The organism is Pedobacter sp. W3I1 (assembly GCF_030816015.1).
Classification (GTDB): domain Bacteria; phylum Bacteroidota; class Bacteroidia; order Sphingobacteriales; family Sphingobacteriaceae; genus Pedobacter.
This window is the reverse complement of the sequence record NZ_JAUSXN010000001.1, coordinates 1,497,993-1,555,663: the sequence shown is the minus strand read 5'-3', so window position 1 is coordinate 1,555,663 and position 57,671 is coordinate 1,497,993. Positions and strand designations below refer to the sequence as shown.

Annotated in this window: 60 protein-coding genes, 1 tRNA gene and 1 pseudogene (1 of these 62 only partly in view); 31 read left to right on the top strand and 31 right to left on the bottom strand. The window is 37.8% G+C overall.

Annotated elements, in window-relative coordinates:
- Nucleotides 1-146: 146 nt before the first annotated feature.
- Nucleotides 147-413, bottom strand: coding sequence for a hypothetical protein (locus tag QF042_RS06710; RefSeq protein ID WP_307526549.1), 267 nt, complete (start codon nucleotides 411-413; stop codon nucleotides 147-149).
- A 192-nt stretch (nucleotides 414-605) separates the two neighbouring features.
- Here QF042_RS06710 and QF042_RS06705 point away from each other — a divergent pair, with 192 nt between their 5' ends.
- Both QF042_RS06705 and QF042_RS06700 read left to right on the top strand, forming a co-directional pair.
- Nucleotides 606-902: a hypothetical protein gene (locus QF042_RS06705; RefSeq protein ID WP_307526547.1), complete on the top strand. Its 297-nt coding sequence runs from the start codon at nucleotides 606-608 to the stop codon at nucleotides 900-902.
- A 57-nt stretch (nucleotides 903-959) separates the two neighbouring features.
- On the top strand, nucleotides 960-1,685 hold the full coding sequence (locus tag QF042_RS06700; protein WP_307526545.1) for a DUF72 domain-containing protein: 726 nt from the start codon (nucleotides 960-962) through the stop codon (nucleotides 1,683-1,685).
- Nucleotides 1,686-1,841: 156 nt separating this feature from the next.
- On the opposite strand, the gene QF042_RS06695 is transcribed toward QF042_RS06700, so the two are convergent.
- From QF042_RS06695 to QF042_RS06685, 3 genes are all read right to left on the bottom strand, one after another.
- Nucleotides 1,842-1,915 (bottom strand) — tRNA-Arg (locus QF042_RS06695).
- Nucleotides 1,916-2,013: 98 nt separating this feature from the next.
- Nucleotides 2,014-2,478 carry a redoxin domain-containing protein gene (locus QF042_RS06690; protein WP_307526543.1) on the bottom strand — a complete coding sequence of 155 codons (465 nt, stop codon included), beginning with the start codon at nucleotides 2,476-2,478 and terminating at the stop codon, nucleotides 2,014-2,016.
- 84 nt (nucleotides 2,479-2,562) lie between these two features.
- Complete coding sequence (locus tag QF042_RS06685; protein WP_307526541.1) at nucleotides 2,563-3,486, bottom strand: SDR family oxidoreductase; 924 nt, start codon at nucleotides 3,484-3,486, stop codon at nucleotides 2,563-2,565.
- A 161-nt stretch (nucleotides 3,487-3,647) separates the two neighbouring features.
- Here QF042_RS06685 and atpD point away from each other — a divergent pair, with 161 nt between their 5' ends.
- The 4 genes from atpD (at nucleotide 3,648) to QF042_RS06665 (ending at nucleotide 6,182) form a co-directional block, all read left to right on the top strand.
- Nucleotides 3,648-5,150 (top strand): F0F1 ATP synthase subunit beta, encoded by a 1,503-nt coding sequence (gene atpD, locus QF042_RS06680; protein ID WP_307526539.1) that lies wholly within the window; start codon nucleotides 3,648-3,650, stop codon nucleotides 5,148-5,150.
- 86 nt (nucleotides 5,151-5,236) lie between these two features.
- Complete coding sequence (atpC, locus tag QF042_RS06675) at nucleotides 5,237-5,482, top strand: ATP synthase F1 subunit epsilon (protein WP_055912620.1); 246 nt, start codon at nucleotides 5,237-5,239, stop codon at nucleotides 5,480-5,482.
- A gap of 120 nt (nucleotides 5,483-5,602) precedes the next feature.
- Entirely contained in the window at nucleotides 5,603-5,878 is a 276-nt protein-coding gene (locus QF042_RS06670) for a type II toxin-antitoxin system RelE/ParE family toxin (protein WP_307526535.1), read from the top strand.
- A 7-nt stretch (nucleotides 5,879-5,885) separates the two neighbouring features.
- On the top strand, nucleotides 5,886-6,182 hold the full coding sequence (locus QF042_RS06665; protein WP_131533901.1) for a HigA family addiction module antitoxin: 297 nt from the start codon (nucleotides 5,886-5,888) through the stop codon (nucleotides 6,180-6,182).
- A gap of 52 nt (nucleotides 6,183-6,234) precedes the next feature.
- On the opposite strand, the gene QF042_RS06660 is transcribed toward QF042_RS06665, so the two are convergent.
- Together QF042_RS06660 and QF042_RS06655 are read right to left on the bottom strand one after the other, a co-directional pair.
- Nucleotides 6,235-6,630, bottom strand: a complete 396-nt coding sequence (locus QF042_RS06660) for an alpha/beta fold hydrolase (protein ID WP_307526531.1) — start codon at nucleotides 6,628-6,630, stop codon at nucleotides 6,235-6,237.
- 19 nt (nucleotides 6,631-6,649) lie between these two features.
- Nucleotides 6,650-7,186 (bottom strand): alpha/beta fold hydrolase, encoded by a 537-nt coding sequence (locus QF042_RS06655; protein ID WP_307526530.1) that lies wholly within the window; start codon nucleotides 7,184-7,186, stop codon nucleotides 6,650-6,652.
- Between the two features lie 701 nt (nucleotides 7,187-7,887).
- Between QF042_RS06655 and ilvE the strand changes: the two genes are divergently transcribed.
- The 16 genes from ilvE (at nucleotide 7,888) to QF042_RS06575 (ending at nucleotide 25,553) form a co-directional block, all read left to right on the top strand.
- Complete coding sequence (ilvE, locus tag QF042_RS06650; RefSeq protein ID WP_307526528.1) at nucleotides 7,888-8,778, top strand: branched-chain-amino-acid transaminase; 891 nt, start codon at nucleotides 7,888-7,890, stop codon at nucleotides 8,776-8,778.
- Nucleotides 8,779-8,905: 127 nt separating this feature from the next.
- Nucleotides 8,906-9,484, top strand: coding sequence for an O-methyltransferase (locus QF042_RS06645; protein ID WP_307526526.1), 579 nt, complete (start codon nucleotides 8,906-8,908; stop codon nucleotides 9,482-9,484).
- A gap of 248 nt (nucleotides 9,485-9,732) precedes the next feature.
- Nucleotides 9,733-11,415, top strand: a complete 1,683-nt coding sequence (ilvD, locus tag QF042_RS06640; protein ID WP_307526524.1) for a dihydroxy-acid dehydratase — start codon at nucleotides 9,733-9,735, stop codon at nucleotides 11,413-11,415.
- A 47-nt stretch (nucleotides 11,416-11,462) separates the two neighbouring features.
- The gene (locus QF042_RS06635) at nucleotides 11,463-12,053 is read left to right on the top strand and encodes an ORF6N domain-containing protein (RefSeq protein ID WP_307526522.1); all 591 of its coding nucleotides are present in this window, start codon (nucleotides 11,463-11,465) and stop codon (nucleotides 12,051-12,053) included.
- A 21-nt stretch (nucleotides 12,054-12,074) separates the two neighbouring features.
- The gene (gene ilvB, locus QF042_RS06630) at nucleotides 12,075-13,826 is read left to right on the top strand and encodes a biosynthetic-type acetolactate synthase large subunit (RefSeq protein ID WP_307526520.1); all 1,752 of its coding nucleotides are present in this window, start codon (nucleotides 12,075-12,077) and stop codon (nucleotides 13,824-13,826) included.
- A gap of 139 nt (nucleotides 13,827-13,965) precedes the next feature.
- The gene (gene ilvN / locus QF042_RS06625; protein ID WP_057931987.1) at nucleotides 13,966-14,604 is read left to right on the top strand and encodes an acetolactate synthase small subunit; all 639 of its coding nucleotides are present in this window, start codon (nucleotides 13,966-13,968) and stop codon (nucleotides 14,602-14,604) included.
- Between the two features lie 160 nt (nucleotides 14,605-14,764).
- Nucleotides 14,765-15,232, top strand: a complete 468-nt coding sequence (locus QF042_RS06620) for a DinB family protein (RefSeq protein ID WP_307526516.1) — start codon at nucleotides 14,765-14,767, stop codon at nucleotides 15,230-15,232.
- 342 nt (nucleotides 15,233-15,574) lie between these two features.
- Nucleotides 15,575-17,056: a ketol-acid reductoisomerase gene (gene ilvC / locus QF042_RS06615; protein ID WP_307526514.1), complete on the top strand. Its 1,482-nt coding sequence runs from the start codon at nucleotides 15,575-15,577 to the stop codon at nucleotides 17,054-17,056.
- Between the two features lie 103 nt (nucleotides 17,057-17,159).
- Nucleotides 17,160-18,566: a 3-isopropylmalate dehydratase large subunit gene (gene leuC, locus QF042_RS06610; RefSeq protein ID WP_307526511.1), complete on the top strand. Its 1,407-nt coding sequence runs from the start codon at nucleotides 17,160-17,162 to the stop codon at nucleotides 18,564-18,566.
- An 82-nt stretch (nucleotides 18,567-18,648) separates the two neighbouring features.
- Nucleotides 18,649-18,942: an antibiotic biosynthesis monooxygenase gene (locus QF042_RS06605; RefSeq protein ID WP_307526509.1), complete on the top strand. Its 294-nt coding sequence runs from the start codon at nucleotides 18,649-18,651 to the stop codon at nucleotides 18,940-18,942.
- 78 nt (nucleotides 18,943-19,020) lie between these two features.
- Nucleotides 19,021-19,605: a 3-isopropylmalate dehydratase small subunit gene (gene leuD / locus QF042_RS06600; RefSeq protein ID WP_307526506.1), complete on the top strand. Its 585-nt coding sequence runs from the start codon at nucleotides 19,021-19,023 to the stop codon at nucleotides 19,603-19,605.
- Nucleotides 19,605-21,074, top strand: a complete 1,470-nt coding sequence (locus QF042_RS06595; RefSeq protein ID WP_307526504.1) for an ATP-binding cassette domain-containing protein — start codon at nucleotides 19,605-19,607, stop codon at nucleotides 21,072-21,074. Before leuD ends, QF042_RS06595 begins: the two co-directional genes overlap by 1 nt.
- A gap of 110 nt (nucleotides 21,075-21,184) precedes the next feature.
- A complete protein-coding gene (leuB, locus tag QF042_RS06590) occupies nucleotides 21,185-22,276 on the top strand; it encodes a 3-isopropylmalate dehydrogenase (RefSeq protein WP_147224934.1) in 1,092 nt (363 codons plus the stop codon).
- Between the two features lie 10 nt (nucleotides 22,277-22,286).
- Nucleotides 22,287-23,447 (top strand): 2-isopropylmalate synthase, encoded by a 1,161-nt coding sequence (locus tag QF042_RS06585; RefSeq protein WP_307526501.1) that lies wholly within the window; start codon nucleotides 22,287-22,289, stop codon nucleotides 23,445-23,447.
- 267 nt (nucleotides 23,448-23,714) lie between these two features.
- Nucleotides 23,715-24,965: a threonine ammonia-lyase IlvA gene (gene ilvA / locus QF042_RS06580; RefSeq protein ID WP_307526499.1), complete on the top strand. Its 1,251-nt coding sequence runs from the start codon at nucleotides 23,715-23,717 to the stop codon at nucleotides 24,963-24,965.
- Between the two features lie 237 nt (nucleotides 24,966-25,202).
- Nucleotides 25,203-25,553 carry a cupin domain-containing protein gene (locus QF042_RS06575; RefSeq protein ID WP_307526497.1) on the top strand — a complete coding sequence of 117 codons (351 nt, stop codon included), beginning with the start codon at nucleotides 25,203-25,205 and terminating at the stop codon, nucleotides 25,551-25,553.
- Between the two features lie 170 nt (nucleotides 25,554-25,723).
- On the opposite strand, the gene QF042_RS06570 is transcribed toward QF042_RS06575, so the two are convergent.
- Both QF042_RS06570 and QF042_RS06565 read right to left on the bottom strand, forming a co-directional pair.
- Entirely contained in the window at nucleotides 25,724-26,746 is a 1,023-nt protein-coding gene (locus QF042_RS06570; RefSeq protein ID WP_307525625.1) for an IS110 family transposase, read from the bottom strand.
- 309 nt (nucleotides 26,747-27,055) lie between these two features.
- Nucleotides 27,056-27,616 carry a DUF4230 domain-containing protein gene (locus QF042_RS06565; protein WP_307526495.1) on the bottom strand — a complete coding sequence of 187 codons (561 nt, stop codon included), beginning with the start codon at nucleotides 27,614-27,616 and terminating at the stop codon, nucleotides 27,056-27,058.
- A gap of 136 nt (nucleotides 27,617-27,752) precedes the next feature.
- On the opposite strand from QF042_RS06565, the gene QF042_RS06560 reads away from it, so the two are divergent.
- Nucleotides 27,753-28,163, top strand: coding sequence for a hypothetical protein (locus tag QF042_RS06560; protein ID WP_307526493.1), 411 nt, complete (start codon nucleotides 27,753-27,755; stop codon nucleotides 28,161-28,163).
- 6 nt (nucleotides 28,164-28,169) lie between these two features.
- Here QF042_RS06560 and QF042_RS06555 read toward each other — a convergent pair whose 3' ends face one another.
- From QF042_RS06555 to hemA, 16 genes and pseudogenes are all read right to left on the bottom strand, one after another.
- Nucleotides 28,170-29,162 carry an ABC transporter ATP-binding protein gene (locus QF042_RS06555; protein WP_307526491.1) on the bottom strand — a complete coding sequence of 331 codons (993 nt, stop codon included), beginning with the start codon at nucleotides 29,160-29,162 and terminating at the stop codon, nucleotides 28,170-28,172.
- Nucleotides 29,163-29,339: 177 nt separating this feature from the next.
- A complete protein-coding gene (locus QF042_RS06550) occupies nucleotides 29,340-30,137 on the bottom strand; it encodes an outer membrane beta-barrel protein (RefSeq protein WP_307526489.1) in 798 nt (265 codons plus the stop codon).
- Between the two features lie 130 nt (nucleotides 30,138-30,267).
- Nucleotides 30,268-31,020, bottom strand: a complete 753-nt coding sequence (locus QF042_RS06545; RefSeq protein ID WP_307526487.1) for a hypothetical protein — start codon at nucleotides 31,018-31,020, stop codon at nucleotides 30,268-30,270.
- A complete protein-coding gene (locus tag QF042_RS06540; protein WP_307526485.1) occupies nucleotides 31,001-31,570 on the bottom strand; it encodes an RNA polymerase sigma factor in 570 nt (189 codons plus the stop codon). The genes QF042_RS06545 and QF042_RS06540 overlap by 20 nt, the downstream gene beginning before the upstream one ends.
- A 394-nt stretch (nucleotides 31,571-31,964) precedes the next feature.
- Nucleotides 31,965-33,122 (bottom strand): hypothetical protein, encoded by a 1,158-nt coding sequence (locus QF042_RS06535; RefSeq protein ID WP_307526483.1) that lies wholly within the window; start codon nucleotides 33,120-33,122, stop codon nucleotides 31,965-31,967.
- Between the two features lie 153 nt (nucleotides 33,123-33,275).
- Nucleotides 33,276-33,830, bottom strand: coding sequence for a CopD family protein (locus QF042_RS06530; protein ID WP_307526481.1), 555 nt, complete (start codon nucleotides 33,828-33,830; stop codon nucleotides 33,276-33,278).
- Nucleotides 33,827-34,573 carry a hypothetical protein gene (locus QF042_RS06525; RefSeq protein ID WP_307526479.1) on the bottom strand — a complete coding sequence of 249 codons (747 nt, stop codon included), beginning with the start codon at nucleotides 34,571-34,573 and terminating at the stop codon, nucleotides 33,827-33,829. The genes QF042_RS06530 and QF042_RS06525 overlap by 4 nt, the downstream gene beginning before the upstream one ends.
- Nucleotides 34,573-34,806 carry a hypothetical protein gene (locus QF042_RS06520; protein ID WP_307526477.1) on the bottom strand — a complete coding sequence of 78 codons (234 nt, stop codon included), beginning with the start codon at nucleotides 34,804-34,806 and terminating at the stop codon, nucleotides 34,573-34,575. Before QF042_RS06520 ends, QF042_RS06525 begins: the two co-directional genes overlap by 1 nt.
- Before the next feature lie 43 nt (nucleotides 34,807-34,849).
- On the bottom strand, nucleotides 34,850-35,875 hold the full coding sequence (gene hemE / locus QF042_RS06515) for a uroporphyrinogen decarboxylase (RefSeq protein ID WP_307526475.1): 1,026 nt from the start codon (nucleotides 35,873-35,875) through the stop codon (nucleotides 34,850-34,852).
- Between the two features lie 182 nt (nucleotides 35,876-36,057).
- Entirely contained in the window at nucleotides 36,058-36,573 is a 516-nt protein-coding gene (locus tag QF042_RS06510) for a hypothetical protein (RefSeq protein WP_307526473.1), read from the bottom strand.
- Nucleotides 36,573-37,278 (bottom strand): annotated as a pseudogene (locus QF042_RS06505) (response regulator transcription factor). Before QF042_RS06505 ends, QF042_RS06510 begins: the two are co-directional and overlap by 1 nt.
- An 8-nt stretch (nucleotides 37,279-37,286) precedes the next feature.
- Nucleotides 37,287-38,153: a sensor histidine kinase KdpD gene (locus QF042_RS06500; protein WP_307526472.1), complete on the bottom strand. Its 867-nt coding sequence runs from the start codon at nucleotides 38,151-38,153 to the stop codon at nucleotides 37,287-37,289.
- Between the two features lie 239 nt (nucleotides 38,154-38,392).
- Nucleotides 38,393-39,763: a glutamate-1-semialdehyde 2,1-aminomutase gene (gene hemL, locus QF042_RS06495; RefSeq protein WP_307526470.1), complete on the bottom strand. Its 1,371-nt coding sequence runs from the start codon at nucleotides 39,761-39,763 to the stop codon at nucleotides 38,393-38,395.
- 159 nt (nucleotides 39,764-39,922) lie between these two features.
- A complete protein-coding gene (gene hemB, locus QF042_RS06490) occupies nucleotides 39,923-40,891 on the bottom strand; it encodes a porphobilinogen synthase (RefSeq protein WP_307526468.1) in 969 nt (322 codons plus the stop codon).
- Between the two features lie 191 nt (nucleotides 40,892-41,082).
- Nucleotides 41,083-42,663, bottom strand: coding sequence for a hydroxymethylbilane synthase (hemC, locus tag QF042_RS06485; RefSeq protein ID WP_307526466.1), 1,581 nt, complete (start codon nucleotides 42,661-42,663; stop codon nucleotides 41,083-41,085).
- 460 nt (nucleotides 42,664-43,123) lie between these two features.
- The gene (gene hemA / locus QF042_RS06480; RefSeq protein ID WP_307526464.1) at nucleotides 43,124-44,350 is read right to left on the bottom strand and encodes a glutamyl-tRNA reductase; all 1,227 of its coding nucleotides are present in this window, start codon (nucleotides 44,348-44,350) and stop codon (nucleotides 43,124-43,126) included.
- Between the two features lie 792 nt (nucleotides 44,351-45,142).
- On the opposite strand from hemA, the gene QF042_RS06475 reads away from it, so the two are divergent.
- Together QF042_RS06475 and QF042_RS06470 are read left to right on the top strand one after the other, a co-directional pair.
- A complete protein-coding gene (locus QF042_RS06475) occupies nucleotides 45,143-45,970 on the top strand; it encodes a S9 family peptidase (protein WP_307526463.1) in 828 nt (275 codons plus the stop codon).
- 10 nt (nucleotides 45,971-45,980) lie between these two features.
- The gene (locus QF042_RS06470) at nucleotides 45,981-46,430 is read left to right on the top strand and encodes a UPF0158 family protein (RefSeq protein ID WP_307526460.1); all 450 of its coding nucleotides are present in this window, start codon (nucleotides 45,981-45,983) and stop codon (nucleotides 46,428-46,430) included.
- Here QF042_RS06470 and QF042_RS06465 read toward each other — a convergent pair.
- The 3 genes from QF042_RS06465 to ispG all read right to left on the bottom strand — a co-directional run bounded on the left by QF042_RS06465 (nucleotide 46,427) and on the right by ispG (nucleotide 50,006).
- Entirely contained in the window at nucleotides 46,427-47,092 is a 666-nt protein-coding gene (locus QF042_RS06465) for a mechanosensitive ion channel family protein (protein WP_373459062.1), read from the bottom strand. The two genes, QF042_RS06470 and QF042_RS06465, sit on opposite strands and share 4 nt — an antisense overlap.
- Complete coding sequence (locus tag QF042_RS06460) at nucleotides 47,061-47,702, bottom strand: hypothetical protein (protein WP_307526456.1); 642 nt, start codon at nucleotides 47,700-47,702, stop codon at nucleotides 47,061-47,063. The genes QF042_RS06465 and QF042_RS06460 overlap by 32 nt, the downstream gene beginning before the upstream one ends.
- Before the next feature lie 324 nt (nucleotides 47,703-48,026).
- The gene (gene ispG, locus QF042_RS06455) at nucleotides 48,027-50,006 is read right to left on the bottom strand and encodes a (E)-4-hydroxy-3-methylbut-2-enyl-diphosphate synthase (protein ID WP_307526453.1); all 1,980 of its coding nucleotides are present in this window, start codon (nucleotides 50,004-50,006) and stop codon (nucleotides 48,027-48,029) included.
- 357 nt (nucleotides 50,007-50,363) lie between these two features.
- On the opposite strand from ispG, the gene QF042_RS06450 reads away from it, so the two are divergent.
- Complete coding sequence (locus tag QF042_RS06450; RefSeq protein WP_307525919.1) at nucleotides 50,364-51,440, top strand: IS110 family transposase; 1,077 nt, start codon at nucleotides 50,364-50,366, stop codon at nucleotides 51,438-51,440.
- 320 nt (nucleotides 51,441-51,760) lie between these two features.
- Here the strand turns inward: QF042_RS06450 and QF042_RS06445 are convergent, their stop codons facing one another.
- From QF042_RS06445 to QF042_RS06430, 4 genes are all read right to left on the bottom strand, one after another.
- Nucleotides 51,761-52,393: an RDD family protein gene (locus QF042_RS06445; RefSeq protein ID WP_307526451.1), complete on the bottom strand. Its 633-nt coding sequence runs from the start codon at nucleotides 52,391-52,393 to the stop codon at nucleotides 51,761-51,763.
- Between the two features lie 192 nt (nucleotides 52,394-52,585).
- Nucleotides 52,586-53,557, bottom strand: coding sequence for a LiaI-LiaF-like domain-containing protein (locus QF042_RS06440; RefSeq protein ID WP_307526449.1), 972 nt, complete (start codon nucleotides 53,555-53,557; stop codon nucleotides 52,586-52,588).
- 5 nt (nucleotides 53,558-53,562) lie between these two features.
- Entirely contained in the window at nucleotides 53,563-54,258 is a 696-nt protein-coding gene (locus QF042_RS06435; protein WP_307526447.1) for a PspC domain-containing protein, read from the bottom strand.
- A 19-nt stretch (nucleotides 54,259-54,277) separates the two neighbouring features.
- Nucleotides 54,278-54,967, bottom strand: coding sequence for an SDR family oxidoreductase (locus tag QF042_RS06430; RefSeq protein ID WP_307526445.1), 690 nt, complete (start codon nucleotides 54,965-54,967; stop codon nucleotides 54,278-54,280).
- A 147-nt stretch (nucleotides 54,968-55,114) separates the two neighbouring features.
- Between QF042_RS06430 and QF042_RS06425 the strand changes: the two genes are divergently transcribed.
- The 5 genes in view from QF042_RS06425 to QF042_RS06405 are tightly spaced (at most 20 nt apart) and all read left to right on the top strand, a layout consistent with a single transcriptional unit that may run on beyond the window.
- Complete coding sequence (locus tag QF042_RS06425) at nucleotides 55,115-55,849, top strand: ABC transporter permease (protein ID WP_307526443.1); 735 nt, start codon at nucleotides 55,115-55,117, stop codon at nucleotides 55,847-55,849.
- Nucleotides 55,849-56,601 (top strand): ABC transporter ATP-binding protein, encoded by a 753-nt coding sequence (locus tag QF042_RS06420; RefSeq protein ID WP_086547603.1) that lies wholly within the window; start codon nucleotides 55,849-55,851, stop codon nucleotides 56,599-56,601. The genes QF042_RS06425 and QF042_RS06420 overlap by 1 nt, the downstream gene beginning before the upstream one ends.
- 20 nt (nucleotides 56,602-56,621) lie before the next feature.
- Nucleotides 56,622-56,867 carry a DUF2281 domain-containing protein gene (locus QF042_RS06415; protein WP_307526437.1) on the top strand — a complete coding sequence of 82 codons (246 nt, stop codon included), beginning with the start codon at nucleotides 56,622-56,624 and terminating at the stop codon, nucleotides 56,865-56,867.
- Complete coding sequence (locus QF042_RS06410; RefSeq protein WP_307526436.1) at nucleotides 56,867-57,250, top strand: type II toxin-antitoxin system VapC family toxin; 384 nt, start codon at nucleotides 56,867-56,869, stop codon at nucleotides 57,248-57,250. The genes QF042_RS06415 and QF042_RS06410 overlap by 1 nt, the downstream gene beginning before the upstream one ends.
- Nucleotides 57,251-57,254: 4 nt before the next feature.
- Nucleotides 57,255-57,671: the beginning of a class I SAM-dependent methyltransferase gene (locus tag QF042_RS06405; RefSeq protein ID WP_307526434.1), read on the top strand. 465 nt of this gene lie beyond the right edge of the window; the window shows 417 of its 882 coding nt (coding positions 1-417); the start codon lies at nucleotides 57,255-57,257; its stop codon lies beyond the right edge, outside the window.

Here is a 57,671-nt window from a genome sequence, read left to right as displayed (position 1 = left end):
CTCCTCGCAATAACGACATCTCTAATTTTTTATGGCCAGCCCCCCCTAAGAAAGCCGGGACAAGTTGTCAAAGAATATCTTTTTGATTGACTATTAAAAGGTCTTCAACAAGATCAGACTGACAAAAGTTTGTAATAAACACCTGCTTATTCGTCTGGATTTCCTGCTGCGTTTCCGGCCAGATCCCCAGATACATCCTCCTCATCATCGCTCTCACCTGTAAGCCCCCGCTGAAGTTCATTATCCTCCAGCTCTTTATTGTCATTCTCAGCGTTATCAGATCGGTCATGGCCAGCCTCATGTGCCAGGTTATCTTTATTTTCTTGTTCGTTATTGTTATCCGGTATCATAATATCATTTTTTCTATAACAACAGTATTTACCGGAAGTTGGTTTTGTAAACATATCAGCCATTGTTGAAATATTTAGATATTATTACAAATAGCAAGCAGGACAGAATTTTCAAATGGCGTTAAATATCCTTAGCAAGTGACTGAAAGATACGGAGCCCCTTATTACGGTAGTCCTACGTAAAGAAATAAAAACAAATCTGAACCAAAGGCTCAATTCATTTGTTTTATTAGAACGTTTACAAAAAATATAAACATGGAAGATCTACGAAGGAACATTTCGAAAGAAGATTTAAACGCATTAAAGAAGAAGTTCGACGATGGGGTAATAGAATCATTGTGGAGCGAAAATGGAGAATTAACCTATATCATCAAAGATGGGCTCGATTTAAATGAATACGCGCTGGCGGCTAAACAGATACTTGAAAGTGAAGGTGATATTGCACATGATTTTACGGGCAAGGTCACCAATAAATCAAAAACTGAATCTGCCAGATTCGACTATAAATCAGGATGGTTCTTAGATGGACTGGCTGATGGTGAAATAGAATAGGCAGTTTGCTGCTGTAGCCTACTACGACAAGTATTTTTGAATAATAATAGTGACTAAATGAAATTAGGTAAAGCTTATATCGGTACATCGGGGTGGAAATACCGCCATTGGGAGGGTACTTTTTATCCATCAGACCTTAAAAAGAAAGATCAACTGAAATATTTTACAGCACATTTCGATACTGTAGAACTGAACAATTCTTTTTACCGCCAGCCAACACTACAAAATTTTCAAGCCTGGCAGGAACAAGCTCCAGCCAATTTTGCTTATGCCGTTAAAGCCAACAGGTATTTTACCCATTTAAAAAAACTGAACGTAGCACGGAACGAAATCGTTGAATTTTTAAATGCCTGCCTGGGGCTGGAAAAGAAATTGGGGCCAATCCTTTTTCAGTTGCCCCCAAAATGGAACATTAATATCGAACGCCTGGAAAGATTTTTAGAAATGCTTCCACCAGAATACCGCTACACATTTGAATTTAGAAATCCAAGTTGGTACCATGATGAGGTATTTGCCCTTTTAAAAAAATACAATTGTGCTTTCTGCATTTATGATTTGGCAGGGCATCAATCACCTGTTATTGCCACGGCCGATTTTGTATACATCAGGCTACATGGGCCTGGAGAAAAATATCAGGGTTCTTACAGCCGATCGGCCTTAGAACGATGGGCTAAAATGTGCAATGCCTGGCTGAATGAAAAAAAGGATGTTTATATCTATTTTGACAATGACCAGGAAGGTTATGCCGCATTTAATGCACTTGAAATTAAAAAAATGATATAAAATATCACAATAGCATAAAAATAAGATCAGGTATTTACTCTAAAACAAAAGAAGGGAAATTTGTTTTTCTGCGATACATTAACTACCTTAAAATGATACAGTTAGCGATGACGGTTGTAGACAAAAAAGGGGAAGATTTAAATCTTCCCCTTTTAGTGCACTTGTAGGGATTCGAACCCCAAACCTTCTCATCCGTAGTGAGATGCTCTATCCAATTGAGCTACAAATGCGTTTCCGTATCGTTAACGGACTGCAAAGGTATAATTTGATATTTTAATTTCCAATTAAATTTTAAAAAATCTAAAAATAATTCTTTGCAGGATATGCTTTATGCGCTTAATGAATCATTAATTGCTTTAAAATCAGGCAAATCATGTGCATCCTCTAAAACTTCTGCATAAGCAATTTTTCCTTCTTCATCGATCACAAAAGCTGCTCTTTTAGAAACGCCTTTCAATCCAAACACAAATTCGTTATAAAAAGCACCGTAAGCTGCTGATACTTCTTTGTTAAAATCAGATAATAAAGGGAACTGATAGCTTTGTACTTCTTTAAATTTCCCCAGAGAAAATGGAGAATCGACTGAAATACCGATTACCTGTGCATCTATTCCTTCGTAATAACTGAAATTATCACGCATGGTACATAACTGTTCTGTACATGTTCCGGTAAAAGCCATCGGGAAAAAGTGAATGATTACTTTTTTGCCTTTGAAACCAGAAAGAGAAATTTCTGTCAAATCAGAACTGTATAATTTAAAATCAGGGGCGGTATCGCCAACTTGTAATGCCATTGTATTTTTTTTTGGGTTAAATATATTAATTGGTTCAGTAGTTCATTGGTCATTTGTTCATTAGTATTGCATTCCTCCAGTGAACTAATGACTAGTGAACTGATTATCTTTTTTCATCTGCTGATTTAAAATTATTAAACCCTCCTCAAAACTATGTGGACGGTAATCTAAATCTTTAATCGTTTTATCCAAAACAAAACCTGTTCTAATTGGTCGTTTAGCCGTTTGGTTTAAACTTGTAGAACTTATTTCATTAATAAAAGATTGATCAAGCCCCCAATAATCGGCAACTTTTCGCACTAAATCTGCAATACTCATGTAATCTTTACCCGACACGTGGTAAATTCCTTTTGCATTTTTTTCCACAGCCAACAAACAAGCTTCAGCTAAATCTTCCGCCAAAGTGGGCATACGCCATTGATCGTTTACAACATTAATAGGTGATGCTTTTTCTAAAGCCCCTTTAGCCCAAAGTACAATATTACTCCGGCTCATATCGCTGGTGATCCCATATACCAATATGGTTCTTAAGATTGCCCAGTTTGCTTTTGAATTTTTCAATAAATCTTCTGCCAGCACTTTCGATTCGCCGTAGTAACTTACCGGATTAACGGCATCTTCTTCCTTATAAGGCCCGTTGGCACCATCAAAAACAAAATCGGTACTTAAATGAATAAGCTGAATGTTTTTTTCTTCACATATTGATAGTAGTGTTTGGACTGCATCTACATTTAACTGGCGACAAAGCTCTTTATTGGCTTCACAAGTATCAACATTGGTCATGGCAGCGGTGTGCACAATGGCGTCAGGGCTGTATCTTTCAATAAGTTCCTTAACCTGAACCGCATTTAAAATATCCATTTCTGCATATTCATAACCATCCTTTACCGGATAGCGGTTTACGCCCTTTGAAGTGGCTACCAATTTCACCCTTCTCTCGGCAAGCACTTTTTCAGTTAATTTCTGTCCTAAAAGACCGTTGCTGCCTGTTGTTAAAATGGTTTTCATATGCCTTATTTAGGGCACTAAATTATCCATAAAAACCATGTTGAAAAAATTTATAATATATATTTAAAATTAAGTAAGAAAAACTTAACTTTGCCAACCGAATTGGAGCCCCTGTAAACAGCTTTAATTCATTGACTGTAATAAATTTACTCACAACAGATATGCCTAACTTAGGAAAAATAGCACAAATTATCGGCCCAGTGGTTGACGTTAGCTTTGCTAATGATGCCCATCTACCTAAAATTTTTGATGCGTTAGAGATAACGAAAGAAAATGGACAAAAAATTGTTTTAGAAGTTCAACAGCACTTAGGTGAAGACCGTGTACGTGCGATCTCGATGGACTCTACAGACGGTTTAGTTCGTGGAATGGACGTAGTTGATACTGGTGCTGCGATTAAAATGCCAGTTGGCGACCAAATTAAAGGTCGTTTATTTAATGTAGTTGGTGAAGCGATTGACGGTATCAACACAGTTGATAAAACAGGCGGTCGCCCTATCCATGCTACTCCTCCTAAGTTCGAAGATTTATCTACTGAAACTGAGGTGCTTTTTACAGGTATTAAAGTAATCGATTTATTAGAGCCATATGCAAAAGGTGGTAAAATCGGTTTATTCGGTGGTGCTGGTGTAGGTAAAACGGTATTAATTATGGAGTTGGTTAACAACATCGCGAAAGCTTATGCTGGTTTATCAGTATTTGCAGGTGTTGGCGAGCGTACTCGTGAGGGTAACGATTTACTTCGTGAGTTTATTGAGTCAGGTGTAATCAACTATGGTGACGAATTCTTACACTCAATGGAAAAAGGTGGATGGGATTTGAAAGCTGTTGATACTGAAAAATTAAAAGAATCTAAAGCAACATTGGTTTTCGGTCAAATGAACGAGCCTCCTGGTGCACGTGCACGTGTAGCATTATCAGGATTAACTGTTGCTGAATATTTCCGTGATGGTGATGGTGAAGGCGCTGGAAAAGATATTCTTTTCTTCGTTGATAACATCTTCCGTTTTACGCAGGCAGGTTCTGAGGTATCGGCTTTATTAGGTCGTATGCCATCGGCTGTAGGTTACCAACCAACATTGGCAACTGAGATGGGTTTAATGCAAGAGCGTATTACTTCAACAAAACGTGGATCAATTACATCAGTACAAGCGGTATATGTACCAGCGGATGATTTAACTGACCCGGCTCCGGCAACAACCTTTGCCCACTTAGATGCTACTACGGTACTTTCGCGTAAAATTGCCGAGTTAGGTATTTACCCTGCAGTAGATCCATTAGATTCTACTTCACGTATCCTTTCTCCAGCTGTTTTAGGTGACGAACACTATAACACTGCACAACGTGTTAAAGAAACTTTACAACGTTACAAAGAATTACAAGATATCATCGCAATCTTAGGTATGGACGAATTATCTGAAGAAGATAAATTAGTCGTATCAAGAGCACGTCGTGTTCAACGTTTCTTATCTCAACCTTTCCACGTAGCTGAGCAATTTACTGGCTTAAAAGGTGTATTGGTTGACATTAAAGATACCATCAAAGGATTTAACATGATCATGGATGGTGAAGTTGATGAGTATCCGGAAGCTGCATTTAACTTAGTTGGTAGCATTGAAGATGCGATCGAAAAAGGTAAAAAATTATTAGCAGAAGCGAACTAGTATCGAGATTTGGGTATTAAGTATCAGGACAACAAACAGGATCTTGCTACTTGATACTAGCTACTTGATACTTAAATCTAAAAAAAATGAATTTAGAAATATTAACTCCAGATAAAAAAGTTTTCGAAGGTGAAGTAACAGCTGTTACGGTTCCTGGTACTTTAGGTTCTTTCCAGATTTTAAAAGACCACGCCCCTATCATCTCTACTTTAGAAGATGGAGAAGTTATTATAAAAGCAAACAAAGCTGATGAGCAACGCTTTTTTATTAAAGGCGGTGTAGTTGAAGCTATCCACAACAAAATTGTGGTTTTAGCCGAAGGTATCGCTTAAACAAAATAATTAACTCATTTAGAAAGCCTCCCGATTTAAAAATCTGGGAGGTTTTTTGTTTTTATTAGTATTTCAAAAAACAATTACCTACCTTTAACGTTAGTAACGTAAAAAGTTAGCATGATACTTTCTTTTGGCTCTAAAGACACAGAAAAAATATGGAATGGCATCAGAGTTTCTAAAATGCCTTTAGAAATTCAAACCATTGGGCGTAGAAAATTAAGAATGATAAGCAATTCCCAAAACATTCAAGATTTAACTATACCACCATCAAATAAATTGGAAAAGAAAAAAGGCAATCTGAAAGATTATTATAGCATCCGAATTAATGACCAATGGAGAATAATTTTGGAAAACGGAAATGCAAGTGAAGTTGAAATTATAGATTATCATTAAAAGAACAATGGAAAAGCTACCAAACATACATCCCGGAGAAATTCTGAATGAAGAATTTCTTATTCCTTTAAATATTACGGCTTACCGCTTAGCGAAAGAAACAAATATTCCTCAAACCCGTATTTCTGAAATAATTAAAGGCAAGAGAAGAATTACAGCAGATACAGCATTGCGTTTTAGCATCTTTTTTGGGAACTCTGCAAAATTTTGGCTTGGTTTACAAGATGACTACGATATTGAAAGTGAATTGAATGAAAAACAAAAAGAATTTCAAAATATCAAACTTTTCGCAATAGCATCATAGTTAATAAAGATCTCTCGATTTAAAAATCTCTGAGGCTTTTTGTTTTTGTGTACTATTTAACAAAATCACAAACAGCCGCAGTAAATTCCCCGTTCTTTTCATAATAAAGCATGTGCGAACCATCTATCTGCACTACTTTCTGGTTCGGAAATTTGTAATTTTTATAATAATCCGGGCCAACGGCATGATCATCCTTACCCGTTACAATTAAGGTAGGTATTTTGACCTCATTGGTAAGTAAAGCATAATCTTTAAAATATTCCGGGTACTTCTGCGCCTTTGTGCTATCCATCAAAGGCATAAAAAGCGTCATTCCGAAATCCGAGGTCCGTTTATAAGAATTTTCGATGCTATCCATTTTAATAATGGTATTTACATCATTGGCAATATATTTATATCCAAGATGCATCGCGCTTAACTTCTTTCTAACCAGCGTCGCCCCATTCATTAATTTTTTAAAATCTGTATCATTTATAGTAGTATTCCTTTTTCAATAACCGGTATCCGTATTCAATTTGCTCCCTCACCTGGTTTGGGTTCATAAAATGAGCTATTGCATTAGCCATGATTATGCCAGATAAATGTTCCGGATATTTGAGCGCATAATTAATGGCCAGGATACCACCAAATGAATGACTAAGTAGGTACACTTTTTCTACCCCCAGTTTTAACCGCAGTTCTTCAACATCCTGAACAACCCGGTCTAAACTATAATTCTTTGCGTCTTGCGAATGACCAGATCCTCTTTGATCCAGATAAACCATCGTTAAACATTTCTCCAGACTAGCTCCGCCCATTTTCTCAAAAGAAAGAAAATCCTGACCAGGACCTCCATGCAAATAGATGCAAACTGGCCCTTTGCCCACTATTTGAACAGATAATTTCACCGTATCAGAAGTTAAAATGCTTTGATTACCCTTCTTAAGACGAAGTGTCGAACCTGGTGAAGAACAACCACTAAATAATCCGGTTAAAAGGATCGAAAAGATATAAATTATTTTCATCGCTATTTTTCTGACAGTAAATTACGCAACTATTTCCAATAAGTAATAAATGCATATCATACTAATTGTATACCTAAATAAAAGCAGCAATTTTTCTTTACATTTCAACACCAAAATATCGCACAAATTTTCAATTTTCAAAGCACTTTGGGTCATTTTAGGCAGAAAAATAGAAAATTTATAATGCAAGCATAACAAATAGACCGTATACCGTTTTGATATCTGGTCTACGGCTATCGGCATTAAATAACTAATCTAACTCTCATTAAGAATAATATTCCGATTATATATAAAATATAAGAATAATATTCTGATTTAACTTTTTTCTGATTTCTCTTGCATATTAATGAACCAAAAACTAAATTGGTTTTTATAAACAATAAGATAATAATGACCTTTCAGCACAACATATTTTCTACCTATACTACTGCAAAAGCAGCTGGTAATGTAGTGCTGTTACCTGTCATTTTACTTAACCTCCTACTCCTAAACATTTTATGGGGTAATAAGCGGACGCAGTTTAAATAGATTTTAAAAAACTAAATATACCTAAAGCGTCCCGATACAAACGGGACGCTTTTTTTAAATAACAAAACACAGTATTATGAACCGTCCATGATACATAGTTAAAATAAAAAATGGAATGCTTATTTATCATGATAAGCTCCATCTGACGGTTAAAAAACAATAAGAATAAACAGATGAAATATTATAATTCTAATACCATTATTTACCTTGATGGACAGTTTGAAAAGGCTGTAAATAGTAGTACTGATCTTTACGGACAGTCGCTACACTACGGCTATGCTGCTTTCGAGGGTATTAGAGCCTATAAAACACACAACGGCAACCGCATTTTCAAAGCTGCCGCACATTTCGACCGCTTAGAGCGTTCCTGCCAGTTGGCAAACATCCCATTCCCATGGGATAAACAAGAATTAATTGCTGCAACCTATAAATTACTTCAGTTGAACAAACTGAAAGATGCTTATATCCGCCCTTTGGTGTTTTGCCACCCAAACATGAAATTAAACGAACCAACCGGGGTTTCAATCTTAATATGTGCCTGGGAATGGGATGCATATTCTGGCAATAAATTGTTAAAATTAACGGTTTCCGATTACGAAAGGCCAAACCCAAAATCGATTCCAATGGAGGCGAAATTGAGTGGAAACTATGTTAATTCTATTTTAGCTACTACAGCGGCAAATATTAAAGGTTACGACGAAGCTTTGCTTTTAGATATGCACGGCTTTGTTGCCGAAGCATCCGGAGCTAATATCTTCCTCGAAAAGGACGGAAAATTATATACCCCATCTTTAGGGAACATTTTACCGGGCATTACCCGTGCAACTGTAAAAGAGCTTTGCACTGTTTTGGATATAGAGTGTATAGAAAAAAAATTAACCATAGAAGATCTTAAAAATGCCGACAGCGCTTTCTTATGCGGAACAGCAACTGAGATAGCCGGCATTGCCTCAATTGATGAGATTGTTTATCGTTCACTATGGCGAGAATCTATCGGTTATACCATACAACGTGCCTATAAAAACCTGGTATTGGAAAAAGTAAATTACGAAGTGATTATATAGCTGGTAGCATACTGTTTGATAGTTAAATAGCCAATAGTTAGTTGATAGCCAATTCGGCCATATACCATGAACTAAAAAACCATCAACCAAAAAGAATTTTAAACAATAAAAAAGTACTTAAAAGCAAATGACTGAAGAAATCAATCAACACTTCCCGAAGGCCTACCAACAAATTAATGGTGCAACAAAAGCATCAGGGTTTGATATGGCATCTGATGTGTTGACCTGCTCTTTACTCAGAACACTTGCGGCCACCAAACCTTCAGGTAAATTTCTGGAGCTTGGAACCGGAACAGGTTTATCTACTTCCTGGATATTAGATGGTTTAGATCAGGAAAGTACACTTACCTCGATAGATAACGATGCTAAATTTTTAGCCATTGCCAAAACATTTCTCGGCGGTGATGATCGTTTAACATTGGTTGATACCGATGGAGCGGAGTGGATCGAAAAGAATAAAGACAAAAAATTCGATTATATTTTTGCTGATACCTGGCATGGAAAATACTTGCTTTTAGATGAGGCGCTATCCATGCTTAACACCGGCGGACTTTACATCATTGATGATATGCTGCCCCAATCGAATTGGCCTGACGGTCATCAAGAGAAAGCGATTAAATTAATCAAAGATTTAGAATCCCGTAATGACCTGCAATTAACCAAGCAGGTTTGGGCAACAGGAATCGTAATCGGAGTAAAAAAATAAATAACATTAAAATAGTTCTTTGCTTTTTTTAAATAGTTAGTATGTTTGTGATTCATCAAAGACATGAATATAAACACAAACATTATTAGCAACCTAATTATTGTCATTTCTCAAAAGAGAGGTGGAAATCGTTGCGTATAATATAAAAAATATACCATATCGAAACCGCCTCCTAAAAAGAGGCGGTTTTTTTTTTTGCCTCGAAAAGAAATAATTGAAATACAACAGCATACATACACTTTTAAACAATGAGCGAATTAAACAAGTACAGTAAAACATTTACACAAGACCCTACACAACCGGCAGCGCAAGCTATGCTTTACGGAATCGGATTAACTGATGCTGATATGGCTAAAGCACAGGTCGGTATTGCAAGTATGGGTTACGATGGTAACACCTGCAATATGCACCTTAACGATCTTGCAAAAGATGTAAAAAAAGGGGTCTGGAATAATGATTTAGTGGGCTTGGTTTTTAACACCATTGGAGTGAGCGATGGAATGAGCAACGGTACAGATGGTATGCGTTACTCATTGGTAAGCCGTGACGTAATTGCCGATAGCATCGAAACCATTTGCGGTGGCCAATATTACGATGGAATTATCTCTATTCCTGGCTGTGATAAAAACATGCCTGGCGCAATTATGGCCATGGCACGTTTAGATCGTCCTTCAATTATGGTTTATGGTGGTACAATTGCCCCAGGCCATTACAAAGGCGAAGAATTGAACATCGTGTCGGCTTTCGAGGCTTTGGGGCAGAAAATATGTGGCAACCTTTCTGAGGAGGACTATCAGGGCATCATAAAACATACCTGCCCTGGTGCAGGTGCTTGTGGGGGGATGTATACTGCAAACACAATGGCATCAGCAATTGAGGCTTTAGGTATGAGTTTGCCTTATTCATCTTCGAACCCAGCAATCAGCGAGGAGAAAAAACAAGAATGTTTAGATGCAGGTAAATACATCAAAATTTTATTAGAGAAAGATATCAAACCATCTGATATCATGACGAGAAAAGCATTCGAAAATGCCATTCGTTCTATTATCATTTTAGGTGGCAGTACGAATGCAGTATTGCATTTTATTGCAATGGGTAAAGCTATCGGTATCGAAATCACCCAGGATGATTTCCAACGCATGAGCGATGTAACACCAGTACTTGCCGATTTTAAACCAAGTGGAAAATACTTAATGCAGGATTTACATCAATATGGTGGGATCCCGGCAGTATTAAAATACTTATTGAATGAAGGTTTATTACATGGCGATTGCCTAACCGTAACCGGAAAAACCATGGCTGAGAATTTAGCCGATGTAAAATCGGTTATGGATTATGATCAAAAAATCATTCAGAAATTAAGTGAGCCAATTAAGGCAACAGGTCATTTACAGATTCTTTACGGAAACCTGGCAGAAAAAGGTTCAGTAGCGAAAATAAGTGGAAAAGAAGGTGAGAAATTTGAAGGTCCTGCACGTGTATTTGATGGTGAACACGATTTAATTGCCGGAATTTCTAACGGACGTGTTCAACCTGGTGATGTAATTGTAATTAAAAACTCGGGGCCGGTAGGTGCGCCAGGTATGCCTGAAATGTTAAAACCAACCTCAGCCATTATTGGTGCTGGTTTAGGTAAATCGGTGGCTTTGATTACTGATGGACGTTTCTCAGGTGGTACACATGGTTTTGTGGTTGGTCACATTACTCCTGAATCTTACAAAGGTGGTTTAATCGGCTTAGTAGAAGATGAAGACCGGATTTTGATCGATGCTGTAAACAATATCATCAGCCTGCAAGTCAGTAAAGAGGTGATTGCCGAGCGGAGAAAAAACTACGTTCAACCAGCATTAAAAGTAACAAAAGGTGTTTTATATAAATATGCTAAAACAGTTTCAGATGCAGCTAGTGGTTGCGTAACTGACGAATATTAAAATCAAAAAATCATCCCTGGATTAATTGATTACTAATAAAATAGATTATGCAAATAATTAAAAGTATTCAGAATAGGATTTATGAAATCCGGGGAGAAAGAGTAATGCTGGATTTCGATTTGGCATCGCTTTATGAAGTTGAAACGAAGGTACTGAATCAGGCGGTAAAACGTAACATAAAGCGTTTTCCGGAAGATTTTATGTTTCAGTTAACTTCTGCTGAATTTGAAGAGATAAGACTTCAGATTGATGCAAGTAATCAGGGTACATCATCACAAATTGTGATGACAGGCGGAACCAACTTGAAGTCACAATTTGTGACTTCAAGTTGGGGAGGTACTCGAAAATTGCCTTATGCCTTTACAGAACAAGGTGTAGCCATGTTAAGTGGCGTTTTAAAGAGCGATAAGGCGATTAATATGAACATCGCCATTATGAGAGCCTTTGTTGATGTTCGTAAAATTTTGTTGAAACAAAGCAACATTAACGAACAATTGACAGAAATTAAAGAACGGATTGGCGAACATGATGTTCAGCTCAACGAGCTTTATGATGCAATGGAAAATTTAATAGACGAGAAAATTGCTCAATTAAAATGGAACGATAGACAAAGAATTGGGTTTAAAATTAAAGAATAGTAGAACCGCAAAAACATAACTATGGAAACTGCACAAGATACAATACAACAAAACGAGGCGAAAGCAGAAACCTCAAAAACCTTATTCAAAGGAACAGGCTCGCAGGTTTTGTTGAATGGATTAATTGAAGAAGGTGTAACCACCATTTTCGGTTATCCGGGAGGAGCAATCATGCCTATTTATGATGCTCTTTATGATTATGCTGATAAATTAGAACACATCTTAGTTCGCCATGAGCAAGGTGGCATCCACGCTGCTCAGGGTTTTGCAAGAGCAAGCGGCGAAGTTGGTGTTGTTTTCGCAACCAGTGGGCCAGGGGCAACCAATTTGGTTACCGGTTTGGCAGATGCGCAAATCGATAGTACGCCATTGGTTTGTATCACCGGACAGGTTTTTGCCCATTTATTAGGAACAGATGCCTTTCAGGAAACCGATGTGATTAACATTACGACACCGGTTACCAAGTGGAATTATCAGGTTACTGACGCAAAGGAAATCCAGGAGGTTTTGGCTAAAGCTTTTTACATCGCTAAAAGCGGCAGACCAGGACCGGTTTTAATCGATATTACCAAAAATGCACAGTTACAATTGGAGGAATTTCCTGAATATGTAAAGTGTAACCACATCCGCAGTTATCGCCCGAAACCAAAAGTTAGGGTTGAATATATCGAGCAGGCAGCCGAATTAATCAACTCAGCAAAAAAACCTTTCATTTTATTTGGACAAGGTGTTATTTTGGGTAAAGCTGAAGAAGAATTTAAAGCATTTATTAATAAAACAGGTATTCCTGCGGCATGGACCATTATGGGCGAAGGTGCTATTCCAACTTCACACCCATTAAATGTAGGTATGTTAGGTATGCACGGTAATTATGGGCCGAACGTATTAACCAATGAAGCGGATGTAATTATTGCCATCGGAATGCGTTTTGATGACCGTGTAACTGGCCGTTTAGATAAATATGCTAAACAAGCTAAGGTGGTACATTTAGATATCGACCCTGCTGAAATTGATAAAAATGTTAAAGCTGAGGTTGGCGTTTGGGGCGATTGTAAAGAAACCTTACCCCTATTAACCAATTTGGTTAACGAAAATAAACACGAAGATTGGTTGGCTAAATTCAGACAATACAATCAGGAGGAAATAGATCAGGTCATTACTCCAGAACTTTATCCAACAGGAGATGAAATCACCATGGGCGAAGTACTGCGTAACATCAATGAAATCTGTGGTGGTGATGCCGTAATTGTTACCGATGTTGGTCAGCACCAAATGGTAGCCTGTCGTTATGCGAAATTCAACAATACCCGCAGTAATATTACTTCAGGTGGTTTAGGCACAATGGGCTTTGGTTTACCTGCCGCAATTGGCGCTAAATATGGTGCTCCTGATAAAACAGTCATTGCCATTATTGGTGATGGTGGTTTCCAGATGACACCTCAGGAATTGGGTACCATTATGCAATTCGGTGCAGCGGTAAAAATCCTGATCCTGAACAACCGCTTTTTAGGGATGGTTCGCCAATGGCAACAGTTATTTCATGATAAACGTTATTCTTTCGTGAATATCACCAGTCCTGACTTTGTGGCTTTAGCAAAATCATACTACATCGAAGCAGATAAAGTTGATGAACGTGCAAACCTTAGAACAGCGCTAGAAACCATGATCAACCACGAAGGAGCTTACCTGCTGGAAATAATGGTAGGCAGAGAAAATAATGTTTTCCCAATGGTTCCGCAAGGAATGAGTGTAAGCGAAATCAGGTTAAAATAAGTAGAAAGGTAAAAGCTAGCGTAATCGTCATCTCGACTGAAGCGCAGTCCCGAACTTTCGGGAGAGAGATCTTTCTTTAACAACATTTAAAGATTTCTCCACAAGGTCGAAATGACGAATACGTAAAAAAGAAACTATCATGAGTACTGAAGATAAAATAAAATATACAGAAGACACTGTTGACCTGGAAGGAAAACAGGAATATACCATTACGGTGTATGCCGAAAACCGCATCGGTTTACTCAACAGAATTGCGATTATTTTCTCGAAAAGAAAAATCAATATCGAAAGTTTAAACAGTTCCGCATCAGAAATTGAAGGAATACACCGTTTCAATATCGTCATCCACGAAGGTTACGAAGTGGTGAGAAAGCTTGCCCGTCAGATAGAAAAGCAAATTGAGGTATTGAAAGTTTATTTCAACACCAACGAAGAAATTATCTGGCAGGAACTGGCACTTTACAAAGTTTCTACTGATGAAATTGCAGAAAAAGTAACAGTAGAGCGTTTATTGAGACAGTATGGTGCAAGTGCGGTGGTGATCCGTAAAGATTATACTGTTTTTGCAGTAACTGGGCACAGAGAAGAAACCGATGCTTTGGTAAAAGCTTTAGAACCTTACGAACTCATTGAATTTGTAAGATCTGCAAGAGTAGCCATTATTAAAGACAGTGCGGGTTTCCACGAAAAACTGAAAGAATTCGAAGCTTTCGAACCAGGTGAAGAATTGGTAGAAAATGAGTTTTTAGAAAAAGGACAAAAAATCTTTACCATGTAATTTAAAGGTGGAAGGTTAAAGGCATATTGCTTAGCGACCTTTGCGAAAACCTTAGCGTCTTTGCGGTTAACTGCATAAGACACAATACCGAAGCTGAAAGATAAGACACAATACCGAAGCTGAAAGATAAGACGATAATTAGATAGATACAGAATATAACATGACGAATCAGATATTTGAATTTATAATAAACTCACGCAAGGCATTTATTCAGTTAATCGATGGCTTAACAATCGAAGAATTGAATAAAATTCCTGATGGTTATAACAACAACATCATCTGGAATTTTGGCCACATTGTAGTGAGTACACAAACGCTTTGTTATGTTCGTACGGGTGTATTGCAAGATGCAACCTCGGTAAAATTTAACGAGTATTATAAAAAGGATACAAAGCCAACTTATACGGTAACGGAAGAAGAAGTAGCAGAATTAAAAGCCATTGCATTAGAGAGCATTGAAAGAATAAAAGAAGATTATGCAAATGGAAAATTTTCGAACATCACACCTTTCACAACAGCTACCTATGGCGTACAGATGAACAGCATAGAAGAAATACTGATTACAACGATCGGTCATGACAACGTACATTATGGTTACGCATGGGTGCTAAAGAAACTAGTATGCTAGAGGTTTAGGGCGGATGTTTTTGAAAAACAGACCCGACTAAAATAAACCCGATAGCAGTAAAAATTTTAGACTGTCATACTGAGCGTAGTCGAAGTACAGTCTAAAATTTTTACGAAAAGCGGGACTGAAATAACCGAAAAGCACAGAAACCTGCTTTTCAAATAAAAAAACCGGTGAAATCACTATATCTGTGTAATCAAACCAAAGGAAAAAACGATTCGTGAAGACACGAACCATGGCGATTAAAGAACAAATAAATAATAATTAAATAAATTGATTTGAGGCAGGAAAATCCTATAATCCTTAAATCCTTGGTATTAGAAAATTAACCAATAAAAAACAATGGCAAATTATTTTAACACATTACCTCTTAGAGAAAAATTAAACCAATTAGGTGTTTGCGACTTCATGGACAGTTCTGAATTTTTAGATGGCGTAAGCGCATTAAAAGGCAAAAAGCTGGTAATCGTAGGTTGTGGCGCACAAGGCTTAAACCAAGGTTTAAATTTAAGAGATAGTGGTTTAGATGTAAGCTACACTTTACGTAAGGAAGCAATTGAAGGCAAACGCGATTCGTGGAAAAATGCAACTGAAAACAATTTTACAGTTGGCACTTACGAAGAATTGATTCCGAATGCAGATGTAGTAATTAACCTTACTCCTGATAAACAACATACCGCTGTTGTAAATGCAATTATGCCTTTAATGAAAGAAGGTGCTACTTTATTATATTCTCACGGTTTCAATATCGTAGAAGAAGGCATGCAGATCCGTAAAGATTTAACCGTGATTATGGTTGCACCTAAATGCCCGGGTAGCGAGGTTAGAGCAGAATATGTTCGTGGTTTTGGTGTTCCTACCTTAATTGCAGTCCACCCTGAAAACGATCCGCAAGGTAAAGGATTGGCACAGGCAAAAGCATACTGCGCTGGTACTGGTGGTCACAGAGCTGGTGTATTAAAATCATCGTTCGTTGCTGAGGTGAAATCTGATTTAATGGGCGAGCAAACCATCCTTTGTGGCTTATTGCAAACAGGTTCTATCCTATCTTTCGATAAAATGGTAGAAAAAGGAATCGATGCAGGCTATGCTTCTAAATTGGTTCAATATGGTGTTGAAGTAATTACCGAAGCCTTAAAACAAGGTGGTATTACGGCCATGATGGACAGATTAAGCAATGTAGCTAAAATCAAAGCTTTCGAAATTTCGGAAGAATTGAAAGACATTATGCGTCCATTATTCCAAAAACACCAGGATGACATTATGAGCGGCGAATTTAGCCGTACCATGATGGAAGATTGGGCAAATGGTGATAAAAACTTATTAAAATGGAGAGCTGAAACCGGTGAAACTGCTTTCGAAAAAACGCCTGCTGGTGATGTTAAAATCGGTGAGCAAGAATACTTCGATAACTATACTTTAATGGTTGCTTTTGTTCGTGCTGGTGTTGAATTGGCTTTCGAAACCATGGTACAGGCAGGTATTAAACCAGAATCGGCTTATTACGAATCGTTACACGAAACACCACTTATTGCGAATACCATTGCACGTAAGAAATTATTCGAAATGAACCGCGTAATTTCTGATACTGCTGAATATGGTTGCTACTTATTCGATCAGGCTTGTAAACCACTTTTAGGTGGTTTCATGAAAAAAGTAGATACTGATTTAGTTGGCAAAAACTTCAACGAAGGTAAAGATGGCGCTGTTGACAACAGACAATTAATCGATATTAACGAAGCTATTCGCTCTCACCAGGTAGAACAAATTGGTGCTACTTTGCGTAAGGCAATGACTGCAATGAAAGCGATTAAAACAGCATAGAAACAAAAGAATGTCATCCTGAGCCTGTCGAAGGAATTCTTTTGTTTCTATAACGAAAAAGTCTTCGACAAGCTCAGACTGACAAACATTAAATAATAAAAAAATGTCAAAAACATTAGTAGAAAAAATTTGGGATGCTCACGTTGTAAAAAGTGAAGAAGGATTTCCTGATATTTTATACATTGATACACACTTAATACACGAGGTAACCTCTCCGCAGGCATTTGATGGTTTGCGCAAAAGAGGCTTACCTGTTTTTCGTCCGAAGCAGACTGTAGCAACTGCCGATCATAATGTACCTACGTTAAATCAATTGTTGCCTATTAAAGAGGAGCTTTCGCGCTATCAGGTTGATATGCTAACGAAAAACTGTGCAGAATTCGGGGTAGAATTATATGATTTAGGCCATCCTTTTCAGGGTATTGTGCATGTTATCGGCCCTGAATTGGGTATTACCTTACCTGGCAAAACAATGGTTTGCGGCGATAGCCATACCTCTACTCATGGCGCCTTTGGTGCCATAGCATTTGGTATCGGTACTTCGCAGGTAGAGCAGGTTTTTGCAACGCAATGTTTATTGCAGTCGAAACCTAAAACCATGAAAATTGAGGTAAACGGCGAACTTGGAAAAGGTGTTGGTGCAAAAGACATTATCTTATACATTATTGCTAAAATCTCTGCCGCTGGCGGTACAGGTTATTTTATAGAATATGCAGGTTCGGCAATCGAGGCTTTAAGTATGGAAGCACGTATGACGATTTGTAATATGAGTATAGAAATGGGTGCGCGTGGTGGATTAATTGCACCAGATCAAACCACTTTCGATTATATTAAAGGAAGAGAGTTTGCTCCTGTCGGCGAAGAGTGGGATAAAGCTTTAGCTTATTGGAAAACATTATATAGCGATGCTGATGCGAAATTCGATAGCATTTTAACTTTCGATGCAGCAGACATCGCCCCAATGATTACCTATGGTACAAACCCTGGAATGGGAATGGGTATCCAGGAACATATTCCAGCAACTGGTGCACAACCAGAAAAAGAAAAACTTTCTTACCAAAAAGCATTGGATTATATGGGTTTTGATGACGATTCATCTTTGATCGGAAAACCGGTTGATTATGTTTTCATCGGAAGCTGTACCAACTCTCGCATCGAAGATTTACGCGAAGTTGCTGATTTTGTTAAAGATAAACGCAAAGCAGATAACGTTACCGTTTGGATTGTACCGGGATCGAAACAGGTAGAACAACAGGCTAAAAGCGAAGGCTTGGATAAAATTTTCGAAGCCGCTGGTTTTCAGTTGCGCGAGCCTGGTTGCAGTGCCTGTTTAGGAATGAACGAAGATAAAATCCCGGCAGGGAAATATTGTGTATCTACATCAAACCGGAACTTTGAAGGCAGACAAGGACAAAATGCACGTACCTTATTGGCCAGTCCACTTACCGCAGCAGCAGCAGCCGTAACAGGAAAAATTACCGACGTAAGGGATTTTTTGGAAAGGGTTTAAGATAACTGTCATGCTGACGAAGGAAGCATCTGCAAGCCAAGAGAGAGATTCTTCGTTCCTTAGAATGACAACTTTAAAATATATGATTTTAGAAGTTGCCATATTAAATGTAAAAGCCGGGTTAGCGGCCGATTTTGAAAAAGCTTTTAGCGAAGCACAAAAAATCATTTCTACAATGGAAGGTTACATTTCGCATCAGCTTCAGAAGTGTATAGAAGTAGAAAACAAATATATCCTGCTGGTAAACTGGAAAACACTGGAGGCACATACCGAAGGTTTCAGAGGATCAGCAGCATACCAGGATTGGAAAAAGTTATTACATCACTTTTATGATCCTTTTCCTACAGTTGAACACTTTACTAAGGTAGAAGGCTGAAGGTTATTATAAATATTAAATCAATGAAATCGCCGCAATCGGTGAAATCATTTAAATCTGTGTAATCATCATTAAAAAATGAAAAAATTCACAAAATTAACATCGGCAGTAGTGCCTTTAAACATAGAGAACATCGATACCGACCAGATTATCCCTGCGAGGTTTCTGAAAGCGACTACCCGCGAGGGTTTTGGCGAAAATTTGTTCCGCGATTGGCGTTATGAAAACGATAACCAGCCCAAAGCAGATTTCGTGATGAACAACCCTACCTACAGCGGTCAGATTTTAGTAGCAGGGAAAAACTTTGGTTGTGGCAGTAGTCGCGAGCATGCTGCATGGGCCATTCAGGATGCCGGTTTTGATGCAGTAATTAGCAGTTTCTTTGCCGATATTTTTAAAGGAAATGCTTTGAACAATGGTTTATTACCCATCCAGGTAAGTGATGAGTTTTTGGCGCAGATCTTCAAAGCGGTTGACAACAATCCGAAATCGGCCTTAGAAGTTGATTTAGAAAATCAAACGGTTACCATTGTAGAAACTGGTGCTCAGGAATCATTTGAGATCAATCCTTACAAAAAATCGTGTTTGATCAATGGTTATGATGATATCGATTTCATCTTAGCCCAAAAAGAATTAATCGCAGAATTTGAACAAGCAAAATAATGCTTAAACCATTTGTCTACATACAAAACCTAAACTTAAGTTATCGCAATAAAGCGGTGCTAAAGGATTTGTATTGGGAAGTAAATGTTTGTCAAAACTGGGTTTTATGGGGTGAAAGTGGCAGCGGAAAAACTTCTTTGGCTAAAGCCATTGCAGGTTTAATCCCCTCACAGGGAAGTATTGAAATCAATTACGACGGCCAAAGTAAATTACCAGCCGAAGTTTTATTTGTTGAAAGTTGGTATCAGTTTAAAAACCTCGAAGGTGTTGCAAATTTTTATTACCAGCAACGCTACACCAGTTTACAAGCCAATGATACTTTGACAGTACATGCAGAACTGGTGGTTTATGGCAAAGAAAAAGGACTTCATTTCAATGAGGTTGAACCGATTTTAGAAGCGCTGGGCTTAGCTACTTTTGCCAGTTCACAACTAATCGAATTATCAAGCGGCGAACATAAAAAACTGCAGTTGGTTAAAGCCTTATGGTTAAAACCCCAATTGTTAATTATCGATCAGCCTTATACTGGTTTGGATGCAGCATCACGTAAAAACCTGAATACACTTTTAGATCAGATTATAGCAGAAGGTGTACAATTAATTTTAATCTGTAACGACTTAGAATTCCCTGCAAGCATCGATTGTTTTGCAGAGATTATAGATGGGCAGATCGTAACATCATTTTCAAGAGAAATTGGTGATCTTTCACCTGAAATACACAAAAAGAAAATCCCTGCTTTTTTAAAGGAGTCGCCAATTTATTCATCAACTGACATCGTAAAAATGGTTGATGTCAACATCAGCTATGGCGAAAAACAGGTGCTAAAAAATATCAACTGGGAAGTTAAAGCTGGCGAAAAATGGCTCTTACAAGGCCCAAATGGCTCTGGAAAATCCACTTTATTGAGTTTAATCAATGGCGATCACCCCCAATCTTACGCCAACGAGCTTTATTTGTTTGGCAACAGGCGTGGAAGTGGCGAAAGTATATGGGATATTAAGCAACACATTGGTTTAATATCACCCGAGTTTCACTGGTATTTCGATGCTACTGCTACCGTTTGGCAGAGCATTGCCTCGGGCTTTTACGATACCGTAGGTTTGTTTCAACAGTTGCCTTATACTAAGAGCGCACAAGTTGATGAGCTAATTGAATATTTTGGGTTAACAGCTAGTAAAAATGAATTATTAACCGCACTTCCACTCGGTAAACAGCGATTGGTATTGTTAGCGCGGACAATTATAAAAAATCCGGAATTATTAATTCTGGATGAACCCTGCCAGGGTTTAGACCAGCAGCAAACAAAACATTTTAACCAATTGGTTGATGAATTGTGCAGCAATGGGATGACCTTAATTTATGTTGGCCATTTTGAATCGCAGTTGCCAACCTGCCTGCAAAAAAGAATATTGTTAGAAAAAGGCGAGGTAAAAGTCGTCGAAAGTTTAAACGTAGAAATATTAAGCTGATGCAAGCTTAGCCACGGAAATACGGTGAGCACGGAAACAAAATTTTTCTGTGATTTCTGTGCCTCCGTGGCAACCAATAAGCAAATTGCAAAGCAAAAGAGGAGTCAATAATGAAGAAGAACATTTTAGTAATACCTGGAGACGGTATTGGACCCGAAGTTACCACTTGGGGAAAAGCAGCATTAGAAAAAATTGCCGAAATTTTTGGCCATGAATTTGTGTTTGAAGAGGCTTTAATGGGCCATGCGGCTATTGAAGTTACTGGTGAGCCTTTGCCAGACGAAACTTTAGAAAAAGCAAGACAAAGTGATGCTATCCTTTTTGGAGCAATTGGCCATGCCAAATATGATAACGACCCAAGTTTAAAAGTTAGACCAGAACAAGGCCTGCTGAAAATCCGTAAGGAACTGGGTTTATTTGCCAATCTCCGCCCTATATTACTATTTGACGAACTTCTTCAGGCATCGAGTATCAAACCGGAAATTTTAAGAGGAACCGATATTTTGTTCTTCCGCGAATTAACTGGTGATGTGTATTTTGGCGAAAAAACACGTTCTGAAGATCGCAATACCGCTTCAGACCTGATGATTTATCACCGTTATGAAGTAGAACGCATTGCACATAAAGCCTACCAGGCTGCGCAACAACGTAACAAAAGATTATGTTCAGTAGATAAAGCAAATGTTTTGGAAAGTTCCCGCCTGTGGCGCGAAACCGTTCAGGAAATAGCAAAACAATATCCTGACGTAGAAACTGAGCATATGTTTATCGATAATGCTGCCATGCAGTTGATCAAAAACCCTAAAAAATTCGACGTGGTTTTAACGGCCAATTTATTTGGAGATATTTTGACAGATGAGGCTTCACAAATTGCAGGCTCAATGGGTATGCTGGCTTCTGCATCTGTTGGAGAAAGCACAGGTTTCTTTGAACCCATCCACGGTTCTGCTCACGATATTGCAGGTAAAGATTTAGCTAATCCATTAGCTTCTATCCTATCAGCAGCATTAATGTTAGAAATTGGTTTCGGACTAAAAGAAGAAGCCAAACTATTGGTTGATACCATCGACCAGGTATTGAAAGAAGGCTTTAGAACACATGATATTGCCGACCAAAATACAAACCGATTTAAAGTTTTAGGCACAGCCGAAATGGGCAAATTGGTACTTAAATTCTTATCCCAAAAATTAATCACATCCTAAACTTAAGATTATGATTCACGACCCGAACAAAGTTTATATTTTCGACACGACATTGCGTGACGGGGAGCAGGTTCCAGGCTGCCAGTTAGATACAAACCAAAAAGTAGAAATCGCTAAATCACTTGAGCTTTTAGGTGTTGATGTGATTGAAGCAGGTTTCCCGGTATCTAGTCCAGGAGATTTTAACAGTGTAATTGAATTATCAAAAGCAGTAACTAACCCGATTATCTGCGCTTTAACCCGTGCAAATAAAAACGATATCGATGTTGCTGCAGATGCTTTGCGTTATGCAAAAAGACCGCGTATCCATACAGGTATCGGTTCATCCGATTTCCACATTAAACATAAATTTAACAGTACCCGCGAAGAAATTTTAGAACGTGCTGTTGAAGCGGTAAGGTATTCGAAAAAATTTGTGGAAGACGTTGAGTTTTATGCAGAAGATGCCGGCCGTGCCGATATTGAATTTTTAGCCAAAATGGTTGAAGCGGTAATTGCTGCTGGTGCAACTGTAGTAAACATTCCGGATACCAACGGTTATTGCTTACCAGACCAATACGGCTCGAAAATTCTTTACTTAAAAGAAAACGTAAAAAATATTGATAAAGCCATTATCTCCGTGCATTGCCACAACGATTTAGGCTTGGCTACAGCGAATTCTATCGCAGGCTTGCAGAATGGTGCCCGCCAGGTAGAATGCACCATTAACGGTATCGGAGAGCGTGCAGGCAATACCTCTATGGAAGAAGTCGTCATGATTTTGAAAACGCACAAGATTTTAGGCTTAAACACCCAGATTGATGCTACCCGTTTCTATGAAATGAGCCACATGGTGAGAAACCAGATGAATATGCCGGTACAACCAAATAAAGCAATTGTCGGTGGAAACGCATTCTCGCACAGTTCAGGTATTCACCAGGATGGTTTCTTAAAAAACCGCGAGAACTATGAAATCATTAAGCCAGAAGATGTTGGTTTCCCTGATGCTACAATTGTATTAACTGCAAGAAGTGGCCGCCATGCCTTAAAACACCATTTAGACCGTTTAGGCCATAAATTGGAAAAAGATCATTTAGATATTGTTTACAAACAGTTTTTGGTTTTAGCCGATAGCAAACAAGGCATTAACGACTATGATTTAAACCAATTGGTTGCATTGCATTTGGCATAAAAGCTGAAAGGTTAAAGCAATCAGCGAATTGCCTTAAAAACTCTGAGGGGTGTCCCCCTTTGGAGAGTTTATCCCGACTTTTCGGGAGGGCAGAGGGAGGATTTAAGTTTGATCCAACAAACCTAACCCACCTAAACCTGATTGGAATGAGCATGAAGCGCAGCGGAATAAAATGTAAAGCAGGACAGCTACCTCCGATGGAATGCCAAACCCTGCTTTACAAAAAAACATAAGAGAATATCAGTCTTGATACTTGATACTACAACAATGAATACTACAACACCGAATACATTAGATTTTCAATCTGCATCGCAACGATTAAAGGGCGTAGTAAAACGTACGCCTTTGGAGTTTAACGCAGGGCTTTCTGCGCATTACAATGCCAATATTTACTTAAAAAGAGAAGACCTGCAGATTGTACGCTCATATAAATTACGTGGTGCCTACAATAAAATTAGTTCGTTGCCACAAGATGCATTAACTAATGGTGTAGTTTGCGCAAGCGCTGGTAACCATGCACAAGGTGTAGCGTATTCTTGCAAAAAACTTGGTATCAAGGGCGTTATTTTCATGCCAGAGATTACACCAAAACAAAAGGTTAAACAAACCTACATGTTTGGTGGTGACAATGTTGAAGTAGTTTTAGTTGGCGATACTTTTGATGATTGTTTAAAAGAAGCCCTAGCCTACAGTGCCGAAAAATCGGCTACTTTTATTCCGCCTTTTGATGATGAAAAAGTAATTGAAGGACAGGCAACGGTTGGTGTAGAAATTTATGAAGATCTGCCTGATCTGGATATTATTGTAATGCCTGTAGGTGGTGGTGGTTTGGCATCGGGCGTGAGCGCTTACATGAAAACCGTTAAACCTGAGGTAAAATTGGTAGGTGTTGAGCCGCTAGGTGCACCATCAATGGTTACGGCGATGGAATATGGCGGACCCTTTACCTTAGAGGAGATAGACCGTTTTGTAGATGGTGCAGCTGTAAAAAGAATCGGCCATATTACTTACGAATATTGCAAAGAACTGCTGGATCAGATGCATTTGATCCCTGAAGGAAAAATATGCACAACTATATTAAAATTGTATAACGAAGATGCCATTGTTGTTGAACCTGCCGGAGCACTCTCTGTAGCTGCGTTAGATCAACTGAGAGATCAGATTGCTGGTAAAACAGTGGTTTGCATTGTTAGTGGTGGAAATAACGATATTGAGCGCATGCAGGAGATTAAAGAGAAATCTTTGCTTTTTGAAGGCTTGAAACATTATTTCATTGTACGTTTCCCACAAAGGCCAGGTGCTTTAAAATTATTTGTAAATGAGGTTTTAGGTCCACAGGACGATATTACCCGTTTCGAGTTTATTAAAAAAACGAATAAAGAAAATGGGCCTGCATTGGTTGGCATCGAACTTTCTAATAAAAACGATTACGGAAGTTTATTGCAACGCATGAAAGATTTTAAATTCGAGATAATCGAGCTGAACCAGGACCAAACTTTGTTTGAGTATTTGGTTTAAGAATTTTAACTGTAAAGCTATGTCCGTCATTTCGAGCGGAGCGCAGCGAAGTCGAGAAATCTGTTAAGTTGTTTAATTAAATGCTAAGAGAAAGATTTCTCCGTTTCGCTACCAATGATAAATTGGTTAGCTTCAGTCGAAATGACGACTGATTTTAGTAATTTGTCATCCTGAGCCTGCCGAAGGACAATCACAGTGTTTCGACAAGCTCAACATGACACATCTTAATAGAGAAAAATGAATTTCAAAGACTTAAGCAACAAAGCATTAATTTCGGATAGCGATATCGATTGGGAAGATTTAGGCGCTGGTGTGAAACGCAAAATTATGGCTTACGATGACCAACTGATGTTGGTTAAAGTCGCATTTGAAAAAGACGCCATCGGTACCATTCACAATCATCCCCATTTGCAAATGAGTTATGTAGCAAAAGGAAGTTTTGAAGTTAGCATGGGCGATGATAAAAAGGTATTAAATGAGGGGGATGTGTTCTTTGCTCCAACCAATGTATTTCATGGTGTGGTTTGCTTAGAAGCCGGATTACTGATTGATGTTTTTAATCCGCATCGGGAAGATTTTTTAAAATAAGACCGAGGTCAGGAGTAGGGGAAGTCGGAAGTTTGGGTGCATATAATAAATGCCGTCATTTCGAGCGGAGTGCAACGCAGTCGAGAAACCTATCTAGAGAGCATTTTTGACTTAGATCTTTCCGTTCCACTGCGCTTCAGTCGAGATGATTGTTATGATAAAAACAAATTTTAAGCAGCTATATTATAATTATTTTTATAGCTAGCTTGATTTTTTATAACTGCAGCAACTCTTAATGCTATCTTGTTTCTAACGGCATTAATTATGCTCATGCTGTGCTTCCCTTCATCCTTTTTTCTATTGTAATATGTCTTGAATTCCTGATTGTGTTGAATTAGAGATAATGCACACATATGCAGCAATCTTTTAAGCTCTTTATTGGCCATCCGGTGTACCTTGGATTTACCTTTGATACTTATACCACTGCTGTGTTCAAATGGAGCAACCCCTGCATAACAGGCCAGTTCTTTTCCGCTGGGCCGCCCTGCAAAATTTCCCGTGCAGCCAATCAGGTATACTGCTGTAACATGCCCTATCCCAGGGATACTGAGCAATAATTTGTAGTTCTGCTTGAAATCCTGGTTTCCTGTAATGATTTTTTTGATCTGATCTTCGAGGTTCTTGATTGATTTGGCTATACCCTCAATTGCATTTTTAAGTGCTTTTTCAATCAGTTTCTGATGTTCTTTACCATTGACATTACCAAGTTCTTTTACCGAAACGCTAATGCCAGACCTTTGTTTGAGCAGCTTTGTCCGAGCTGATATCAGATCTTTCAGGAGCATCAGTTCGGGATCCAGGGCAGCTGTCGCCTTTAGATCATCCGCTTCCTTAAATGCATAGTTGCATAAACGTATGCTGTCTATTTTATCATTTTTACCTCTTGCTATCCCAAAGCTCCATTTGATATGGGCTGCATTGCCAATATGGATGGGCAGATTTCTGTTGCTGCAGAAAGTCCATATTAAACGGTGATAGATCCCGGTATTTTCTATGACAATCAAGGAGTCCTCATTGAACGTGGTTTTCTGCGATTTCAACCACTTCTCAAATAGCTTTATCCCTGGTGCTGTGTTGTCAAACCGTGCGGTTGCTATCTCCTGTTTTACATGGTTCACAACGGCCATCAATGCAACATCGAAGTAAGGTTTGGAAACATCAATCCCGATAAAAAATTTTGTAGTGCCAATCATCCTGTTATTTTTTATGTTTGTAGTGGTTACCTAATTTTTACCCCATCGATCCTAGTCCTTAATAATGGGTATTGCCCTAATTGTTATCTGGTCACTAAGGGAAAAAACGGTAGCGGATTGCATCATCTCATAGGTATAAAAACCTTGACGAACTTTTAATGTGCCGCTACCGTTTTAGGTAATCTGATTTATAATTTAAGCAAAGTAAATAGTTATTATCCTTAAATAAAATATCAAAACAAATCTAAAGGACGACCGTTCAGGGTATCTTCGCTTGAACCTTATACCCCAAACCTTACACCTTAAACCTCAATTAAAGGTAAACCTCACATTCTTATAGCCCAATCCTTCAATAATTGGTTTAAGTACCGTTGTAGCATTGGTTTTGGTTTGGATTAAAATACTCGATTTTTTAACTTCAGCGGTTACCTGTCTTTCGGCTGCTTTATACGCTTCATCTACCAAACCGGCCTCTCGGAAGAAAGCCATCTTCGTATCATAAACACGGGAGCTTTTATGATCGATTTTTACATAACATATTTCGGGCTGTGGCAAATTTACTACAGCTGTATCCGCATCAATATCAATATCTTCGCGGGTAATTTTAGTTAAGTCGATACAACCTACTGCTTCCGCCTTAACAATCAATAACACGCTGGCTTCGGGCAAAAAATCTGTTTTATTTTTGTGTTCTAAAACATCGCTGATCTGGTACCTCACCAGCTCTAGTTTACCAATAGCCTCAATTTTCTCTACCAAAAGCTGATGTTTGCTCTCCACAGAGGTATTGATACTAAACTTTTTGGAGATAAATAAGTATCCTGCTATGATTAAAATTAACCAGGGTAAGAGGCGAAAAAAGAGCTTCATATTTTAAAAAAATAAGGTGCCAACATTTGTGTATTTAATCTGTTGCACAATAATTAATCCATAAATCGCTAATTATATTTTTTTGGCAATAGATTTGTAATACGATCATCACACACACAAATAAAAACTAATCAACATGAAAAAATTTACCATCTTAATGCTTTGCATTGCCACACTAGGTCTGGCTTCGTGCAAAAAAGACACCATTGTTCAACCAGGCAATACTATTTTAACTGTAGTTAAAGATATCTCGACTAACGCATGGGTTTTAAGTAATGACGGAAAAACATTCTCTGCAGATATTTCTGTTCCAGAAATAGATCAGTATCACATTGATAATGAAGGAACTTTAGTTTACATTTCTTACAACAACGGCGCTAGTTATATCGCACTACCATTTGTTTATAATGTAGATGCCTATAGCTTCGAGGTATACAAAGGTGGTGTGTCTATCGATGTACAAAGCTCAGATTACCAGGCAACAACTCCAATAAAACCAACATCGACAGTGAGGGTGAAAATAGTTCTTGTTGGAAACGATTTGTAATAACTTTTAAAACTCCAAGAAACGACTAATGTTCAATTGAACGTGGTCGTTTTTTTTATGCTCTCCCCTATTCAGTTGTAATGCACGAATATTAACGCCATTTCTTTCTAAAAGCAGTTCGTCGTAAAAACCTTTGTAGTAAACATCTTTTACTTCAAAACGCCTGCTGCTCCAGTTATTGTTTATTTCAGCCCATTCGGGATAAAATACAACTGAATTCTTTTCTGTTTTTAAGCCAATTTTTTCTGCATCAGCTTTCGATAAAACTACAGCATTACCTAAAATCTGGGCCGTATAAATATGTTTTGGGTGCTGATAAATTTCTGAAGGTTTTCCCGTTTGTAAGAGCTCGCCATTTTTCAATATCAGTAATTGATCGGCCAGGAATAAACCGTCTGCCGGATCGTGAGAAACCAAAATTACGGTAACACCGGTTTCTGAAGCTACTCGTTTAATATCAGCCCGTAGCTGGTTTTTAAGTAAGGCATCAACCTGGCTAAAAGGTTCATCTAAAAGCAAAACCTGTGTATCGGCAACCATTGCTTTGGCTATGGCCACGCGCTGCTGCTCTCCCCCACTCAGCTCGATAATTTTCTTATTCTGAAGCGGTAAAATCCGGAGGTGCTCCATAATCTGAAGCGTTTTTCCGGCTTTGGTTTTAAGGTCAGTATTCGATAGCTGTGAAGCAATATTATCGTAAACCTTTGCATAAATGTTTAACGAAAAATCCTGCGTAACCATTTTCATCTGTTTGTGGCCTGGGATGAGTTGTTCATCAGGGCCTTTAACCTTTTGATCTTCGAAAAAGATTTCACCTTCATCGGTTTTTAACAGCCCGTAAATAGATTTTAGTAAGGTCGATTTTCCGCTCCCGCTCTCACCAATAATGGCCACTATATCGCCTCTTTTAATTTCGAAACTTACATTTTTAATGCCACCGGCCTGCTCTGCCTGATATTGCTTGGTTAAATTTTTAACACTGATTATGGTATTGCTCACACGGTAAAGATAATGAATAAGCTTAAAGTGTAAAGACTAAAGCTTAAAGCAAAAAACTGCATATAAAAAATCCTGTCTCGCCTAACCGAAACAGGATCTGTTTATTTGTATGTTACCTCTCTGTCCCTTCAGACATCTCTCCTAAAGGAGAGAATTAATCAGTCTATTTGATATGGCTTAGTTTAGCCCGAAAGTAACCCCGAAACTCATATTCTTTAAGCCAGCTTGCTGCGAGGTAGTAAACATATCGTTAAAGTAATATTTGGTAAATAATCCTATACCTCCATAACCAAATCTAACTGTACCGCCGTAACGAACTGATTGAAAGTGATAGCTATCATATTGCTTTTCTTTACCACGTTCTTCACTTACCTGTTTAATTTTTCCATTTAGCAAAAAGCTCACCTCCGGACCTAAAACCAGGTAAAATCTTTTGCTGTTTTTGTTTTCGCTGGTGCGAAATTCGAAGTTTAAGGGAATGTGCACATAGCTGCTCGAGAAACGGTTTTTAGAGAAATGTACAGGCGCCTGATCGGTATATACAAATTCGTTAGAATTTTTAGCTATGGTAATGTCTTTTCTTAAGCGGATTAATGTCCAGTCGAACCCACCGGCTACATAAACTTTAAAATTAGAATTAAAACGATAGCCAAACTGTAAAACATCAAAAGAGAATGTACTGGTTTTACCACCTTTATAATCCAAAAATTCGTTGTTTGGAGACAAATTGAAACTACCATTGTCGATTAACCTGGAGAAACCCCAATCAACCCTGGTAAAAGTAATTCCACCTACAAAACGACCTTTTTTGAGATCTTTATTTGTGCTATCTTTTTCGTCTCTGGTTATTTTTACAATACCGTAATCTAAATCTTTTCTATTTTTTTTTGTAGAATCTTGTTGCGCAAAAGCACCAGGAGCCATAACACCGGCAAGCCCGCTTACCAAAAGTGTTGTATAAATTAGACGTTTCATATATGTGTGGTTTATTATTTTATTGTTATAAATTTAAAGGTTGTAATGTTCAATGTTGTAAAGTTTAAATGTTAGATACTGTTAACTAAAAACTGTTAATTGTAAACTGATAACTGGCCACTGCAAACTGTTACTTCTTGCGTTTACCTATTTTAAATGGACCAATATTGATTGATGCCAGAGAAGAATCATCATCATCGGTACGAAACTGAATCAGCTTATCTTTTCTTTTATCCATCTTGTTTACAATCAGGTTTACCACATCGCCAACATTACGGATGCCTTTACTACTTTGCTCATTATCGTTAATAGGCTCATCTATTTTAACGGCAGTAGGATTAGCAACGATTATGGCTTCTTCTTTTGGCTGCAGAATCGCTTCTTCAATTTTAGTTTTGATATCTTTTTTAGGTTCTTCAACCTGTGCTATTACTGTTTCTTGTTTTTGCATCACAGGTGCGGTAACAATATTCAGTTTCTCTACTGGTTTAACATCCTGCTTAGCTTTTGTTTTAACCAGATCATTTACTGGTTTAGTGTTAACCGGTAAAATGGGTGCAATATTTTCTATGGGCTCAACAACCACTGTTGCAGAATCTTTAACAACCGGTGTTTGAACCACTGGTTTAGTTTTCTCAACCGTATTGCTGGCCAATTGTTTATCGCTTTTAGTCGCATCTTTTTGTTGATAAACCAACACACCAATTGTAGCAATCAATAACACCGCTGCTGCCGATAACCAATAAATCGGTATGATCCTTTTTTTCTTAGGTGCTATTTCGCTTTCTATATTGCTCCATAAATCCCTCGAAGGTGTTACTTCTGCATCAGCAAAAGCATCCTTAAATAACTGATCAAAATCCTTATCCTGTATAGGTTGCATAACCAAATCCCTCCATTTTTATAATTTCTTCTTTTAATATCGCTCTTGCCCTCGATAGTTGCGATTTACTTGCCCCTTCTGAAATTCCAAGCGTTTCTCCAATTTCTTTGTGCGAGTAGCCTTCTATTACGTACATGTTAAAAACCATGCGGTAACCATCTGCCAATTTTTGTATCACTTTCATTAGATCCTGCATTCCCAGGCTGCCAAAATCAAATCCGGTTGATGGTTGCTCATAAGCTTCATCTATTTCTACCACGTTTAAGCTGCGTAAATTTTTACGGTAGCTTTCAATTGCAGTGTTCACCATAACCCTTCTTATCCAGCCTTCAAAAGAACCATCGCCCCTATACTCTTTTATTTTTTGGAAAATTTTGATGTATCCCATCTGTAGCACATCTTCTGCCTCCATTCTATCTTTGGCGTAGCGCATACAAACGGCCAACATTTTCGATGCAGTTTGCTTGTAAAGCAGCTCCTGCATTTTCCGGTCGCCTGCTTTGCAGCCTTCCATCAAATCGTTTATCGTATAGCTTCGCGTCAATTTCATTGTGTGTTTGTATATAGAAGATGGCAGATTACAAACAATGGTTGCATGGGATGAGAAAAAAAGTTAAATAAAGTTAAAATCAGCTTTATATAGATTGATTATCTATCAGATATAGTTTAAATAATTTTCAAGAAAGATATAGTTTTTTGATTTGAAAAGCAATGGCAGGAGCTTTTTTGACTGTTAGTCCCGCTCTCCGCTAAATCCCGATGAAAAATCGGGATACCGCTTCCGATCGGGTTTAGCTGGCAGGGACTTCCGAGGTTTAAAAAGGAATTAGCGCACAGGGGAACTTCTGAAGTCTATTAAACATAAAACCCCGTAGGTTCTAAAACCTACGGGGTTCGAAATGGTATAAGCTTATTCCCCCTAAACCTTCCTACCTTCCATCCTTCTACCTTCCACCTTGCTTCACTTTAAACAATTTGAAATCCTGCTTGTAGGTTAAGAAAAAGGAGTGATTAAACTGAAGTTGTTTATCGGTATTGTCTAAATCGATATGTGGCTCGAAACGGACATCAAGATATAAATGCGGAATTAACTCTTTTTGGTAAGCATAACGCAGCGAAACAATATTCCTAGCGCTTTGCTTCAAGCCGGGGCTATACAGGTTATCAGAAACCGATTCGTATAATGGCATACCTTTAATCGAAATAAAGTTATTGCCTTTCCAGTAAGAAGCCACCAAGCTTCCCCATTTACTTTCTACACCTGCATTTAACCACAAACCGAAACCACCTTGGTAAGCCCTTCTTTTATCAGGTGAAAAATCTTTGTAAACTGCAATATAGTTATCGGTATATACCTGTTTAATATTGGTATTGATGTTTTTATGCAGTTTTATACCCGTTGCACCGTTAAACATAGTCGTAATCGGGATTTCTTTCAATACATCAATCTGTCCGCCCTGGTGGAAAGCCAAAAACTGTGCGGGGATACTTAATTTCCAGTCATCATTTTTGATTAAAAAGCTTTCGGTTGATAAACCTCCGATAATTTCTTCTTTTGCGGGATCGCCTTTATAGATCATTTTTTGCCAGGCTATCCAGGCATCTAAAGTAAATTTCTTACGTTCCACCAATAGCTGGGTTCCGTATTCAATTGGTGTAGTTATGGTTCTTTCGAAATCGTATAAAGGCTCAATATATTTATGTTGAATGTTACCTTCTAAACTTCCAAAAATTAAGGTGAGATTTCTTTTATGGTATTTTACACTGAACAATGGTTTCGCATCAGAAATTCCGTTCCGGCCAAAATCCTTTCTAATGAAAGCCCCGGCAGTAATGGCCAGATTAGGATGTGCGTAATAAACTAGTTGAGGTTGCAATTGCGTTCCGTACAAAGTATAACCATCGTGAAAATCGTTGGTATACTCGTAATTACGAACATAATTTAAATTGTAAAAGTTGAAGTGAACCTCGTTCGTTAAACTGCTATCAGGACGGATTCGGTTTTCAAAAGCCGATTGATTAAACTGTGCGGAAGCAAAATAAGAACTAAAAAGAAAAGATATTAGAAGTAAGGCCTTTTTCAGACCTGTGGTTGTAAACATGCGCTTGAATTTTATCGCCCAAATTTAGAATAGTTTTTTATTAAATTATCAAGTACCGGGGATCAAGTATCAAGAGCACCATACAAGTTGACGAAAAGCAAACAATGAGCGCAGTTTGATTTTGCTTTAGTCTTTGGTCTTTTAGCTTTTAATCTATTTTCTTAAACGATAGTTCTTGTATAGTTTAACCGCAATCATTATAGCCATTGCAACCCCCATAATACCAATTAAACCGTAAATCCAGTTAATGGCACTTTTCAGGATTACCACAAATACAATAGCGATCATAAAAATGGTAGCCAGCTCTCGCCATAACCTCAACTGAAAACTGCTTAGCTTATATTGGTTATTTTTAAGCTGTTTAACGATGTTTTGACAAATAAAGTGATAGACAAGCAACCCAACAACAAAACCAAGCTTAACCCACATCCAATCGGCTTGGAGCAAGCCCTGATTTAAAGTCAACATAGATGCTCCTGCCAAGACAGATATGATCATGGCCGGGGTAGCAATAATTTTCCATAAAGTGGCCTCCATTTTGACAAACTGTTTTTGGAGGATACTTTTTTCTGGTTCAGACTTCTCGTTAGCCTCGGTATGATAAATAAAAAGACTCAGGATATAAAACAGTCCCGCCATCCAGCTAATTACAAATACGATATGTACTGCAAGAAAATAATAGTAATATGGCTGTAGGGTTTCTATCATTGTTTTATCTTATCCAAAATGTAAGTATCAATCCAATTTGGGATATTAGTAAATTGTAGATTTAATATTCCATCACAAATTTCACCAACATAATTATGCTTTGCTTCAGAATTATCCCAAAGATAAGTTTGATCTACCTTTTTAAGCATCTCAATTAATAAATCCATCGTCAAAAAATATCGTTTTTCAATTTTTTCTGCGTCAACCAAATGGCCTCCTTTCGAAACCCGATCCTTTACACGCTCCAAATTCATCTTTGGTGTTTCTGTACCAATAAAATAAAGATATACCTTATAATTATTGCGATGAGCAAAATCAATAAGGTCTAATTTAGAAGCATGTGAAAATACGGTTTCGAAGCTGAATGACTTTTTATTTCTGATTAACGAGTATCGAATAAAATCAGCAATAATTGCAAAATGATAAGAATTATGAGTTATTGAGCTTGATATGGCTTTAACAATAACATTTTCTCTTATTGCTAAGTTCCAGGTTTTTTTGTCAAATCCAGCTTTTATAAAAAGTCCGTTCCGAAAGCAAAATGACTCAAAATCTTCATTATTAGCATCAATTTCAAAGTCAGATAAGTTTAGAAAATTTTTCTTCTTAAATTCTTCTTCCAATAAATCTGCATTAATAAAAATCCGAGTGGAGAAATAGCTTGATTTTATAGAATCAAACAAAGTAGTTTTACCAGAACCATTTGGTCCGGCAAAAATTCTTAATTTAGGCTGCTTAGGCATTAAAAAAGCTTGATTCTCTTTGCAGAAACTCTTCTTCTTTTAAAATTACCTTCTGCTACCTTAATAACATCTCCATTATTAAATGTTCTATAAACGCCATCTGCTTTCACTTCAGTTCTACCTAAATTCAAAGCGTCAACAACCCTTAGAACATCTTCCATCTTCTTATTAACTGCTTTAATTAATTGCTTAATTGGCAGCTTATCCTCATCATTCAAAGATTTAACAGTCATATTATTTGAGTTATATAGCTAATATACAAAAATCAACAAACTATTAATACCTAAACTCCTTCACTACTTCAATTGCGTATTTAACATTTTCGAAGGGAATATCTGGCATAATACCGTGACCCAAATTAAAGATAAATCCCTCGGTGCCACGCATACGTTCAAATAACTTATGGATCTGCGCTTTAATTACAGCTTTATCAGCATATAAAATATGTGGATCTAAATTTCCCTGAACAGCAATACCTTTTGGCAAGGCATTTTTAATATTCAATAAATCAGCGTTCCAGTCAACCGAAATTACATCTGGTTTCGCTTCTGCCATAATTGGTGCAAAAACCGAACTTCCTTTACAGAACGAAATCACCGGAATATCTTTTCTATTTAAGTTAGCAATGATTTCCTGGATATAACGGTGAGAAAATTCCTGGTAATCATTCCATGATAAAGCAAGCGCCCAACTATCGAAAATTTGAACAGCGTTAACGCCAGCAGCAATCTGAAGATTCAGGTAATCAGCCGTTACTTTAGCAATTTTAGCCAAAAGTTTATGGGCCAATTCTGGCTGATTGTGTATAAAGAGCTTGGTTAATTTAAAATCTTTAGAAGAACCTCCTTCAATTAAATAACTCATTACGGTAAAAGGTGCACCTGCAAAACCGATTAAAGGAATATTGCCATTTAATCGCTGCTGGATCACTTTAATTGCATCAGCAACGTATTGCAATTCATCTAAACAATCAACATTTAAATTTTCGATATCTTGTGCAGTACGTACCGGATTGGCAAACTTAGGCCCTACGCCCTGAGTAAAGCTCAAATCACCACCCATAGCCTCACCAGTTACCAAAATATCACAGAATAAAATCGCAGCATCAATATCCAACAAATCAACAGGTAACATGGTCACATCGGCCGCAATTTCAGGGGTTTTGCACATCTCTAAAAAAGAGTATTTGTTTTTAATTTCCCAATATTGTGGCATAAAGCGACCTGCCTGACGCATCATCCATACAGGTGGGCGTTCGGTTTGCTTTGAAAATGCTGCGTCTAAAAATAAGTTATTCTTCATGATTTGTATTAGGTGTTCCTTAGTCAACGTCACCCTGAATTTAGTTCAGGGTCTTAATCGCAAAAAGATGCTGAACTAAATTCAGCATGACGAATCGGGCGCAAAGGTATAAATAAAAAAAAAACGAAGTACCTTTTTATCAAAAACTGGTGCTTCGCTTGTTCAAAATGACAATATTAATATTATAACTTGCTTATTTCTTTTTCAATTTTAACAATAATGTCTTTCGAGCGTTGTGTTTCAGCAAGCTCTTTAGCCAGTTTGGTATAAGCTTCTGCCCTTTCTCTGTCTTTCTTCCGCAAAGCAAGGTTAGCTAAATGGATCAGTACATACGATTTTTCGTTTTTACCTCCTACCGGAAAACGGCTCGCCAACTGAAAGTGATATTCAGCTTTATCATAGTCCTCTTCCTTCAAGGCCATATTCCCCTGCATAAATTCATAATAACCCCTTCGGCTTTTAGCCAATCTCGCTGGCTTAACCACCTCGGCCAATAAGGCTTTGGTTTTGCCGGATTCGTTATTTTTGAAATGTTTCGATGCCATCAAAACCGAACTATGCTTAAAATGGCTCCAAACAACAAAAGCAAATAATAGCCCTGAAACAGCGGCCAGCTGGTATTGATTGTAAAAAACACAAACCAATGCAGCAAGCACAAAAACTGCCATTAAAGCATATCTGCCTTTATTATTGTACATTAATGAATGTCAGTAAATTTATAACCTACACCACGGATAGAGTGGAAATAAACTGGGTTTTTCTGATCTGGTTCGAAATACTTACGGAAAGTTAAAATGAAGTTATCGATTGTTCTGGTAGAGGGGTAAACATCATAGTTCCAAACGGTTTCTAAAATCTGCTCTCTTGAAACGGCATCGTTTTTACGCTCGATTAATAGTTTCAATAACATCGTTTCCTTTTTGGTTAACGGCGTGATGGTACCATCATCATGTTTCAGTTCGAAAGAGTTAAAATAGATTGTTTTATCGCCGATTTTGTAAGAATTCAATTCTTTTAAATCATCAGATTTTAAACTGCGTTTAACTAAAATACCTACACGAAGAATCAATTCTTCTAAGTTGAAAGGTTTAACCAAATAATCATCTGCCCCTTTTTTCAAACCTAAAACACGGTCTTCTGAAGTGTTTTTAGCTGTTAAAAACATAATTGGAACTTCTGCATTCTCTAAACGGATTGTTTCGCAAACCTGGAAACCATCCATTTCAGGCAACATTACATCTAAAATAATTAGATTGAAGCGTTCTTCTTTAAAAATTTTAAGAGCGGTTTTTGCCATCTTTAACGGCGTGAACTTTATAACCCTCAAGTTCGAGGTTTAATTTGATAGCATCTAACAAGTGATCCTCGTCTTCTACCAATAGAATTCTTAATTTTTGTGACATAATTGAGATTAACTAAATGTTACTTCAAAAATACTTCCTTGAGGCAAATTGTCTTTTACTGTAATATCTGCATCATGGTATTGTAAAACCTCTTTCACAATAAACAAGCCTAAACCTGTTCCTTTCGCTTTTCTGACATTCTCGTTACCAACGCGGTAAAACTTATCAAATATCAACATTTTTTCGGCATCTGAAATACCTGGCCCCTGATCCACCACACTTAATTGAATATGCCCATCCACCTTGTTTAAATGCACATTTATCTCATCACATGGGTTTGAATACTTTACTGCATTCTCAATTAAATTGGTTACCACTGACGATAAGGCAAATTTGTCACCCACTATCTGCAAATTTGGCTGAATTTTAGCATTTATGATCTGCTCGCATCCACAAGAGTGAACCTGCAACCGATCTGTAATTTTATATACTAATTCTGAGAAGTTAAATTCTTCTTTAGGGAAAGTATACGAACGGTTTTCGATCTTGGTGGCCAACAACATATTTTCGACCAGATCATCCAAACGTTCAATATCTTTTAGCGAATTGTTTAATAATGAAGTTTGGCGTGCTTTATCCAAATCCCTTTTAACTATAGTTTGGATAGAAAGTTTAATCGCCGCCAAAGGAGATTTCAGCTCATGTGTAATCGACATCAGAAAATTCTGTTGCTGCTCTCTTAATTTATCCTCACGCTTTAACGATTGGTGAAGGAAATATCCACCGATACAGAGCAAAAACAAAAACACTGAACCCTCACCCATAATCATAGTCATGCGGCTTGGTTGCAAACGCACCACCAATGTACCCCACGAAATGAGTTGAATCAATGCATAAAGTAATAATGCGTAAAATATAATTATAGATTTCTTCATTCGTCGATTTTTCCTTCGGGTTGATTACACAGATTGTTTGATTACACAGATTATTTTATTGTTCCCTTTTCAGGCAGCCCTCCTTAAAATAAGGATGGGAGCAGTCTCTCCAAGTTTTATATAACCTAACTTATATTTTCTTATATGGTTAACAACCTCTTTGTTCTATGTGAAAACTTCCCATGGTTTGTGTCTCCACAAACCATCATAAATCATTATATTGTAGCTTTAAAAAAGCCTTACTTCTTAAACACCAAATCTAACGCTTCAAAAATAGCACGTTTCGCTTTCTCTAATTCGATCTTAGTATGTGCTGAAGATACGAAACCAACTTCATATCCCGATGGCCCTAAATAAATTCCTCTATTCAATAACTCACGGTGCATAATTTTGAATTTCTCCATGCTGCTGGCATCAATATCATCAGCCGATTGGATTTTATCCTTATCGGTAAAAGCAAACCAGAAGATAGAACCAATGGTAAATACCTTAAATTTATAGTTACGTGCCGTTGCAAAACGCTGAATGCTAGCCACAAATTCTTGCGCTTTGGTATTCAAATCTTTGTAAAAGCTTGATTTATTCAGTTCTGTTAAAGTAGCAATGCCTGCTGCCATGGCAACGGGATTTCCAGATAAGGTTCCTGCCTGGTACACACCACCATCAGGAGAAATATGTGCCATAATTTCAGCACGTGCACCGTACATCCCAACTGGCAATCCACCACCTATGATTTTGCCATAAGTAACAATATCGGGTGTAACGCCATAATGTGCAGCTGCCCCCTCAAAACCAACCCTGAAACCAGTAATTACTTCATCAAAAATTAATAGTGAACCGTTATCTGTACAAATTTTGCGCAAGAAATGAATATATTCCTCATCCTGGATAATTAATCCATTATTCGCCGGAATGCCTTCTATAATTACTGCAGCAATCTGATCTTTAAACTGGGCAAAAGCTTGTTCAATAGCTATTTTATCATTTAAAGGAACAACAATGGTTTCTTCGGCAAAAGATTTTGGTACACCTGCAGAAGAAGTTTCGCCAAAAGTAACCAAACCTGAGCCCGCTTTAACCAAAAGCGAATCGCTATGACCGTGGTAACAGCCTTCGAACTTTAAAATTTTATCGCGACTGGTAAAACCTCTTGCCAAACGTATGGCCGACATTACCGCTTCTGTACCTGAGCTGGTGAAACGGATTTTTTCTACAAAACGGTTATTTTTGATAATCAGCTCAGCCAATTCATTTTCTAAAGCTGTTGGTGCGCCGAAGCTCATTCCGTTCTGCATGACCTCAGTAACTTTCTCGCGGATTTTAGGATTGTTATGTCCTAAAATTAATGGTCCCCAGCTACCGCAGAAATCGATAAACTGATTACCATCGGCATCCCAGATATAACAGCCATCACCTTTTTCGATAAAAAGTGGTGTACCATAAACCGATTTAAAAGCTCTTACAGGTGAGTTTACTCCACCAGGGAAATACGTTTTTGATTTCTCGTACAGCTCGGCAGATTTTACCCTCGAAATATCAGGTTTACTTCCCGTATTTACCGGAATATCGGCTTCGTTGCCTGAAAACATTTTTTTTAATGAATCTAACATTTTATTAAGGTTGAAGGCTGAAAGGTGGAAGGTTTTGGACGCATAACCAATAAACCATCAATCTTTTACCTCATTATATTTGTAGGTTTTAGAATGAATTGTTAAAGATCTAAATTGTGGGTATAAACCCTCAACCATTAAGCCTTCTACCTTCCGCCTCTAAAGCCAGTCGTTATTTAAAATATCTTTAATATGGTAAGTGGTAATAATACTTGCGCCTGCACGGGCGAAGGCATGCATGGTTTCCATCACTACTTTTTGTTCATCTATCCAACCGCGTTCGGCAGCTGCTTTTACCATTGAGTATTCGCCTGATACATTATAAACCGCAATTGGTAAATTAGTATCTTGTTTTAAACGCTGGATAATATCCAGATAGGCTAAACCTGGTTTCACCATTAAAACATCCGCGCCTTCCTGTTCATCTAAAGCGGCTTCGCGCAAAGCCTCTAACGGATTTCTGAAATCCATCTGATAAGCCTTCCTATCGCCTTTGCTTGGTGCACAATCTGCAGCCTCTCTAAAAGGACCATAGTAGGCAGAAGCAAATTTTGTTGCATGACTCATAATGGCGGCATTTACAAAACCGTTTTCATCTAAAAGATTACGCATGGCCTCAATCCTCCCATCCATCATATCCGATGGAGCAAACATATCAGCACCAGCTTCAGCATGCGTTAAGGCCATTTTAGCAATTACCTCAACTGTTTTATCGTTTTGAACATAATCGTTCTCTAAAATACCACAATGGCCGTGGGTGGTATAAGAACAAACGCAAACATCGGTAATTACATATAAATCATCTCCGAATTGTTTTTTGAGCTCGCGAACCGCAGTTGGCACCAAAGAATGATCGTGATAAGCGGATTTGGCATCTTCAGATTTTTCATCACCAACACCAAAAAGCATGATTTTGTTAAGCCCTTTTTTCATTCCAGCCTCAACATCGTTCACCAGGGTATCAACCGAATAATGGTTTACACCAGGCATGGCATCAATGGCGTGGGTAATGTTATTGCCAGGCACTACAAAATAAGGGTACACAAACATATCCTTCGATAACCGTGTTTCGGCTACCATCTCTCTCACTAATGGGTTTTTCCTTAATCTACGCGGACGATTTAACATTTTATTTGTATCAAGTATTTAGTATCAAGTATCGAGACCTGAATATCTTTTTATTTTTTGCTTCGGGGTGATTGCACAGATTGAATGATTACACAGATTTTTAGATTATAATATCAGGTATCAAGACTTAATTATTTTAGTCCTTAAACTCTAACCCCTCCACCCTAAACCTTCTGCCTTCCACCTCAAACCTACTTTATCTCTATTCCAAAAACAGCTTCAGCCAATCCAATTTCATCAGGTGAGTAAGGCAAAGCATATTTCACTCCCATTTCATCAAATTTCTTACCTGTAGAGTTTCCAATGGCAATTACCTGTTGACCTGGCTCCAATAAATTATCAGCGAAATAGGCATCAACGTTTGAAGGGCTGGTGAAAATGAGCACATCGGCATAACTCTGGTCTATATCTTCTTCGATTACGGTTTCGTAAATCGGCAGATCGATTATTTTAGCGTCAGCTGGTAATGATTTTTGAATAGACTGTAAAGAATCCTGTGCTCTTGGAAACAATACTTGCTGACCACTAACCAATTGCGCAAAATCTTCTGCAACTTCGGTAATATCGCCACTCTCGCCAACAAAATCAGCAATATGGCCAAATTTCCGCAAGGCATCTTCCGAACCTCTTCCAACTACACCAAATTTTGTTTTCTTTGGCAGCAATGGTTTTAAGTTGAAAAAATATTCGACACTGTTGCGGCTACTGAAGAAAACCCAATCTACATGCCTTAAAATAAACTGATCTAAAACAGTTACTATCGGAAACGTACGGATTAACGAACGTCCTTCTATTTCAATATTATTATTTTCTAGTGCCCTGCGAAAATAACTGTGTTCGCCAATTTCGCGCGAGATGAAAACCTTTGCCGGCTTCTTTCTTTCTACATTAAATTTGCTCACAATTTTTTCTGCCAAACCTTCGGTACTTTCTGCGCGTAAAAACAAACGCTCAGGAAAATGGTCGGCGGTTTCGGCCTTTGAAGTCCATATTTCGAATTTTCCGTTTTCCTTTTTGCAATAACAGCCCAATGGCATGTGGCAACCACCTTCGAAAAGGTTTAAAACCTTACGCTCTACAGTTACTGTTTCTGCTGTTTCCGGATCGTGCAATTTTTGTAGTGCATCAAAAAGTTCGGTATCATTTTCCCTGATCTGAATAGCCAAAGCGCCTTGTGCCGGCGCAGGGATAAACTCAGTGGTTTCTAACTCTTCTACATGTAAATCGCTTACATCAAGATTTAAGCGTTTAACACCTGCTTTTGCAATCAGAATGGCATCGTAATCTTCATCACGGAGCTTTTGAATACGGGTGGGTACATTTCCGCGTAAATCTTCAACTTCTAAATCGGGGCGTAAACCCAATAACTGGGCTTTGCGGCGATTGGATGAAGTACCCACCATTGCACCTTTTTTTAATGAAAGCTTTTGCGAAACATCTACACAATCTTTTAAAATCAAAAGATATTCACTTGCTTCTTCTCGTGGTGGTAAAGCAGCGATAATTAATCCATCGGGATGCGTAGTGGGTAAATCTTTAAGGCAATGCACAGCCAGATCAATTGTTCCACCCAAAAGTTCTTCTTCCAATTCTTTGGTAAAAAAGCCTTTGCCTTCCAGTTTATCTAATCTTAAATTCAGGATTTTATCGCCCTGCGTTTTAATGATTTTTATTTCTGCTTCTATTCCAATTGCAGCCAATTCATCTTTTATATGATTTGCTTGCCATAAAGCCAGGTCGCTACCGCGTGTTCCAATGGTTAATTTCTTCACTATAAAGGTTAAATGAGTTGCAAATTTAATTTAATTAGTGGTTTATACCATGAATTGTTTAAAAATGAGACAGTGAGGTTACAGAAGGTATAATTTAAAGGATTTCTGTGACATTTAAGACATAATGAAAGCTGGAATGCAATAAATTAATGATTTAGGTGGGAGTGTCCAAGCGTGATCGTTTGAAGGTGCTTCGACTACGCTCAGCATGACAACGGAAAAAAATTAGGAATATGATTGTATTTTGAAAGATGAACCCAAGTTATCCGTGATGTAAGATGTTACCCTCTTACACTTAATCAGATCCCTTTAGATTAATCCAATTGAAATGGAAATACCTGACTTCACTTATCTAATATATGGATAAGAGATTTTTTCAGGATTACCTTGAAAAGAAAGATCCTTCATTTCATTCAGGATGACACAAACGAAGAATGACAGAAAAAGAATAAGGGGAAAATTAAGGTTGATTAACCAAAATTTCTTTGGCCATTACCATCGGAACGCTGATGTATTTTTTCTCCATGTAGTTCATTACACGTTCTAAAACTTCTCGCGAGGCTTCATCCATCTGACTAATTTCCTCAGCAAATACGCCATTTATGGCTGTATTTTTGATTTCTTTAATCTTTCTTGGCACTTCCTGCATCGCCAGTTCGATACGGCGTTGTTTTAAAACAGAGAAAAATTCGGTAATGTTATTGCTGATAATTTCTTCGGCATGCACCAGTTCGTTATAACGTTCCTGGATATTTTTGCGCGCCACCTCTTTCAGCGATTCTACCTCAATATAATGTACAGGGTTGTTATGGATCACTGCAGGGGTAACATCATTCGGAATGGCCAAATCTACAATTACCTTTTTGCCCTGATCGCCATTTAACAGTTTAGCGTATAATGCTTCGTTAATAATCGCCTCAGTAGAACCAGTACAGGTAATAATCACATCAAATCCCTCATTAAAATCTTCAAGTGATGCTAAAGGGTAAGCCTTACCACCTAACTCTCCTGCTAAAGATTCGGCCTTAGAAAAAGTACGGTTGAAAATCGAGAAATTGGAATATTTATGTTTGTTAAGGTATTTTGCAATGTTCTGATTCGTTTCGCCAGCACCAATAATCAAGATACGCGAGTTGCCGCACATGTTTAACTCTTTTAGCTTGCGGTAGGCCAATGAAACAACAGAAACGGGATTTTTTGAAATATTGGTGTGCGTATAAACTTCTTTTGCGGTTTTAACCACACGCTCCATGATCATACGCATGTAATCGCCGGTAAATCCTGCATCGCGGCAGTTTTCGTAAGCTTTACGGATCTGAGCAAGGATTTCCTTTTCGCCAACCACCAAACTCTCTAAAGAACACGATGTTCTGAGTAAATGATTAAAAGCCTCTTCATTTTCGTAAACAGAAACATTATCAAGAAAACGCTCCATAAATTCAGGAGGCAGGCCCATGTCTAAAACAGTAAGAAATCTGGTTACAAATTCCTTGTCAGTCTTCTCTTTGGTAAGGAAAACAAACTCTACACGGTTACATGTTCCAATATAAAAAATTTCGCTAACGGGAAGTTCTGCTTGAACATTCTTCAACCTGCTATCTAAACTCTGATCACAAATAACTAATTTCCCTAAAGATTTCAGGTCGATGTGGTGATGCGTAAAAGCTATTACTTTTAAATATTCCAAGTGCTTCCGTTATTAACTATTATCGGGATACAAAAGTAACACGGTGAACGCATGTGACTGTCATTAACCTGTAATTTACATCAATTTAGAACGGTTTTAAATAAAGGGATTAAAGATTAATCAAGCCACATTGATTTATATAAACAAACCAATCTGTATCATTTTTCTTTGGATTTATGCCCTCTTCTACGTTTTGGCTAGATGTAACCACTTTTTATCCATTGCAGTATATTACGTAATTAGGCCAAAATGGTTGCCTGCGCATGGTTATTTAATTTATTTCTCAGGAATATTAAAAATCGTTTTTGGATTTATTGTAGATTAAGATGACAGAAAACTAGCGGCACTGTTAATTATACTGATGTTGGTTGCCTTTTTACGCGCACATCTACATGATCCAGAAGATGCCGTTCATATTTGGCAAAATATCAGCTACACCCATTTATAGCCTGGGCAAGGTTGCCTTTGCAGCTATTGTTTATCTGTTGGGTATGGTATTATTATAAAAATCGTAATGGGTAATTTTATTTTTTTGAAAAGCAGGAGCTGTATTTCATTTTAGTGTTAGCCCCGCTATTCGTTACAATCTTTTTGGGAATGTTAGTCTGAGTTTGTCGAAAACCTGCAACAAAAAGTATTTCCACTGTTATCGGGTTTAGATAATATAGGCCTCTGCCACTATTAATGGTTTTCTTGGCGCTTCTATAACAAATCCATCCATCAGGTTAATGCAAAAAATACACAACAAAATTAGATTTTGTAGGTTTATATTTTGTACCAATTCCTTAAACGATGATTACACAAAGCAATTTTAGCCTTAGCGGTTCAGACGGAAAATTAATTATTGGCGATATCACTTTTGATGAAAAAAACCCCAACACACCCATTGTACTTTTTGTTCATGGTTTTAAAGGCTTTAAAGATTGGGGTGCGCACAATTTAGTGGCCCGGTACTTTGCCAGCAATGGCTACCGTTACATCAAATTCAATTTATCACACAGCGGTGTTCCTGTTGATGATCCGAAAGATGTAACCGATATGGATGCCTTTGCCCGAAATACCGTATCGAAAGAACTTTTTGACTTAAATGCCATACTCGATTTTATTGAAAAAGCTTACGGTAAAGAAACCAAAGTAAACCTCATCGGCCATAGCCGTGGCGGTGGGTTATCCATCATTGAGGCTGCTAACGACCTGAGGATAAACAAACTGATTACCTGGAGCGCCATTGGCGATTTTAGCAGTCTTTGGAAAAAAGAACAGGAAGCAGAATGGAAAAAAAACGGCAAAATATTCGTTATTAATGCCCGTACGAAGGAGCAAATGCCTTTAAATGTAACCTTATTGGAAGATCTGGAAGAAAATGCAGCAGCATTGAATATTTTAGATGCAGCAAAACGGGTAAACATCCCCTGGTTAATTATCCATGGTGATGATGACGTAAATGTTCCTTTTGAAACGGCGCAAACTTTGGCAGAAGCCAACCCTGGCAGCAGGTTGGTTAAAATTGAAGGTGCCAACCATGTTTATGGTGCAACACAGCCCTATAATAACGATACTTTGCCTCCACTTTTATTTAAGGTTTGTGAAAAGGTTTTGTTATTTTTGGATGAAGGATAATTTTAAAATAATGATTGCTTTAACCCCAGAACAAATTAAAGAAATAGCGGAAACAATTGACTGTGGCTTTGTGTGCCACTGGAATATTAAAAACAATAGATTGATTTTCCTACCAACCGATGAGGGCTTTGATCCAGCTTACAATGATGCTTGGGACGAGGATATAAAAGAGTTAGAAACAAATTCAAGTGAGTACAGGGAAATTGAGCAACCTGATTCAAGAGAATCATTTAGGATGATGGAAGAATTTACGGATGAGCTACCCGATAATACACGGATAAAAGTTACACTACTCGAGGCACTTAATAAAAGAAAACCATTCAGAGAATTTAAATACGAAATAGATAATTCAGGAGAATACAGGCAATTATGGTTTGATTTTAAAAATCAAAAATTGATTGAGTATGTAAAAGATAGGATTGAAGATATTATTATGCTAGAGAACCCCGGGGATGATTAATCATCCCCTCTCCTTACAAAATTACGCATATCACTACCACTAGGGCTTTGGAAAATTTCAAGGTCAAAGTATGGTACCGCAGCCAATAAATGATCAAAAATATCTGCGGCAACTTCTTCGAAACGTTTTAATCCTTTTTCTTTCGAGAACACATAAATCTCAATGGGAAGGCCGTTTTCTGTAGCCTGTAACTGGCGCACCATGAAAGTTAAATCGGTATTAATGTGCGGATTACTTTCGAGGTATTTCTCTGCATAAACCCTAAAAGTGCCAATATTGGTCATATGCCGACCGTTAACCAGATTATTGGGATTCACTGTATTTTCGGCATTATACCGCTCAATAAATTGCTGCGTTTCTTTCAGGTAATCTTTCAGAAAATCGATGCTCTGCAGCCTTCCAATCAATTCATCATCACAGAATTTAATGCTCGAAATTTTAATATTGATGTGGCGTTTAATCCTCCTGCCCTCACTTTCTTCCATCGCCCGCCAATTCTTAAACGATTCGCTAACAATGGCGTAACTAGGCACTATGGTTACGGTTTTATCCCAGTTGCGCACCTTAATGGTGGTTAAATTAATTTCGGTTACTTCACCATCTGCACCGTATTTTTCTACGGTTATCCAATCACCCACCCTCACCAAGTCGATGGCGCTCATTTGTACCGAAGCTACAAAACCCAAAATCGGATCTCTGAAAACCAGAATAAAAACAGCGGTAACTGCACCAAAACCCACCAAAAACATACAAGGGCGATTCGCCCAGAATAATCGACAGAATAAGCACAAAACCAACGATATAAAACACGATTTTGGTCACCTGTTTGTAACTCCTGATCGGTTTATCAGCATATTTCTTTGATGATTCCATGATAGACACCAAAGCATTTAGAAATGCATTTATGGCAAACATTACCGCTAAAACCATATAGATTTTAGCAAATATTAAAGCATAAAATAGCCAGTTTTTAAAATCGATAAAAAGGTAGGGAACAACGTTGTAGATGATGTAAGCACCAAATATTAATGCAAATGCCCTGAAAACACGGAATTCGAACAGCGCTTTTTGCCAGTCAGACTTAGTTTTTGCACTTTTTACTACACCGATAAAAATTTGGCGGGTTACAAATATGGTAATAAACAGAAATAACGTAACGCCAACCAGTCCGATAAAAAAATAAGCATAAATCAGTTCGCCACCAACCAGCCCTTTACCTGCAAGCCAGTTTCTAAGTTCGTTAAACAAGGTTTGAAACTCCGGGATATTCATCAAGGCAATTTATGATTTATTGATCAGTAATTTAAATGGTTCTTTAGTCTTTGTCATTCTGAATGTAATGAAGAATCTGTCGTGAAGATCCAAAATAAAAATGAGTTAATTATAATTACACTTTATACTGGTCTGTGAGGACACAGACCAGGGGGATAAGGCTCAGAATGACATATGGCAAAATAATTTGAGAACTCCTCGGTCTGTGTCCTCACAGACCGAAAATAAAATTAGTTAATTAAAATTACGCTTTATAAAGATTCTTCGCTGTGCTCAGAATGACAATATTGTAAGCACACAAACCACGGCGCGCAGTATTAATTATTAAATCTTTTCTACCCAGTTACCATCATCTTTGATAATATCGATCAGTTCGTCTAAGGCATAAGCCGTCGTTACATTTTTCTTTACCACTTCTTTACCGCGGTATAAAGTAATTTTATCGGGACCAGTACCTACATAACCGTAATCGGCATCAGCCATTTCACCTGGTCCGTTAACAATGCAACCCATGATACCAATTTTTATTCCTTTTAAGTGGTCTGTACGCGAGCGGATCAATTGTGTGGTTTCCTGCAAGTCGAAAAGTGTTCTACCACAACTAGGGCAAGAGATGTACTCTGTTTTACTGATGCGGGTACGTGTAGCCTGTAAAATCCCAAAACTGGTAGAATTAATTAATGAAAGGTTTTGACCTTCTGCATCAATCCACACACCGTCTCCAAAACCATCGGTAAATAAAGCGCCGATATCGGTTGCGGCATAAAGCATCAAATGATCGGCATCTGCATCCTGATAAGTTCTTTTAATAATTACCGGGATCTGAATATTTTTCTCTTGCAACGAAACAAAAAATGCTCTTTGCTCTGCCATTCCGTGAGTAGCTGACGTTTTTAAAATCAGAACAACATTAGATTGGAAAGTTGGAAGGTTGGAAGGCTGGAAAGTTCCTGCATCAACTTCAACAAAGTTTAATAACTCATCTTTATGATCAGCTTTGTTAAACTCTTCAAAAGAGAATAAAGGGTGGCAGTTGTTTTTATCTTTAAGGTTTAACCATGTTTGGTAATTGTAAACCTGTTTTAAATTTCCGGGGAAAGAAAAAGATGGCAGGTTATCTCCCAAATAAGCTAAATCGCAAGCCTGATCGGCCAAATTATATTTATCTAAACCTGCGTTGTAATTGTAACCAACTGAACTTAAAAAGTAAGGATCTTTTAAATTTTCTTTCGAAACATCAATCATCACTACCGGATGATGATGCCCGCCAACGTGCTGAACAGGATTGGTAATTCGGCGGTTGTACTCGTAAGGACTGTAAGTTGGGCGGTGGGCGTTGAGCGTATGGCGAGGATTGTTGGACTCAGGACTTCCGACTTTGGACTTCAGACTCCTTAAAGCATATCGATCTCCCAAAGCCTTAGCTACTGGTGCTTCAAATTCAGGGTCTTCGGTTAACGAAACACGAATGGTATCGCCCAAGCCATCTTCTAACAAAGTTCCAATACCAACGGCTGATTTAATGCGGCCATCTTCGCCATCACCGGCTTCTGTTACGCCTAAATGCAGGGGATAATTCATCCCTTCTTTAGCCATGGTTTCAACCAATAAGCGATAGGCTTGAACCATCACCTGGGTATTGCTGGCTTTCATCGAGATCACCAGATTATAATAATTCTGGTCTTCGCACATGCGGATAAACTCCATTGCCGATTCAACCATTCCGCGAGGAGTATCGCCATAATGGCTCATAATCCTGTCAGAAAGCGATCCATGGTTTGTGCCGATACGCATGGCGGTGCCATACTCTTTACAGATTTTAACTAAAGGGATAAACTTTTTGTAAATTCGGCTTAGTTCTGCATTGTAAGCATCCTGTGTATATTCTATATTCTCGAATTTCTTTTTATCTGCGTAATTGCCTGGGTTAACCCTTACTTTTTCTACAATACGTGCAGCCATTTCTGCTGCGTTTGGCGTAAAATGAATATCGGCAATTAAAGGCACGTTATAGCCGCGGAAACGCAGTTCTTTTTTAATATTGGCCAGATTTTCGGCTTCTTTAATGCTAGGGGCAGTGATACGAACATATTCACAGCCAGATTCTACCATCCGAATAGTCTGCTCTACAGTACCCAAAGTATCCATGGTATCGGTAGTGGTCATCGATTGGATCCGGATGGGATTATGCCCACCCAAAGCGATATCACCTATGTTAACTTCGCGGGTTAAATACCTCGAATAAGCTGTTAAACTGTTGCAATATCCGCCAGCCAGATCATGTTTTGCCAATATATTTTCCATCTGTTTGCAAAGATAAGGATTGTTGGAATTTTTGATGTTGTAATGTTGTAATTAAATCAACCGTCAATATTAGCAAAATAGCTTTGTTTTTTGGAAAAGCAGCACCTGTGACTCTTGGCAAATGCAGTCCTGCTCATATCTTTACCTTTATAATAAAAATAATCAAAAGAGGGAGAAAAACTTGTAGTCCCGCTAGACACGAGAATTCATCGATGTCGATGTAAAAGGATAACCCTCCCTTTTTTATTTCTTAAAGTTTGAACAGTACCTATTGACCATTTCGCTGTATTTGGATCATCTATATCATGAGCAAAAACTAAGAGAGATTATTGATTATTCTATCTAAATAATAAAGGTATGATGAACTTAAAGTATTCCATCGGAATTGATGTATCAAAAAAAGATTTTCATTGCTGTTTGTCGGTCATAGACAGTAGCCAGAAAGTAACTGTAAAATCCAGCCGTAAGTTATCTAACAGCCCTGGCGGTTTTAAAGAGTTTTTGGCATGGATCAAACAGCACCAGAAAGAAGAGCTGCCCCTGCGCATCGTAATGGAAGCCACTGGCGTGTACCATGAACAACTTGCATGGTTTCTGCATTCCAAAGGCTTAGTGTTAAGTATTTTATTGCCAAACAAAGCTAAGAAGTACTTACAGGCAGACGGAGCAAACTCTAAAAATGACAGTATAGATGCCCGCGGCCTTGCTAAGATTGGTGCAGAAAAGAACCTGGAACCTTGGACACCAGGAAGTGAGAAATTGTATGAACTCAGACACTATACCCGTCAGCATCAAAACCTAAAAGAGACCATCAATGTTATCGGTAACCAGCTTGAGGCACTGACCCATGCCCAGTTCCAAAGCAGGGAAGTTATAAAGCAGCTGAACAAAACGATAAAACTGCTTGAGCAACAAGTAGCAGAAATGGAAAAGGCAATGGGAAAGCTTGTTAAAACAGACAAGGTCTTAAATCTTCACTATGAAAACATTACGGCAATAAAAGGAATTAACCTGTTATCTTTTTGCGTAATCGTAGCTGAAACTAATGGCTTTACATTGTTTAAAAATTCGGCATCCTTGGTAAAATACTCAGGTTACGATGTGATAGAAAACCAATCGGGCAAACATATAGGAAAAACAAAAATATCAAAAAAGGGGAATTCCCGGATCAGAAGAATTCTGTTTATGCCAGCATTTTGTGCGGTAAGGGATGACCAGCCGCAATTTAAAAGTCTTTATGAAAGAGTTGTTGAGCGAACAGGATTTAAAATGAAGGGCTATGTTGCCGTGCAAAAGAAACTATTGGTAATGATGTACCATCTTTGGAAAAATGAGCAGAGATACAATCCTCAATTCAATTATTTAGAAAAAATAATAGCTCCAGAAAAATCCAGAGCTACACATGATAAAATTCCAGATGGAAGTTTTCACTAAAACAAAGGTAAAGTTATTGTGCTGTTTTACAAATGGAAGGCATTTAAGTTAATGCTTCTCAGAAGCTAAATTTTTATCAACTTTTATTTGCTTTTAAAGACAGTACCTTTACGCTTTACTCCGTTGCACTCCGTGTTCGCCTCAATCAGGTTTATTTTTTAGCGGTTGGTGGGTTTGGCATCATTGCACCGGCCCGGGTTTAATAAACGGGATGGAAGCGGCATCCTTTGGCTGTCAGCCTGAGTGTAGTCGAAGGCCAGCCAAAGATATAGCGAACAGCCCGGATAACGAAAATAGCTGCAGCAGCTTGACTTTTCTAATTAAATCAACCTGTCTTTTATCACCAGCGTATTGGCAGCAATATCGTGCCAGCACTGGTTTTTCTTGTTAAGGAAGCTGTACAAATAACCAAAGAAAACAGGAATTACGGATAAGATTTTAGAAAAATTTCTCACCAAAGAAATACCGAAAGAAACCCGGCTACCTTCTAAATCTGTTACTTTAATATTAAGTAGTTTTTTACCTATAGTGGCTTGGCTGGCCGATGCTTCGGCAATGCTGCCGTAAATGAGTTTAATAATAAATATGGATGGGAATGGGATTAGAAAAGCCATAATCCGCTGATCTTTTCCTTCGATAAAAATATAGCTCGTTAAAATGATAATGCTATATATTCCAAAAATAATAAAATGATCAATTACCGATGCCAACAGCCTTTGATCGAAAGCAGCAAAATATTGAGGTGCAGTTTTTTGATAGCTAAAACCCAGAAGCTCACGCAATTCGGGAATTGCGTGAGCTTCTTTATAATCATCCATTCCGGGCTTACGTATAAAAGTATTCGCACTGATGTTTAGATCTTTCAGTTCGGTTAAACTATACGGCCCTTGTGGCTTACCATTAATAACCACTATATATTCTTTATCAGGATTCATTGGATTATAAGATTTCAAGATCAGCGTTTTATAAAAGTTAGACCGACTAAAGCCTTACACCCTCCACCTTAAAACCTTCCACCTTTATATCAGAATTCATTGGGTTGGATCAGGATTATGAGATTTTAGGATTGTAAGATCAGCATTTTATAAAGACTCCGTTAATGAAGCTTTAGCCTTAAACCTTCCACCCTCAAACCTTCAACCTTTTTAGTATCTGCTTACCTCAAAGTTACTCAATCCGCCGTCTAAATTGATAAAGATTTTTTTAGTTGAGGTTTTATAGTTTGAAGTTTCATAAACACCATCGCTCAACTTTTCAAAACCATCGAAATCTTTAGCAGACAAGCCTGTTTTAGTTTTAATTCGGCAACCTGAGTTGGTAGGTACCTTAATTTTAACATCGGCCACGCCAGATTTCACAATTACATCGGTTATTGGCAATAAATCTCCGAATTTAATATCTAAAGCTGCTGCTCCGCCATCAAAACGGAAGGTACGCACTTTGTAATTAGCAAAATCAAAGTTTGCTTCACCAGCGCCAAGTTTCATTAAAATATCCCAGTTGGCTTCTTTATTCAATTTAAAGTTAACATCGTTGCCGCCATCACCAAAATTCCATTTGCTCTTTTTATCGTCCATTTGGAAAGTAAGTACAGTAGCACTATCGGTAAGCAATTTCTTTAAAGAGAAGTTACCATGTCTTTTCTTTACGTCGGCATTGATCAACTCAGCTGTTTCACCATCAAGATTAAATGAAATGCCACCTCCGGAAATATTTAGCACCGTTTTTTTTGCATTATCTGCAGCTACAAATGGCTCCGATAAACTTAAGTGATTATACGAAGTGTCGTTATCATCATTTTCGCCATCGTTATGATCGATATCCACATCTATATCTTTTTTGAACTGGTGGCCCCACCAGTTACCACGCTCTGGCACCTGCTGTCCTTTGTAAAAAAGGAACGATAAGGCCACAACCAAAACACCAATAGAAATAATACTGCCTGTTTGCGAATTGTTTTTATTAAACAGGATATTTAAACCTGCTATGATTAAGAATACTGGCCAAAAGCTCCAAACGTTGCGCCAATAAAAATTGATTACGCCAAAGTTTTCGAGTAGAAGTACACCGCCAATAAAAAGCAGGATAATACCCCAAATTAATCTATCTAATTTCATCTTATTTATACTTGAGGGTTAGCGGATGTTGAATGATCATCTTTGTTAGTTGGTGTTGTAGGCTCATTTTCTACAATGGTTTCAGAAAAATCGGCTGTTTTTTGTTGCTCGGCCTCCTGTTGGTTCTGAAAAGCAGCCCAGTCGTTCTTTCTTTTTGATTTGGCTATAATACTTACACCTAAAGCAATAAATATCAATGGCCACATGTACCTGAATAAATTGCGGATACTAAACCAATCGGGTATAAAATCCATCTCGCGCATCAGGAAAAAACATCCTATCACTAACAACACTAATCCACCTATCGTGCGGCCAGTATCATTAGATTTATTGAATTTGTCGAAATTGGGTTGTGTTTCGAAAGGTGTTTTCTGTGTACCGTCTACAGGTTGTGTCCAATTCTGATTTCCCTGATTTGTAGGTCCGGCAAAAGGATCGGCCGTTCCAAATGGTTGTGCATTTGGGTTTTTATGACCAAAGTAATCATTAAATTTTGAAAATCTTGCTACCGGATCGTTGTTCACCGGAACAATAATCCACATTATAATATAGGCAACTAAGCCACCCCCAGCCATAAATATAGCCGATAATGCAAACAATAATCTGATTATGGTAACCTCAACCTGCATGTAATCTGCAAGTCCCGAAGCTACACCGGCAATCATCTTATCGTGTTCGTTTCTAAAAAGCTTCTTTTCCATAACATTGTTCATTTTGTGTTTAAAAATCAAGCGGAGTAATCAAAACCTCATCTACATTTACCCCTTTACTTAAGTTTAAAATGGTAAACAAAGTTTCTGCAATATCATCAGGCTGTACAAATTTTTCATCCGGAATTGTTGTGCCTTCCCATGATGAAGTTTTGGTAGAGCCTGGCAAAAATGCAGTTACTTTAACATTGTGAGGGGCTAACTCTTGCCGCAATACATGATTTAGACTTAACATCGCTGCTTTTGTTACACTATAACTACCTCCATTTTTTACAGGTGCTTTACTGGCCACCGAGCAGATGTTGAATATATGGCCTCGCTTTGCTGAGCGCATTTTTTTTCCGAAAAACTTACTGATGTAATAACTGGCATTCGTATTTAAATGCTGCTGCTTTTCGAAGGTTTCGTCGTCCTCATCGAGCATACTGCCAGGTAAAAAGATTCCTATATTGTTTACTAAAACATCTACATGATCAAGATTTATAGCTGTCGAATTTAAAAAAGCATACACTTCTTCTTTAACCGAACAATCAGCTACCTGGGTAAAAACAGCATTCCCATAAGGGGTTAATTCTCGTTGAAACTTTTCTAGTTCATCTAAACCTCTTGCTACCAAAATTAAATCGTATCCATTTTGGGCAAATTTAATCGCAATAGCTCTACCAATTCCTTTAGTTGCTCCGGTTATTACAGCTTTCATTATTTATGGTTTAATTTTTGTTAACAAAAAACCATATTTATATTCAAAACCACGAATATTTTTGCAATTAGCAAAGCGCTCCAACTTTTTTATTGTTTCTTTGTAGTAGTATAGAACGATCATTTAAATTAAGCAAATACATACGGAATGAATTTTACCAATTTCGGCAGATACATCCTGCTACTCAAGTCTGTATTCAGAAGGCCGGAAAAACTGAAAATTTACCTGAAAGAAATCGCCAAACAAATGGATTATGTTGGTGTAGGCTCTTTAGGTTTAATTGCTATTATCTCTACTTTTATCGGTGCGGTAATGACTTTACAAATTGCTTTCCAGTTGGTTAGTGATTTTATTCCAAAAACAATTATCGGTTCTGTAAACCGCGACTCGAGTATACTAGAGTTAAGCCCAACTATTAGTGCGATTGTACTGGCCGGAAAAATCGGATCGGCCATTTCATCAGAAATTGGTTCGATGCGTGTTACGGAACAGATTGACGCTTTAGAAATTATGGGGATAAATGCACCCGGATACCTCATCCTCCCTAAAATTATTTCGGGCATAACCATGGTACCCATGTTGGTGATCATTTCTATGTTCTTAAGTATTACTGGTGGATACATTGGCGGTTCAATCTCTGGCGCCGTTACTCCTGCAGAATATATGCAAGGTATTACAACTGATTTTAATCCTTATACCATCGTAGTTGCACTGGTAAAGGCTTTTGTATTTGGATTCATCATTACTTCAGTTCCGGCATACGAAGGTTTTTATGTTCGTGGTGGTGCTTTAGAAGTTTCGCAGGCCAGTACCAGAGCAGTTGTAATTAGCTGTATCTCTATTCTTGTTTGCGATTATTTAGTTACTCAACTTTTATTGTAATGATCGAAATTAAAGATATTTATAAATCGTTCTCGGGAAATGATGTATTACAAGGTATTTCCGGAAAGTTTGAAGAAGGTGTAACCAATTTAATTATCGGTGGTTCCGGATCAGGAAAAACAACTTTACTGAAGTGCATGGTAGGTTTGCATCAGCCAGATTCGGGCTCGGTATTGTACGATGGGCGCGATTTTACGCCTATGACCTATGAGCAGCGTATTGAGGTGCGTAAAGAAATCGGCATGTTATTTCAAGGCTCTGCCCTGTTCGATAGTATGACTGTTGAAGAAAACATTATGTTTCCTTTAAACATGTTTACCGATCAAAGCAGAAAAGAAAAGCTTGAAAGAGTTGATTTTTGTTTAGAACGGGTAAACCTTGCCGGTAAAAACAAATTATTCCCGGCAGAATTATCGGGTGGAATGAAAAAACGCGTGGGTATTGCGCGTGCCATTTCGATGAACCCGAAATATTTGTTCTGCGATGAGCCTAACTCGGGTTTAGACCCTAAAACTTCGATCGTAATTGATGAACTGATTCAGGAAATTACTGAAGAGTACAAAACCACAACCATTGTGGTAACGCACGATATGAACTCAGTAATGGGCATTGGTGATTATATTTTGTTCTTACACGAAGGGAAGAAATTCTGGGAAGGTAGTAATAAAGAAATTGCACATACCGATATTAAAGAATTAAACGATTTCGTATTTGCCAGCCGCTTTATGAAAGCTGCAAAAGATAAGTTTTAAGAAAATTATTATATTTGTATATGACTACAGCTACAAAAAATATCATTCATAAGTTGGAAACCTTACCAGAAAGCATGGTAAACGAGGTAGAAGATTTTATTGATTTTTTAAAAGCTAAACATTCGAAGAGTTTCCCTAAATCTGAAAGTGAAAAAATAAATGTTGTTGAAGAGCCAAAAAGTTTATATGGCGCTGCCAAAGGCACAATTCTTTATATTTCTGATGATTTTAACGAACCATTAGATGATCTCAAGGATTATATGTAATGCGTTTTTTGCTGGATACACACATATTCCTATTTTTTATTAATGGAGATAACTCAATTTCCAAAAAGATTATAGAGATCATAAACAATCCTGTAACAGAAAAATATATAAGCATTATAAGCATTTGGGAAATTACAATAAAGACTAATATCGGAAAGCTAAAGTTAAAAGACGATATTAACTCAATTTATGAATTACTTGATAAGTACCGAGTAAAAATTCTTCAGCCTTCTAAAGATGACTTTACTACTTATTCTACATTACCATTAATACATAAGGATCCATTTGATAGACTTATTATAGCACAGGCGCTAGCAAATGGTTTAACCCTGATAACTGATGATCAATATATCAAAAGTTATCCAAATTTAAAGTTATTTTAAATACATGATACAATTACTTGCCCCAACCCACTGGAAAGATTATGAACTGATAGATTGCGGGGATTTTGAAAAATTAGAACGTTTTGGAAATGTAACCCTTATCCGTCCTGAACCTCAGGCGGTATGGAAAAAAACATACTCAGAACAAGATTGGAAAAAAACGGCCAACATTACTTTCAGGGGCCGTTCGGCTACTTCTGGCGAATGGGTAAAGAAAAATCTTTCCATTCCAGACCGCTGGCATGTAGAATATAAAAACAACGAGGTGGGTATTAAACTCCGTTTAGGCTTAACCTCTTTTAAACATGTAGGTGTATTCCCTGAGCAGGCTGTAAACTGGGATTTTATCTCTTCATCGATTAAAAAATTTAAAACGCCACAGCCTAAAGTTTTAAATCTTTTCGCCTATACGGGCGCCGCA

Bases quoted from the DNA above. Each gene is read 5' to 3' on its own strand.
- QF042_RS06710 (WP_307526549.1), bottom strand. From the start codon at position 413: ATGGCTGATATGTTTACAAAACCAACTTCCGGTAAATACTGTTGTTAT.
- QF042_RS06705 (WP_307526547.1), top strand. From the start codon at position 606: ATGGAAGATCTACGAAGGAACATTTCGAAAGAAGATTTAAACGCATTA.
- QF042_RS06700 (WP_307526545.1), top strand. From the start codon at position 960: ATGAAATTAGGTAAAGCTTATATCGGTACATCGGGGTGGAAATACCGC.
- QF042_RS06690 (WP_307526543.1), bottom strand. From the start codon at position 2,478: ATGGCATTACAAGTTGGCGATACCGCCCCTGATTTTAAATTATACAGT.
- QF042_RS06685 (WP_307526541.1), bottom strand. From the start codon at position 3,486: ATGAAAACCATTTTAACAACAGGCAGCAACGGTCTTTTAGGACAGAAA.
- atpD (WP_307526539.1), top strand. From the start codon at position 3,648: ATGCCTAACTTAGGAAAAATAGCACAAATTATCGGCCCAGTGGTTGAC.
- atpC (WP_055912620.1), top strand. From the start codon at position 5,237: ATGAATTTAGAAATATTAACTCCAGATAAAAAAGTTTTCGAAGGTGAA.
- QF042_RS06670 (WP_307526535.1), top strand. From the start codon at position 5,603: ATGATACTTTCTTTTGGCTCTAAAGACACAGAAAAAATATGGAATGGC.
- QF042_RS06665 (WP_131533901.1), top strand. From the start codon at position 5,886: ATGGAAAAGCTACCAAACATACATCCCGGAGAAATTCTGAATGAAGAA.
- QF042_RS06660 (WP_307526531.1), bottom strand. From the start codon at position 6,630: ATGAATGGGGCGACGCTGGTTAGAAAGAAGTTAAGCGCGATGCATCTT.
- QF042_RS06655 (WP_307526530.1), bottom strand. From the start codon at position 7,186: ATGAAAATAATTTATATCTTTTCGATCCTTTTAACCGGATTATTTAGT.
- ilvE (WP_307526528.1), top strand. From the start codon at position 7,888: ATGAAATATTATAATTCTAATACCATTATTTACCTTGATGGACAGTTT.
- QF042_RS06645 (WP_307526526.1), top strand. From the start codon at position 8,906: ATGACTGAAGAAATCAATCAACACTTCCCGAAGGCCTACCAACAAATT.
- ilvD (WP_307526524.1), top strand. From the start codon at position 9,733: ATGAGCGAATTAAACAAGTACAGTAAAACATTTACACAAGACCCTACA.
- QF042_RS06635 (WP_307526522.1), top strand. From the start codon at position 11,463: ATGCAAATAATTAAAAGTATTCAGAATAGGATTTATGAAATCCGGGGA.
- ilvB (WP_307526520.1), top strand. From the start codon at position 12,075: ATGGAAACTGCACAAGATACAATACAACAAAACGAGGCGAAAGCAGAA.
- ilvN (WP_057931987.1), top strand. From the start codon at position 13,966: ATGAGTACTGAAGATAAAATAAAATATACAGAAGACACTGTTGACCTG.
- QF042_RS06620 (WP_307526516.1), top strand. From the start codon at position 14,765: ATGACGAATCAGATATTTGAATTTATAATAAACTCACGCAAGGCATTT.
- ilvC (WP_307526514.1), top strand. From the start codon at position 15,575: ATGGCAAATTATTTTAACACATTACCTCTTAGAGAAAAATTAAACCAA.
- leuC (WP_307526511.1), top strand. From the start codon at position 17,160: ATGTCAAAAACATTAGTAGAAAAAATTTGGGATGCTCACGTTGTAAAA.
- QF042_RS06605 (WP_307526509.1), top strand. From the start codon at position 18,649: ATGATTTTAGAAGTTGCCATATTAAATGTAAAAGCCGGGTTAGCGGCC.
- leuD (WP_307526506.1), top strand. From the start codon at position 19,021: ATGAAAAAATTCACAAAATTAACATCGGCAGTAGTGCCTTTAAACATA.
- QF042_RS06595 (WP_307526504.1), top strand. From the start codon at position 19,605: ATGCTTAAACCATTTGTCTACATACAAAACCTAAACTTAAGTTATCGC.
- leuB (WP_147224934.1), top strand. From the start codon at position 21,185: ATGAAGAAGAACATTTTAGTAATACCTGGAGACGGTATTGGACCCGAA.
- QF042_RS06585 (WP_307526501.1), top strand. From the start codon at position 22,287: ATGATTCACGACCCGAACAAAGTTTATATTTTCGACACGACATTGCGT.
- ilvA (WP_307526499.1), top strand. From the start codon at position 23,715: ATGAATACTACAACACCGAATACATTAGATTTTCAATCTGCATCGCAA.
- QF042_RS06575 (WP_307526497.1), top strand. From the start codon at position 25,203: ATGAATTTCAAAGACTTAAGCAACAAAGCATTAATTTCGGATAGCGAT.
- QF042_RS06570 (WP_307525625.1), bottom strand. From the start codon at position 26,746: ATGATTGGCACTACAAAATTTTTTATCGGGATTGATGTTTCCAAACCT.
- QF042_RS06565 (WP_307526495.1), bottom strand. From the start codon at position 27,616: ATGAAGCTCTTTTTTCGCCTCTTACCCTGGTTAATTTTAATCATAGCA.
- QF042_RS06560 (WP_307526493.1), top strand. From the start codon at position 27,753: ATGAAAAAATTTACCATCTTAATGCTTTGCATTGCCACACTAGGTCTG.
- QF042_RS06550 (WP_307526489.1), bottom strand. From the start codon at position 30,137: ATGAAACGTCTAATTTATACAACACTTTTGGTAAGCGGGCTTGCCGGT.
- QF042_RS06545 (WP_307526487.1), bottom strand. From the start codon at position 31,020: ATGCAACCTATACAGGATAAGGATTTTGATCAGTTATTTAAGGATGCT.
- QF042_RS06540 (WP_307526485.1), bottom strand. From the start codon at position 31,570: ATGAAATTGACGCGAAGCTATACGATAAACGATTTGATGGAAGGCTGC.
- QF042_RS06535 (WP_307526483.1), bottom strand. From the start codon at position 33,122: ATGTTTACAACCACAGGTCTGAAAAAGGCCTTACTTCTAATATCTTTT.
- QF042_RS06530 (WP_307526481.1), bottom strand. From the start codon at position 33,830: ATGATAGAAACCCTACAGCCATATTACTATTATTTTCTTGCAGTACAT.
- QF042_RS06525 (WP_307526479.1), bottom strand. From the start codon at position 34,573: ATGCCTAAGCAGCCTAAATTAAGAATTTTTGCCGGACCAAATGGTTCT.
- QF042_RS06520 (WP_307526477.1), bottom strand. From the start codon at position 34,806: ATGACTGTTAAATCTTTGAATGATGAGGATAAGCTGCCAATTAAGCAA.
- hemE (WP_307526475.1), bottom strand. From the start codon at position 35,875: ATGAAGAATAACTTATTTTTAGACGCAGCATTTTCAAAGCAAACCGAA.
- QF042_RS06510 (WP_307526473.1), bottom strand. From the start codon at position 36,573: ATGTACAATAATAAAGGCAGATATGCTTTAATGGCAGTTTTTGTGCTT.
- QF042_RS06500 (WP_307526472.1), bottom strand. From the start codon at position 38,153: ATGAAGAAATCTATAATTATATTTTACGCATTATTACTTTATGCATTG.
- hemL (WP_307526470.1), bottom strand. From the start codon at position 39,763: ATGTTAGATTCATTAAAAAAAATGTTTTCAGGCAACGAAGCCGATATT.
- hemB (WP_307526468.1), bottom strand. From the start codon at position 40,891: ATGTTAAATCGTCCGCGTAGATTAAGGAAAAACCCATTAGTGAGAGAG.
- QF042_RS06475 (WP_307526463.1), top strand. From the start codon at position 45,143: ATGATTACACAAAGCAATTTTAGCCTTAGCGGTTCAGACGGAAAATTA.
- QF042_RS06470 (WP_307526460.1), top strand. From the start codon at position 45,981: ATGATTGCTTTAACCCCAGAACAAATTAAAGAAATAGCGGAAACAATT.
- QF042_RS06465 (WP_373459062.1), bottom strand. From the start codon at position 47,092: ATGAGCGCCATCGACTTGGTGAGGGTGGGTGATTGGATAACCGTAGAA.
- QF042_RS06460 (WP_307526456.1), bottom strand. From the start codon at position 47,702: ATGAATATCCCGGAGTTTCAAACCTTGTTTAACGAACTTAGAAACTGG.
- ispG (WP_307526453.1), bottom strand. From the start codon at position 50,006: ATGGAAAATATATTGGCAAAACATGATCTGGCTGGCGGATATTGCAAC.
- QF042_RS06450 (WP_307525919.1), top strand. From the start codon at position 50,364: ATGATGAACTTAAAGTATTCCATCGGAATTGATGTATCAAAAAAAGAT.
- QF042_RS06440 (WP_307526449.1), bottom strand. From the start codon at position 53,557: ATGAAATTAGATAGATTAATTTGGGGTATTATCCTGCTTTTTATTGGC.
- QF042_RS06435 (WP_307526447.1), bottom strand. From the start codon at position 54,258: ATGGAAAAGAAGCTTTTTAGAAACGAACACGATAAGATGATTGCCGGT.
- QF042_RS06430 (WP_307526445.1), bottom strand. From the start codon at position 54,967: ATGAAAGCTGTAATAACCGGAGCAACTAAAGGAATTGGTAGAGCTATT.
- QF042_RS06425 (WP_307526443.1), top strand. From the start codon at position 55,115: ATGAATTTTACCAATTTCGGCAGATACATCCTGCTACTCAAGTCTGTA.
- QF042_RS06420 (WP_086547603.1), top strand. From the start codon at position 55,849: ATGATCGAAATTAAAGATATTTATAAATCGTTCTCGGGAAATGATGTA.
- QF042_RS06415 (WP_307526437.1), top strand. From the start codon at position 56,622: ATGACTACAGCTACAAAAAATATCATTCATAAGTTGGAAACCTTACCA.
- QF042_RS06410 (WP_307526436.1), top strand. From the start codon at position 56,867: ATGCGTTTTTTGCTGGATACACACATATTCCTATTTTTTATTAATGGA.